We start from the raw sequence: 57,671 nt of genomic DNA, 5'->3' as shown, positions 1-57,671 counted from the left end.
TAATAGTCTGCGGAGATCACAAAACTATCAAATCCATCAAACTCCGGTGTCCATACGAAGCCAGCCGTTGTTGTATCGGCTTCTTCAGGTCCTGGGGGGCTATTCGGATCGCTACCGGCGAAGGTATTGATCTGGCCGGCAATGATGTCAGGAATAACACCCACTTGCGCAGCTGACATACCGGTTGAAATACATAGCTGACGTAAACGATCATCGATGTTGCCAGCATTGGCGACTGAGCATGGGTCTTGAGTTGCGTTGCTTAAACCGGATGTGACTGGCGAAGCAAGCTCACCCACGTTTGGTGCTCGGTTCGCTCGTTGTTGCATGACACGCAGCATTAACGATTCAACAGGACGCCAGTTGAAGCCTAACTTCCAAGAATCAGTTTTACCAATAGTGTCATAGTCAGACGTACGATAACCAAACTCTAAGTCCATGCGTTCGGCGAATGCTTGTCCGTCGAAGATGGGTAGAATACCTTCGAAGAACACATCATTTACAGTGTAACCACCACGGATAGGAAGTAAATTACCACCAGCGCCGCCCTGACAGCTCGCAGGAGATTGTTTCAAACATTCATCAGGTTCTAATAGACCGACTTCTTTACGGTATTCATAACCTAAGCTCATCGCTAGAGGACCCGCCGCTGTAGGAAGCTCTATTGCATCGACAGGACCAGTAAAGAACATGGTTGCAATGGTTTGTTCATATTTTTGTTGTTGCAGTGCTATCGCACGCGCATAGGCTGACATGTCTTCTGTGATGGTGCCCAGGCCCCCGAATAGATCGATAGGAACACAGGTACCACCTACCGCGCAGTTAACGCCATCACGTGTGTCGAGGGCATTTTGAATGTTCGGTAAGTTGGTATAACCATCACGCACGGTAGTACGATTTGACTCGCCATATTGGAAAGACGCATCGTATTCCCAGTCACCCAAGAAGGCGCCATTAACACCTGCATTAATTTGCCAGATATCAGAGTCATAACGCTCAGTACGTGCACCTAGCTCTAATGTTCTACGGCGTAGGCGAACGGTTAAGCTATCTTCTGAGTCAACCACACCATTGCCATTGGCATCATCCCAACTGCCGCCATCGACCAATGAGCCATCGGCGACCGCTGCGTTTGCACCATCAATCATAAAGCCGAGTGCTTGCTCACTGATAAACGGGTTGTACAGCGGCAAAATAAAGCTGGCGCCAAAGGTACCTGATGGGGCTACTTGTTGCGTGACTGACGTATTTGAGTAATTAAAGCGCGCGTATACGTTGGCATATTCATTAATTTCATAATTTGCCAGTGCCGTTGCTGAGTAGCGTTGTGCTGGTGTTTGGTAGTAGTTAAACGGGTTGAAGTTGAAACGGCTACACTGCTCACCTAAGGTTCTGTCATCGCGGAACTGACCGGATACACCGGTACCAATCAACTCAAAGCGAGTCGGAATTGCCGTGGTGGAACCGCTACCGTTAACAAAATCAACCACATTGGGGCCGCCACAACCTGCAGGTGGAGATGCAGGCGGCTGGCCCGCTAAGAATTCTTCGTAGCCCGCACCTGAATTCGAATTAATCCCTAATTGACCCAGAGGACGCTGACCTAAACGCACAGCGTCACGTTCCATCCAACTTAAGCTGACAACCGCGTTGCCACGTCCGTCATCAAGATTCGAGCCGACGGTAAGTGAGATGCTGTCTTGGTCGCCATCACTTTCACCGGTTTGATTGTGGTTTAGATCCAGTGCGACACCTTCAAAGTTATCCTTGAGAATAACGTTAACCGCACCTGCCACTGCGTCAGAGCCGTATACCGCTGAAGCACCGCCGGTGACAACATCAATACGTTCAATTAATGCAGTAGGGATGGTTGCAGTGTCAACCGCACCATTGAAGTTAAACGGCACCATCCGTTTGCCGTCCATAAGCACGAGGTTTCGTTGCGGCCCTAGACCTCTAAGGTCAATGGTCGCGGCGCCGGCGGTACCGTTATTAACATTACTGCCATCGGCGGGAATTGTCGCGGGCAAACTGCGCACGATACGTTCAAATTCCGGTGTCTGAAGATAGCCAATTTCTTCTTCACCAATTGAAATGATAGGGCTCGATGATTCAACACCAGGGGCGCGTATGCGACTACCGGTAACCGAAATAACTTCTACATCGGCGGAATCATCGGTGTTGTTTGGATCGCTTTGTTGTGCACTCGCCGCTTGGGCCATCAGCAAAGATGTGGCCGCCCCAGCAACAAACGCCACTTTCACGGCGTGTGCGATTTTAGAATTTGCAAACATTATGATGTCTCCCAGCTTCGCATTGGCTCCTAAACAAAAATCAATGCGAAGTGTTGTGTGTTTTATAGATAACCGGGTTGTTATCTGAGGCATACGCTAAGGCGGGGGACATATTGTCACCAGCGAGGTTCCACCAAGTGAGGCATCTAAGTGATAAACCGCCTAAATAAATGGATAAATGGGAAAATAAATGAATGGTTTTAACGTATGATTAACACATGTGAGATAATCATCATAAAAACAGATAAATATGAGGTGGGTTATTTCGACTTCAGCGAATGAATACTATTCATCTATACAAAGTCGTTGGTTTTGGTTAACCAACACATTTGTATGGATAGGCTTTTTAACCTTCTTTTCTTTTGCTCAGTCGCGAAATGCCAAGGCTGTGGAATTGGCCATCAGTTGGGGCGACTATTGGATAATGATGGCACCGTGGTTTCTCAATTTTATTTGGGTCACCCCTATGGTGTTTGTGGTTATGCACGTCGCATTGGTAGAAAAAAGTACAAGAGCTTGGTATCAACCGTTGTCTACGGCATTCGCATCGTTGGGTGTATTGTTCTGTTATTGGACGGTCAGTTTAATTATGCAAATGCTGATACGCGGCGAAGCATTCGATGCGTTTCATATGCGGTTATACAAAGTCATTATGTCGACCGGCGTTATCGATATTGTGATCTACTTTGCAATATTTTGGGCTGCAATCGGGGCCCACTATTATCATAAAGCAATGGAACATCGAGTTTCGATCAACCAAATAAAGCAAGAGCTGGTGCTAGAGCAACTCAAAGCCCTGCGTTCACAGTTAAATCCCCATTTTTTGTTTAATACACTGAATACCATTAGCAGCCTGGTGCGCTTGAATGAACAAGATAAAGCCATTGAGGCATTGTCTGAACTTAGCACGATGTTGCGCATGTCATTGGATACCAAGCAAGATGAGATCATCTCCTTACGTCAGGAGATGCAGTTTATTGATAGTTATCTGGCCATCCAGAAGTTACGTTTTGCCGACAAGTTAAGAATTGATACGCAGATTGACTCCAATTGTTTGAATGCTCAAATTCCTAATATGTTGTTACAACCACTAGTAGAGAATGCGGTGCAACATGGTTCTCAAATTGGTGGCAAAGACAATGTAATCAGTTTGCGCATTCACAACCGTGAGGGTGAGCTAGTGATTTTTCTCACTAATCATGTTGGAGAGCAGGAGGATCAGCGTGGATTTGGCATCGGTTTAGCCAATACACGGGAGCGCTTACAACGTATGTATAAGTCGTTCAAACTTGAACTGACGCCGGTCAATGATGGCGTTTTCCAAACATTGTTAAGTTTGCCCATCAAGCCATAAGGAGAATTGCATGATAAACGTATTAATCGTTGATGATGAACCCCTCGCGCGGCAGTCGATAGAGTCTTTACTCGCCGACACACCGCAAATCGGGCAGGTTTTTCAGGCGGAGACTGGCAATGAGGCTTTGTTGATTGCAGAACAGCATAATATCCATATTGCGTTTTTGGATATGCAAATGCCCGGAATGTCTGGTATTGCCGTGGCACGAGAATTACCTGAAAACTGTGCTCGCATTTTTGTCACCGCATACGATCAGTTTGCTTTGCCGGCGTTTGAAGTAAACGCGCTGGACTATGTGTTAAAACCGTTTTCCAACCGGCGTTTTACGCAAGCGCTAGAAAGAGCGTTAGCGAGCGTTGAACCAACACTGACGCAGGACACTAACGTCAGCACACCCAAAGAGCCAGTAACACCCTGCTATAAAACCCGGTTGGTCGTGAGGGATCCGGGCCGTATACGCTTAATTGATGTTGATACGATTAATTTTATTACTGGCGCAGGTAATTATGCTGAGCTGCACCTGAATGATGGTAAGACAGTATTGCATCGAGAAACCATGACCCACCTTGAAGAGCAGCTCGACCCAGCGCATTTTATTCGTATTCACCGCTCTTCAATCGTGCGCAGGACCTTTGTGTCGGAACTAAGACCAAACGAAAAAGGCGATTATACCGTCATTTTAGCCTCGGGAGACTTACTAACCTTGTCTCGTAGAAACAAAGACAAGATTGAAGCGCTAACGGGTTGAGAAAAGTTTTTTATCACGCCATAAATGATCTATCCTGACAGTAGCAGCATAGTGTTATAGGGCTGTTTAACGAGGATATAAAATGAAATTTAAAACCCTATGCTTAGCCATTGTATTGACGGGCACGACGAGTTTTTGCAGCAATGCAGACGATCGTTTTGCTAATGTAGAAATGGATGTAAAGCATCTCAATAATTCCGTACATATGATGGTCGGGTCAGGTGGGAATATAGGTCTCTCTGCTGGAGACGATGGCATTCTCATGATTGATGACCAGTACGCTCCACTTGCTGAAAAAATTTCAGCTGCACTTGAAGGCTTTGGTACAGATAAACCACGCTATGTCGTAAACACGCATTACCACGGCGATCACACCGGTTCGAACGCCTTTTTCCAAGACACTAAGGGCGCAACCATTTTTGCGCATGAAAATGTGCGTATACGTTTAGCATCAGATCCTGAAGTGGCTGCGGCAGCCTTGCCGGTTGTGACCTATCAAGATGGACTTAAGTTTCACTTTAACGGTGAAACTATTCATGTGATCCATTTACCAGGTGGGCATACCGATGGTGATAGTATCGTGTGGTTTGAACAATCTAATGTCATGCATACAGGTGATTTATTCTTTAGAGACTGGTTCCCGTATGTTGATTTGAAAGCGGGTGGGAGTGTTGACGGATACTTGGCGTCAATTGCACACGTGCTTGACATGATAAATGACGAAACACAGGTGATCCCGGGGCATGGTGCGTTGGCAACAAAAGCTGATCTGATAAGTTTCAAAAATATGATTGAAGAAACCAAACAGTATGTCCAAAAGCTCAAAGCGGATGGGCTAAGTGAAGATCAGGCGGTCGAAAAGGGCTTGGAATCCAAGTGGGATGAATGGGCCTGGCAATTTATCACGGAAGAACGATGGATAAGAACCTTGTATAAATGAAATTAAAGACCCGCTACTTCGCCATTTTTTGTTACCTATGGTGTGCTGCAAGCACAAGCCTCGTAGGGGCAGAAGAAGTTGATTTGACTGTTTATTTTGAGAGTAGCCACAGACCTTACACGTTTGTAACCAATGGTGAGATTGACGGCCTGAATGGTGTTTTGATCAAGCGGGCATGTGAAATAGCGGAACTAACCTGTGAATTCATTGATATGCCTTGGGCACGTGCAATGGCTACGGGGTTGCAAGATCCTACAGGTGCGTTGTTAAGTGCATCGCGCACAGCGGCAAGGGAGCCATTGTTCAAATGGGTCGGCCCCGCGGTTTCGGGTGAAACCTTGTACTTCAAACTCAAAAATCGCCACGATATCGTTATCAATAGGCCAGCCGATGTATTGAATTACTCAATTGGTGTTACGCGAGACGATATCTATGAGTCGGTGCTAGTCGCTAGAGGATTTTCTCTCGGCCACAATTTGCTGCATTGTGACAGCAAAGACGATCAGGTACGGTTGTTCTTATTGGGCCGTTTAGATCTGATGTATGCCTCCGGTTACACCTTAGCTAGCACGCTGAAACGATTCGATGCCAGCATCGATGATGTTGAAGCAGTAGCGTGGCTGCACACACCTGAATTGAAAGGCAATTACTTAGCCGTCAATTTGTCAGTACCTGACGCTAAAGTAATGAAGCTGAATGCTGCTGTGGCTGAATTTCGAAAAACCGCTGAATTTGCCGAGTTAGTCGACAGGTTTAGGCCGGTTAGCATACGCAACCCGGCCTTTTAATTGTTATTGTTGGTAAACTTCTTGCCCCGCAATGTAGGTGCTGAGTACCTCTACTTGCCAAAGTTCTTGAGCAGGGATCGCAAATATATCTTTATCAACCAGAATAAAGTCTGCCCAATAACCCGGCATTAAGGTACCTAGTTTATCATCTTGAGCAGCGGCATAGGCCGCATCTACGGTGAATGCCTTAAGCGTTTGTTCCAATGTAAGTGCTTCTTCCGGCACCCAACCTTCTTGTGGTTGATTTTCTCGATTCTGACGTGTTACCGCGGCATGAATACCATAAAACGGGTTAGCCAGTTCAACCGGGAAGTCAGAACCAAACGCTAATTTCGAGCCTTGCTTTAGAAATGTTTGCCATGCATAGGCGCCTTTGAGTCGTTGAGGTCCAATGCGGTCTTCTGCCATGTTCATGTCACTGGTGGCATGAGTTGGCTGCATTGACGGAATAATGTCGAGAGTTTTGAAGCGCTTGATATCATCCAGCGTAATCACTTGAGCATGTTCTATGCGGTGACGTAAAGATTGACCGCCAATTGTGTTAAAGGTGGCTTCAAACTGATCTAGCGCTAGTTGATTGGCGCGGTCACCAATGGCATGAAAATGCATGGCAAATCCGGCGCCTATCACCTCATTGAATAGGGAAGGTAACTTCTCTTTGGCCGTTACCAATAAACCGTGGTTATGTGGGTCGTCACTGTAGGCAGCTAACAAAGCTGCACCGCGGCTTCCCAGTGCTCCATCGCCATAAGCCTTTACGCTGCGGATCAGCAACATATCATCGTCACTGTTAATAGTGCCTTTAGCCAACATTTGCGCGAGTGTTGGATCGGTTGCTGAGATCATGGCATATATCCGTACCGGCAACGCTTGCTTGTTTGCTAACGCTTGGTACAAGTCATAGGTAGCTCGATCAATACCCGCATCATGCATGCTTGTTATACCTAACGACAGTAAATGTTCACCTGCAGCACTTAGCTGTTGCATGCGGATATTATTGTCTAAAGGAGGTATGTGCTGCTCAACAAGAGACATGGCAGTATCAATCAGCACACCTGTCGGATTGCCCTCGTCATCTGTGAGTATTTTACCGCCTTCTGGCGAGACGGTTGTGTTATCAATACCCGCAATTTTAAGGGCTGCAGAGTTTGCCCAACCGGCATGGCCATCAACACGGGTTAACCATACCGGTTTATCTGCCAAGGCTTCATCTAAAATGGAAGCCGTAGGAAACTGTTTGTCAGGCCAAAGGACTTGATTCCATCCACGCCCCTGGATCCATGACATATCAGGGTGTGCTTTGGCATATTCTGCGACTTGAGAAGCTGCATCGTAAGCCGAGGCCGATTCGCGCACATCGATCGCTAACAAATTATCACCTAAACCCAGCATATGACCATGTGCATCAATGAGCCCGGGTAATAGCGTTTGTCCTTTCCCATCAAGTTGCTTTGCGGTAGGGAAACCATGTCCTAGGGCTTCGCCACCGATGGCTCGAACTTTGCCGTCTTCAACCACCATATTACTGAAGGTCATCAGTTTACCTTGCTGATTGAACGTGTATCCCTTGACGTTAAACACATGCAGTATGTCGGCCTGCAGGTTGAACGACGCCAATATCGATACAATAAAAACGAAGCGTAGGGTTTTAATCATAATATGTCTCACTGGGTTAATTATTTCATCACCTTGAGGCTTGGTGGTGATGATAAATAGTCTGTCTCGGTAATTTTGTGCATTGAAGAAGTACTTATATTGCCACCAGATAAGATCACAAGCACGCGCTGAGGCATTGATTGTGTTGCTAGCCATTCGACTACGCCTTGCATCGTCATGCAGCATGTTGGCTCGGCTTGCAATTTAAGCAAATGATGAAGCCATTGTGTCCAATAGGCAATGCGTGCCTCGGTGACTTCATAAAATCCATCGAGTTGCTGTAATAAAGGAAAGGTAAATTCACCGACACTGGGGGTGGCTGCGCCATCGGCCAATGTATTGGCGGGGGCAGCTAAAGGTACGATAGAGCCTTTGCGTAGTGATTCCGCAGCGTCATTGGCAGAAGCAGGTTCAACGCCAAACACTTTGGTTTTGTCATTGAGTGCGCGGGCCGCGATTAGGCTACCCGCAAGCAAACCTCCACCGCCACAGGGCGCAAATACAGCATCGACAGGCTCTATTTGCGAAAAGGCTTCTGCGACAACCGTCCCTTGACCGGCAATAATGTCAGGGTGATTAAAAGGCGGGATCCAGATGCAGCCAGACCTTTGGCTCGCTTCTGCTACAGCTGCATCGGCTTCTTGTCGCGTCGGGTAGCATTTTAATTCTGCACCATAGCTTTGGGTAGCGGCTGCCTTAATCGGCGATATATTCTGTGCAGCATAAATCGTTGCCGGGATATTAAATTTTTTCGCGGCATATGCCACGGCTTGCGCATGGTTGCCTGAACTGTTCGCGACGATATGCTTGGGCAACTTGTCTTGCTCTGCCAACTTGGCAATGAAGTTAGTTGCCCCCCTCATCTTAAATGCACCTGTTGTTTGCAGGCATTCAGCTTTGAACAAAACTGCATGTGACTGTCCTTCAGGCAGGCTGCCCGCACTTAGCCACTGGTTTAATCGTTGTGAAGTGAAAATAGGGGTTTTGACGATATGCGGCGTCAGCCTTTTTTGCGCATCAGTTATGTCAGAGAAGTTCATTTGGGCCTTAAATGCGATAGGGTTGCAAAAACGAAGCTTGCGGTATTGGGCCTTAGAATAGCGATATTTACCATGCCATGCATCGCAAAAATGTCTATTTCTGCGTATTTCGCTCGATAAGATTAAACAACCAATAGATGAATTGGTCTACACTGTATTCGTCCGACTTAGCCAATCAACAAAACAGGAATTTGTATGGGACTTTTAGATAAATTATTAGGCAACGCTGCACAAATTGATGCCGAGGAAATTCAACAAGAGTTAGCCCCCATTTTGTCAGATAGTGAGCGCGTGACTCAGGCTTACAAGCTCATTCGCGATTTGTTTGTACTCACTACCCATCGCGTGGTTTTTATTGATAAGCAAGGTATGACGGGTAAGAAAGTCGATTACTATAGTATTCCTTATCGCGCGATAACTCAGTTTAAAGTGGAGACCGCAGGGCATTTTGATATGGATGCTGAGTTGAGAATTTGGGTGTCAGGTCAACCAGAGCCGCTATATACAGAATTAAGCGCAGAAACTGCGCAAAGTTTGCAAAAAGCATTGGCGAACGCCATGTTTGGATAAACGGATGTGCTGACGGTCATCGACCGCCAGCGCTTTGTTTTAGTGAGCCGAAGGCGCTAGGTGCCGGTCAAAAAATTGCGTAATGGTTTTATACAAGTGGATGCGCGTATTACTTCCGCGGATGCTGTGTTTTTTTCCGGGATAATCCATTGCTTCAAATGTGATCGCGTTATCCTGCAAGTGTTTGTATAGCATGGTTGCATGGGTAAATAGCACATTGTCATCAGCCATACCGTGATAAATCATAAGTGGGCCTTTGAGGTTCTCTGCGTACGGGAATACCGAAGCCGCAGTATAGGCTTCATCAACTGTAGTGGGGTTACCCATATAGCGCTCGGTATAATGCGTGTCATATAAACGCCAGTCAGTGACTGGTGCGCCTGAAACCCCTGCACTGAAGTAGTCACCGGCTTTAAACATACTCATCAGTGTCATGTAACCACCGTAGCTGTGCCCATGAATACCGATACGTTTTTCATCGACGAAAGGCAAAGAACGTAAAAACTCGACGCCGGTGATCTGGTCTTTAACTTCAACGTCTCCCATTTTGAGATAAAGGGGATCTTCAAACGCCTTGCCTCTTGCATCAGAACCTCTGTTATCAAGAGAAAATACGACATAACCTTTGTCTACCCAGTACTGCATCATAAGGCCGCGCTCTTCGTACCAGCGGTTTCTGACCACTTGTACACCTGGACCACCGTAAACAAATACAATGACGGGATGCTTCCCTGTAATCTTCTTTGGCTTATACAAGCGATAGTGAAGCGTAACGTTGTCATCCGTAGTTAACGTCCCAAAACTGGGTTTAACCCACTGTTCTTGGTACTGGGCTAGGGGGTGATTGGCATCAATGGCATTCTCAGCTAGCCAAGTTAAACGCTCTCCTTTGCTATTGTGTACACTGACCTGAGGTGGGGTGTTAATGGTGGAGTAGCTATCCACATAAATGGAGGCATTGTCGCTGAAACTAACTTCATGAAACCCTTGTCGTTGGCTGATACGTTTAATGTCTCCACCGTTAAGTGAAACGGCATACAAGTGATTTTCTAATGGTGTATCTTTGCGACCACTGAAGTATACGGTTCCGCTTTTTTCGTTGACAGCTTCAAGTGATGTGACGACCCATTCGCCTTGCGTTAATTGACGGACAAGCCCTTTATCTAAGTGATACAAATAAAGGTGCATAAAGCCGTCACGCTCGGAACCCCAAATGTAGTGCTTTTTATCATCAAGGAAATACAGCATGTCATGTAAATTTACCCAAGTATCAGCTTGCTCCTTTATGATGGGCTGATGCTTTTGCGTGCTGACGTTGTATGAAAACAACGTTAATTGCTGCTGATCCCGGGACTGTGTTTGATAGGTAAAGTGTTCACCATCCAGTGCCCATTGTCCTCGTGTTAAATAGATGTCTTTGTTTTCGCCTAGGTCAATCCATTGACGCTCGCCAGTTGCCAACGACTGGATAGCGAGTGAGACCAATACGTTATTTGTACCCGCGCGTGGGTACTTCTGCTCAATCATCTTGATAGAATCTGCGTAAATTTCTGAGCGCGTGATCACTTCAACGGGGGTTTCATCTACACGGGAAAAAGCGATATTTTTCTCATCATATGACCACCAATATCCAGTTAGGCGCCCCATCTCTTCTTGCGCGACAAATTCAGCCATGCCGAATTTAATATCACCGCCCCCATCTGTCGTGATTGCCATTTCTTCATCACGGGCAATGTGTTTAACGTACAGGTTTTGGTCACGCACGAAGGAAATGAAATTGCCTAAAGGTGATAGCTTAATATCAGTCTCAAACGCCGGAGTATCCAGCAATTGTTTAATTTGTGCCGGGGAAGATTCTGTCGCCAACTTGTAGTAGTAAGCATCACCCGCAAGAGGGAATAAAAGTGCAGTGCCATCAGCAGACCAGGTGTAGTCAACGATGCCTGTACCGGACAGTCGCATGCGTTCACGGCGAGCTTTTTCTTCGTCAGATAAATTTTCGTTGCCTTTATGCAAATCATCGGAATTAACCAATAAACGGGTTTCACCGCTGGCAATGTGGTATTCCCATAAGTCGTAGCGCTGCGCATCGCTGGCTTTGCCTTTTAGGAATGTGACCCGTTGGCCATCAGGGGATATTCTGAGTTTTATTGGGGCAGAGCCATCAAGTGATGGAGAAGCGAAGATCCGTTCAATTGTGAGAGAGTCATTGGCAAAACTATTTGCCGCAATTAAGAGTAAAAGTAACAAGGATTTTTTCATTATTATAAGGTCTTTGTTTTACACTGGGCGTCAGTGTAGTGCATTGCAACAAGGATACAAAGTGACTGGCGATAAAACAGCAATTGTACTCGGTGCAACGGGGTTGGTTGGACATTCTCTGACGCAGCTATTACTAGATGATGGTCGTTACTCAAGCATTACTATTTTGCTCAGGCGACCCATTGAGCTGAGTCGGTTTGCTGATCCATCAGGGAAACTGCAGCCACTAGTGATTGATTTTGAGCAGCTACAAGATTACCAAGGTTACTTTAGCGTGGATCATGTGTATTGCTGTTTGGGCACGACGATGAAGAAAGCTAAAAGCCGCCAAGCCTTTCGACGCGTAGATTTTGAATATGTTCACGTGGCAGCTCAGTTGGCGAGAGCGCAAAGAGCACAGGGTTTTGTTTGGGTTTCATCTGTCGGGGCCGATGCTAAAAGCGCTAATTTCTATCTTCGTGTTAAGGGCGAACTGGAAAATGCCATTATGAGTATGCCGCAACTTAAGCATGCTGCGGCTGTTAGGCCATCACTTTTATTAGGCGAAAGGAAAGAGGCGCGTATGGCCGAATCCTTGGGAATTGTGGCAGGGCGATTGATCTCTCCTTTGATGCTGGGGCCGTTGTCAAAGTATAAGCCCATTAGTGCCAAAGACGTTGCCCAGCAAATGATAGGGTTACAGCATTTTTAAATTTAAACAGTTTCAGATAGAAGATGATCAGTGCGCGATGAAAGTTGGCACTGACAGTATTGTACTCGGTAGCTTTGCAAGTCACTGTTTAGGCAACCATTGTGCATCGTATACCCCAGAGAACGCGTTGGATATAGGCTGCGGTAGCGGTTTATTGAGTTTGATGTTGGCTCAATGGGCTGGAGGAAACCTGCATGTCACCGCCGTCGAAATTGACCCTCCCGCATACCAACAAGCATTAGATAATGTGGCTAATAGCCCTTGGCCGAAAGCCGTTACAGTTGTTCATAGTGATATTAAGCTGCATCAGTCACGTCCTGCTCGTGGCTATGATGTGGTAATCAGCAATCCTCCCTATTTTGAAACACTCGGTGAGGAAAGACGGGGGTTTCAAGGATATTCAGAACAACGGCAAACGGCCAGAAGCCAGCAATCACTATCGCTTGAAACCTTGACGGCTGAATTGGCTAATAATTTATCAGAACGGGGCAAAGGTTACTTAATCTTGCCCAGTGCCTCAGCAACCATTTGGGAGCAGGCGATTGCAAAAAGTGGCCTAACGATAGAAGTAAGACTTAACGTGAAAGCGCGCGAGGATAAGCCTGTTTCGCGAGTCTGCTACGAAATTGGTCGAGAGTGTGATCGTACAGACAATCAACATTTGACCATTTACACCAAAGATAACGTATATACTGAACAATACCGCCGGTTGTGCCAGCACTACTATGTTAATTTCTAGCAGCACAAGTGGGTCATATCCTAGCAATAGCAAGGAAGCGCGCTTTAAGTTTCCGGATGTGAGTTTCATCTTGTTCGACTGTTGTTGGAAAACCGCGAACCGCGGGCAAAGTAATAGGTGGGAACAAGGCGTTAGAAAATTTTGTGTAAGTTAGACTACCTATTTAGCCAATTGGTCAGTATGATGTGCCGCTTTTTGACCCGCTGGGAGATTGAACAGTTATTAATGTCGGACTTTTCCTTGTTTAAGTGCGTTAAGTAACAGGTAGAACATTGAGCCGACCCCCATTCTGCAAAACCTTTTCAAAAGGCAACGGACATAAAAGCAGAAGTGCTGTTTTCTAGGTTTGTCTCAGCGTTAACGAGTACAGAGGAACTACATTGTATTTAGCTGAAGCGTTTGGAGCCGTAGCTGTTGTATTAAATTTCATCGGTTATCGCCAAAACGAGATCAATCATTATCGTCTTATTTCTGCGTTTGCGCTTGCCAGTGTTAGTACGCATTTCTTTTTACTTGGTGCGATGGCTGCTGGGATCGGGTGTATGTTGGCAAGCATTCGTAACATAGTTGCTATGAAGTACAGACATAAATCAATTTTGTATTTATTTGTCTTGCTGAATATTGGATTTTTGTTATACGAGTTATTTGTACTGCAACATAGCCTTATGATCCTGATTGCGTATGCAAGTTCGCTTATTTTTACCGTTGGCTCAATTGTCCTTCAAGATGCGAATCAAATCAGGCGTTGGTTTGTGTTAGCTGAAGTTTTAGGACTTATTTTCGCGCTATCGGTAGGCAGTATCTTTGGTAGCGTATTTAATGTGAGTAATCTGTTCAGCATCGGTCTCAAATTATGGCAAGAACGCCGGGTGCCACCAATACCACGTAACTAACAGATATAAAAAAACCGAGCTAAACAGCTCGGTTTTTTTTATTCATTGTTTGGCTTATTTAACCAAAACTGAAACTTTTTCAATACCCGCTTCTTTAGCTTGGTTCATAACTTCTACGACAACACCGTGCTCAGTGTCTTCGTGCGCCTGAATCGCTGCTGCATCGGTATTGTTTTCCGCTAAATAGGTCTGGATGTTGGCTACAACACGACGAATGTCTACGTCACGACCATTCATACGGATCTTCCCAAACTCGTCTATCTGAATAGACAACGCCTTACTAGGCTGAGTAGGTTTGTTATCATTTTTTGGACGATTGACTTCCAAGCCTTTCTCTTTAACGAACGATGTAGTTACGATAAAGAAGATCAGCATGATGAATACGATGTCTAGCATCGGTGTCATATCGATCTGTGCTTCGTCATCAGCCGAGGTATGCTTTTTTCTTTTCATCTCTTTAGCAATCTTATTATGTCTATCAGACGGGATAGTATACTTGCTGAAATAAAAATGAATACCCCCCGCAGCGATCTTTCTTGCAAAAAATCGATCAATTGGTCGCAATTATCAGTGCAGTGGACGAGCGAAAAATACATTTAGCCTCTTGCGCTGCTCTTATCCAATGCATATCCGAGCGTTGCAAAGTATTGGCTAAAGTACTCTCCAATGAGCTGGCGCTGCTCCCCTTGCGGGTAAAGTCCAATTTGGGCTTCTGCTGTTTGCTTCGTGCCCTGAACGAGAAACGCGTTTTTGTACTGATGATCTTGAATGAATGCTTCAAATGCGCGTGCGCACACTTCTGGTGGTAATGCATAATAGTAACTGCCGAGTGACTTATCCGCGGCCACACTGCGCACAAATAGCGTACTTAGTTTGTCGCTGTTGGGCTGCAGAAATATATGCTGAAAGCAGCTTTCGAGTAATCCATTTAACGGGTGCTCGACAACGTCGTGTCTATCTAGCCACAATGTTGATGCAAAATCCTTAGGCGTTGCGGCTTTGAGAAATCGAGTAGAAATGAAATGATCAAATGCATGAAACCATTCGTGAGATAACGATCCTGCGCCCGCATTTTTGGCCAACGCAAGCGTACGAGTTGTAGCGCTATAATGTGCTGAACTGTGTTTTTGTCCGCCTTTTCCAAATGCGATTGAGAGTGTTCCGTTAAGCGAAATAACCTGCTCTGGCACCCCTAAAATAGCCATCAGATCACACAAAGCATCAAAGAATAGGTTTGCCGCGATTTGTTGTTCTTGTTTGGTCACCCACTGGCCTACTGATGCGGTGCGAAAGCCAAATATTTTGACAATATCGCCGAAGGTAACGTCTGCACCATCTCGGTGGCTGGGCCCATTGCGGTAGAATGTTGAATACAGCCGAGACTGTTTTTGCGCGTTGTTCAGGGTAGTCTCCATGACAAAGCTAATCTTCACATAGTCTTAACGTTTAACATGCTATCGTGGATCGCGAGCCATCTGAATTAAACGTCTTCCATATCGTAAAATGTAATGCCTGAAAGTCATAGTACATACATCCATACAAATTAGTGCTTTGTCCTTTTTGAGTCAGGGATGACAATACGAGCTGGTTGATTATAAAAACGTAACAGGAGAATTACGCGTGACGACAACATCTATTATACAGCCCGTTATTGCCATGGGGTTACTGACATTTTTAATCGCGCTTTACATGATGATTACCCGAGTAGGCGCAATGTCAGCGCTGAAAATCCATCCGCAAAAAGGCCAAGACACATCTCAGTTGAAAGCACTGTTGCCTGCGGAAGTTACGCGTATATCAAACAACTATAACCATTTATTTGAACAACCCACATTGTTTTATGCGACCGCATTGGCTATTGCGGTTTTAGCGCAAGTTGATGCTATTTATGTAGGGTTGGCATGGTCTTATGTGATTGTCAGGAGCCTTCATTCGTTGGTGCAGATCACTATCGATAAGGTACTTCTGCGTTTTGCCCTGTTTTGCTTGTCTTGGTTACTGTTAGCGGCAATGCTGGTGCGCTTGGCATTTTTTGCTTGGTTATAACAACATAACCCGATGCCAGTAAATGAACCGATAAATAAGTAGGGCGGCTCTGTTTCTCAGCAGAGCATATTCTGCGGGCAATCGGCCGACTAATCTTAACTACTCTAACCTAATTCATCCAACAGTTGCTGACACCAGCGCGCGATGCGCTCTTCCGATAGGTCGTATTGGTTTTCATCATCAAGCGACAAGCCAACAAAATGTGTCTGATCGGGGGTAAGCGCTTTGGATGCGGCAAACTCATAGTTTTCATTAGGCCAGTAGCCAATCACTGTGGCCTTTCGTGCCAGCACCTCATCGTGCAACATCCCTAATGCATCTTGGAACCAGTCAGCATAGCCAATCTGATCGCCTAGCCCGAATAGCGCAACAATTTTGCCTTCCAGATCTAAGGTCTTAATATCATCCCACTGGGATTCCCAGTCTTCTTGGATTTCACCAAAGTCCCAAGTGGAAATTCCAAAAATAAGTACATCATAGTCAGCTGTTTTACTCAGTGCAGTGTCTTGTAAGTTAAATAACTCGACGCAGTCGAACCCGAGTAATTGGTTTATTTGGAGCTGTATTTTTTCTGCGGCCATTTCGGTGTAACACGTTGTTGAACCGTAAAACAAGCCAATGCTAAATGTTTCGTTATTCATGTTGTTCGAGCTAGTGCTTAGTCTTCTATGAAGTTAATAACAGTGCCGTCTGCTAGGTGGATTTGACACTTGTCGGGCTGTCCCTTGCTGTTTAATAACAATTGTCCAGCCGCCGGCGCATTTACTACGTGCCCTAATACCGCAGGGATCTTTTCCGGAGTCGGGTCTCGCTCATCAATACGCATATTTCGACGTCGCGTAAAGTAATTCAATGGCGAACGTTTTGAATATAACAAGCGATTTAATCGCTCGAATGTACGCAAAAGGCCAGTGGGGAACGCGTTTTTAAATCCACTGCAGGTAAATTGCAATATTTTGGGGCTATTTCGTTTAAAGCGAAGCGTTACATCATACACAAATGAGTAGTGCACATCGCCGCTTAAAATAATGAAAAGGGGAGGCGTTTTATAGTGGCGGAATATATTCAGAATAACTTGCGCCGTACCTTTGTGTGCCATCCAGTTTTCGGCATCTACCATGAGTGCTTTACCGAAAAAGGTAAACACTTTCTGGACGGCTTCAATAAACTTAAGGCCGTAAATAGGGGCGGCGCTGACGACAATAACTGATTCTTTACCCAAAATTTGTTGCTGAAACTCGCACAACGCTTCCCAATCCAATAAACCGGAAGGCTTATTCGCATTTGATTCCGAACGCCAACGGCGTGTGCGTGTATCCATGACATAAAATGCCGGTGACGTGTCCAAGCAAAAGTGCCATTCGTCCCATTCATATAAGGTGTCTATAAAAGCGTCTTGATCTTCTATTTTTTCCTTTAGAAAGGTAGCTTCTGCCTTATCCAATAATGGCTTGAAGCAATCAGGATTGTTACCCCAGCCCTGACATAACCAATAGCCAGCAAGGGCATTACCGACCATTCGGTTGGAAATAGGATGCGCATACACTTCTTCTTCCCAACCTCGCGTAAGGTTCCAGTCATCGGTAACGTCGTGATCATCAAAAATCATGTACGTTGGCACATGGGCTAACAATCGAGCGGTTCGCGGTAAAGACGCGACAAATCGGTCGAGGTGCTTTTGCTCCTCTTCGTACAATGGAATAAATTGCTCATTGACGTGTTCAGGTATACCGGCTTTCACGAAACGCCATAAAACGGGGGACCAAACCAGCAAGTACATTGCCATCACTTCGCTGAACGCAATTAAGTGATTTTTAGCATTCACTGAGGTGAAGATGGGCTTTTGCTTCGCACCAAAAAACAGCTTGCCGAGTAGAGTGTTGCTAGCGGTTTTAGGCAGAATTTTTTCTCTTTGGTAGTAGCCAAATGCCAAGTCGCTTAACGCGCTACTGTGGCTGATGGTTGCATCATCTAGAGATTCCTCATGCAACCCAAGTAAGTCAATGACTTGCCGAATCGCAAATAATGTTGGTCCAGCAACATCATCTGCGTAAATCTGGTCGCCACTCATCATCAGTAAATCGGGTTTTTGGCTACTATCCGCTTCGATTAACTTATCTATTTGTGGCAGTGCATCATCACCAGCAAAATGTGGCTTTCGACATGAACCGTGGACTACATTGGTGAGTGTCATGGCACAGCGAAACGGGAATGCGTCATTACTGGCGTAATACAGAGAACCATCGGTAACATCAACATCATTGTGCTCAAGGTCAATCAGTTGGTAGGCGTATTCCTCTCCACTCTGCAGTAATTCATCTTGTTGAATGTGTATGAGGTTCACAAAAGCGTTTGTACCAACAGGTATCTGGTGGCAAGAGGTTGATTTATCCTCGCAGGTGAAGCGTTGAATTTGCGCATTTTTGTCGTCGAACAAATTGACGCCGATCTCGGCTTGTCGGCTAGTCACGAACCACAACACCATTTGCTGTTGGTCAACACGACGCAGGATAGGGCCTGCAAGCACTAGAGGCAACGTATCGGGTGGCATGGATGATTCTGAAGAAGCGCGCAATTTTTTATTCTAATTCATTGGTCTACGGGCGAGTCTAACAGTCGAGGTTGAAGACATAAAGTTAGCAATGTAAGAATTTCTACTGAACTCTGCATGGATTATGCTTATGATATGCAGCCGTGAATTGGGCCTATAAGGTATTTGTTAGGAGAAATCCCCTTGAATTCAGATAATTCTATAGCTTGGTTTAAGCAGTCCTCAACCGCTATAGCATCACTGTTTATGGTATTTTCACTGGCGGGATGTGCGCCTGCTGAGTCAGAACTACCAGCGTCACCCGTTGATGAGTCAACCACAATAACGTTAGATGGTTTATGGATTATCGAACAGGATGGCCAAGCAATGCCCGATCCGCAAACATCAGGGCTGATACAGTTTGGTGAGCATTTGATGAGCATTTCGGATGGTAGTGCTCTTCCAGAACAAAGACGACGCCTGCATGTGATCAATCCAATAACAGGTGTGGTGGAGCAAAAATTAGGTCCGATGACAATGAGCAGTGAAGTACGACGCAGTTGCTTCTCTCAGTATTTGTCTGATGAGCCTGATTTTGAGGCGCTGGTGGTAGACCCTGATCAGCCGAATGCGTTTATCATCGTGACAGAAGACGCAACTCGCACAGGCGCGATGAGCCCACGCTGTCAGCAACGTTTTGAAAACACGGGCTCGACAGCATATCCAACCTTACTTGTTAGAGCTGAGCTGAATGGCGACAAGGTTCGAATGACCGATGTACGTCCTTTGCAGTTCCCGCTTGAATTAAATGTAGGAGACTTTCCGAACGACGGTATTGAAGGGATGGCGTTCGGTGAAGAGCGTGTTTTATATTTGGGGTTGGAGAAAGACGCTGCCGGTGCTGCTCGAATTTTCAGTCTCACCATAGACGATGATTTTTGGCAGCAGGACGATTTTGCAGTTGTTGAAGATCCACAGTTATTGTTGCCAGAATTCCCAGAAGGTGGCAATCATCCAATTAATGGTATGGATTTCTTACCATTAGCCGGTGACCATCCTGGATTATTGGTAGCCGCAGCGCGCAACGACAATCAATTGTGGTTTGTTGATCTTGCAAAGCAGCAGCCAACCCAAGTCATCGATTTGCTATTCAATGCGCCTACGTTGAGTGAAGAGCCTAGTTGCGAGGCTTATGAATTAATGGACAACGCGTCACTTGAGGGCGTCGCTGTAGTCGGGATCGACATTTACCTTGTTAATGATCCTTGGAAGAAGAACTATTTGAAGAATGTCCAGTGCCCATCAAACGAGGCACGATACCAAGCAATGGCACCACTTTTATTCAAACTACCGATAGACCCAATTTGGTTATCTCGTTATCTGAATTAAACGTCAAAAAGGCTTACTGGATCAGCAAGCCTTTTTATTTTGAAGCACGATTAATGGCAGATTCTGGCATCTGCGACTCTCATTATTTCAGATTATCTGCGAAGGTCTTTTTAAACTTCGCCAATTTAGGCCCCACCACCATATTGCAATAAGTGTTTTGCGGATTGTTATTGAAGTAATCCTGGTGGTAATCCTCAGCTTGCCAATAGTTCGTCAGCGCAACGACTTCGGTCACAACTGGGTCTGGCCAAATACCTTGCTCTTCAATTTCTGCAATGATGGCATTCGCTTGTGCCTGTTGGTCTGCATCATGATAGAAAACAGCGCTTCTGTATTGAGTCCCGATGTCGTTGCCCTGTCGGTTTAGCTGCGTCGGATCATGCATAGCGAAAAATATTTCCAACAAACTACGGTAGCTGATCACGTCTTCATCGAATGTAACTTGAATGACTTCGGCATGCCCAGTATTTCCCTCACACACTTGTTCATAGGTTGGGTTTTCTACCGAGCCACCGGCATACCCTGAGTAGGCGATTTCCACGCCCTTTATTTGGTTAAATGCTGATTCTAGACACCAAAAACAGCCGCCAGCAAATGTGGCTTTGTTCAAATTGCTCATTGAAAACTCTCCTGTAGAATGTGTTTAAAGTATGCGTTTTCGAATTAAAATCAAGTCATCCGCTTAGGCTTTTTGACCGTATACCTTCATATTCACTTTCAAACTGATAAGCATTATGCAATTCACTATTTTCTATGACGGGCTTTGCCCATTGTGTATGGCTGAGATGCGTCAGCTTATGCGGCGCAATGACGCGAATAAGTTGGCATTTGAAGATATCAATGCACCTGAGTTTGTACAAAAGTACCCAGACCTATCCAAGCAAACACTGAATGCTAGGATACACGGACGGTGGGATGATGGGCGCATGTTAACGGGTTTAGATGTGACCTACACCGCGTGGTCATTGGTGGGTAAAGGTTGGTTATACGCGCCCTTGCGTTGGCCGTTGATCCGCTATGTGGCAGACCACTGTTACCTGCTCTTTGCGCGGCATCGATATAAAATATCGTATTGGTTGACTGGCCAATCACGGTGTGAGAACGGCTATTGTGGATCCCAGTCAGGTAATGTACCTAAATGAGTGATTCACAGGCTAAACGTTTACTCATCATTGGTGGTTCCTCAGCGATCGCTCAGGCACTTATTTCTACTCACGTGAAGATGAATGATTGGTGTGAAATTGCAATTGTATCGCGCTCTCCGGCGCCTCAAGCTTTCTCAGATATTAATCAAAATGTGGCATGGCATACGGTCTCAGAATATTCAGAAGAAGAAATTCAGTCACTGGTGCAACAATGGAAGTCGGCTAATCGTCGATTCAACCGGGTTATCAGTACAATAGGCCTGTTACACGATGACAAAAAACAGCCTGAAAAGAAACTCGAAGAACTAAATCTTTCATCGTTTATGCACGTGATGCAAGTTAACGCGGGAGTTAACGCGATATGGTTAAGTCATGCGGCGAATATAGTGGATCGTCAGCATTGTCAGTGGGTCGTCTTTAGTGCTCGGGTGGGTAGCATTAGTGATAACCGATTAGGCGGTTGGTATAGTTACCGAGCATCTAAAGCAGCACTCAATATGTTGATGAAAACAGCTAGTGTTGAGTTCAAGCGTCGATTCAAAAATGCCTCATTAGTATGCTATCACCCGGGCACTGTAGATTCTCCGCTATCGGCTCCCTTTCAGACCAATGTTGCACCAGACAAACTTTTCACCCCAGCGTTCACGGCAAACAGGTTAGTAGAGATATTGGCAGGGCTTTCAAACGATGAAAATCTTCATTATGTTGATTGGGATGGTCAATCGATCACTTGGTAATAACGCAATTATTGCGACCCTTTCATGATGTAGGTCAAATATTATTGATAATTATTCGCATTTGGAGTGTGTGTTCGATACTATAGCGTCAACTTTTGAAAGCCTAGTGGTGTTGCCGTGACCGTATGGGATCTAACTAAAAAATCAAGCGCACAGATTCGCGGTGTAAATGCCTCCGCTAGTCCTAGTTTGGCTCAACGCCTAGCAGAAATGGGGTTTGTTGAAGGGCAAGTGGTTAAATGTATGAAACGCACACCGTTTAATGGTCCTCTGGTTATCCAAGTTCAAGACTGCGTCTATTCAGTCGACAAATCTCTCGCTCAGCAAATCGAAATAGCGCCTCATTAATCTCATTCATCTCGCAAGGTTGTATCGGTAGTTTTTACATGCAAAAAATCATTCTTGTTGGCAAACCTAACTCAGGCAAGAGTTTGCTGTTTAATCAATTGACCGGTTTAAGACAAAAGGTCGCTAATTTTCCCGGCGTAACTGTTGAACTGAAATCAGGCACCTTTGCCGACTATGAGCTAGTAGATTTTCCCGGCACCTATTCACTGCAACCGATTTCTGAAGACGAAAGGATCGCCGTCGCACAGTTGATGCAGGCGGTTGAGTCAGACCAAACTTGCTTGATTGTATGTAATCTCGACGCCACTAAATTTGAACGTAGTTTAGTGTTTGCCTTGCAGGTTCAGGCGCTGGCAAAAAAACACAACAAAGGGTGTGTGTTTGCACTGAATATGATGGATGAGGTCGCGCGACTTGGATATGACTACGATACGGAGTTATTGTCAGCGCAGTTGGGCTCTCCCATTTATGCAATATCAGCTAAAACCTTGTTAGGTATCAGTGAGTTTACTGACGCTTTAAAGCGTTATGCTCAAGGGGACGTATCTGCACAGGTCAATGACACCGTTATTCAACAGTTACCTCCTGTGCAGGGGGCTAAGCAATTAGCAAAAACATTCGGTATTTCACAAGAGCTGGTACTTAAACAGCAAAACAGTCTGGACACGTGGCTACTAAACAGTGTGTTTGGGATAGTCGCGTTCGTCGCGATTATGTTCTTTTTGTTTCAGAGTATTTTCACCTGGGCTGCTCCACTAATGGATGGGGTTGAAGCCGCGATTGCGACCCTTGCACAGTGGTCGACCCAGACGCTACCGCAAGGCGCAGTGAACGACTTTATCAATGACGCATTGTTTGGCGGTGTCGGCGCTTTCTTAGTTTTTGTTCCCCAGATAATGGTGTTGACCCTGATCATCGGCATCCTAGAAGACAGTGGTTATTTAGCCAGAGCCGCGCTGATTTGTCATAAACCATTAAGTATCTTTGGATTATCAGGTCGAAGCTTTATTCCGTATTTGTCTGGCCATGCGTGCGCTATACCCGCCATCATGGCGGCGAGAACCATTGAATCACCACGAAAGCGTTTGATCACGATGATGACCGTACCGCTTATGTCATGTTCTGCGCGTTTGCCAGTATATGCGCTGTTGATAGCGGTGTTTGTGCCTGACAGACAAATACTCGGCGGGTGGGTCAACCTGCAAGGCGCCATCTTTTTTGTGCTGTATCTAGGCGGTATGCTGACTGCGCTTATTGTCAGTAAAGTATTGGATATGTATGTCAGTGATGAATCAAGCAAAACGGATTTGCCTTTCATCCTTGAACTACCAACTTATCGTTTACCGCATTGGCGACCTTTACTGTACAAAACCGTTAATAGCGGTGTGTATTTTATTAAGCGAGCAGCGCCGGTCATTTTTACCGTATCAGTTGTGTTGTGGGGGTTAGGATATTTCCCTGCGAACGGTGATTTGCAAGCATCGTATTTGGCCAGTATCGGGCGTTTTATTGAGCCTGTTTTTGAGCCTCTTGGCGTAGATTGGCGATATGGCGTTGCGATTTTAGTCTCTTTCCTTGCGCGAGAAGTCTTTGTTGGCGTTCTTGGCACACTATTCAGTATTGAAAATGCAGAGGAAAACATGGAAGGGCTGGCGGCAATGATTCAGGCCGATGGCTTTACATTGGCGTCAGGCATAGCCTTGTTGGCTTTCTATGTGATCGCGCTTCAGTGTGTTGCAACCGTTGCTACTCTAAAAGGTGAAACGGCTAAAAATCGTTACTCGTGGGGTGTTTTTGTTGCGTACGGATTGCTTGCCTATGTGGTGTCAGCAACGCTTTATGCAACTCTGAGTTAAATCTTTGGAAGCAAGGCGACTCAGTAAAGTTTGTATGAATATAGTAGTCAGAGAAGTATCTCAGTACTTTAGTCATGCACGTTATAATCTAGCAAGGTTGATATCTGCTTGTTTGAAAATCGCCAGATTTACGGTGTAAATAATATGCACCAAGTTGAAAATAGTTGTTTGTCCTAAGTACTCCGCTCATCAAAGTCTTTGTCTATGCAGTTCGTTAATCTGCTGTTAACATAACCCACACTTATGCCCTTATATCGGTTCTAAAAAGGGCACGATAACAATAATAACTATTAGGGAAGGATCTTATGGCCGCTTCAAGAGAAGAGTTTGGCTCGCGCTTAGGTTTTATCCTCGCTGCGGCAGGCTCTGCAGTGGGTATCGGTAATTTAGTTGGTTTTCCAGTCGGTGCTGCCAAAAATGGTGGTGGTGCTTTCTTGCTGATGTATGCATTGTTTGTATTTTTGATTTGTTTACCAGTAATGCTGGCCGAAATGTCGGTAGGTCGAAATGCTGGTAAAGATCCACTTGGTGCATACAGCAAGCTTACCGGTGGCTCCACACCTTGGAAAATAGCCGGGTGGCTATCCATTATCACGCCCTTTATGATTGCGGTGTTTTACTTAGTCATTACGGTGTGGATTTTCGGGTATTTATTTGAGTCAGCTACCGGAAACCTTGTTCAATTAGCAGACCCAACTACCTTTGGACTGTTTATTAACAGTCAGTCTATCTTCATTTATATGGCTGTAGTGCTGGGCATTGTTTACCTGATTTTACAAGGCGGGGTTAAAGAGGGTATTGAAAAGGCTGCAAAGCTAATGATGCCAGCTTTATTTGTCATGCTTTTAGCGTTAGTTATCTTCGTACTTACGCGTGATAACGCCATGGAAGGTGTTAAGTATTATCTAATCCCCGATTTCAGTAAAATCAATGCGTCGGTTATCAATGGAGCCCTTTCTCAGGCGTTCTTCTCATTGTCACTGGGTATGGGGATTATGATCACCTACGGTAGCTATATTAACCGTCGCGCGGACATCCCAGGTTCAGCCAAGTTAGTTGCCTTGACCGATACGGCAGTTGCTTTTGTTGCCGGGTTGATGATTTTACCAGCCATTTTCTCGTTTAATCCAAATGTGGATCCGACCGAGTTGAGTGAATCTTCAATCAGTATGATTTTCACCTTCTTGCCGAAAATCTTCTTAGCGTTGCAAGCGTCTTTGGGATATCTAGGTGCTAGTATCGTCGCGAGCATATTCTTCCTATTGGTTTTCTTTGCCGCAATAACCTCTATCGTATCTATTTTTGAAGTTCCGGTAGCGGCATTAATGGATGAAAAAGGCGTGTCACGGAAATCGGCATTGGGCATTTTAGGTGTATTGCTAGCAATACTTGCCGTGTTATGTGCGCTGTCGTTTGGAATGGTGCCATTCTTTACTGAGTTTACGACTTATGCCTCTGCGCAAAAGTCATTCTTTGATGTGATTTACGATGTCTTCTATGACACGATTTTGCCGCTAAATGGTCTACTGATTTGTATTTTTGTTATCTATCGTTGGAAGAAACAAAACTTTAACGCCGAACTTGATGAGGGGGCGCCTTCTTACAAAGGGTCGTTTTTTGAGCGTTACGTTGACTTGTCAGTAGGTACTTTTATTCCCGTTATCTTGTTGGTCATCTTTGTTAATACGGTGGCTGTTAAGTATTTCGGTATTTCGTTATTCAGCTAACATCTCATAGGGGCTTTCATAGCGAAGTGAAAGCCCCAAACGTTTAAACGTTCTCGCAGCATCAATAACTTTATTGTCTATTTCATCAACAGATGACGCCGCTAAAAAGGCCGGAGGGCTAATGCTCAGTTGCGCTGCCGCCCAAGTATAATAGTCTTCGCGAGTTGGGTGTTTAGGGCTAGCAAGTAAAAACGTACCATCTTTCAAAGGCCCTTTGCTCACCAATATCAGCAATGCTTCAATCACGTCTCTTTTATGGATCAGGTTCACGGGTCTTGTTGGCGCAGACAATGTGCCTTTTTTACTCAGCGTTCTGACGGGATGACGCTCACGATCGACTAATCCAGCACAGCGCACAATCGAGTATTTGTCTGGCATTACTGTTCGCAAGTAGTTTTCAATAAGCACATGCGCTTTACCTGAGTCAGTCGTTGGCTGTACCAGCGTGTCTTCATTGACGCTTCCCGCTTGATTGCCATATACCGATGTGGTGCTAACAAATATTACGTGCTTTGTGTTGGAGGCGACCGCATGGTCCATCATTGCATATACGGCTTTTACATACTGTTCAAAATTTGCATTTCGGCGCCCAGCTGCAATACAGATGATCCAGGTGTCGCAGGTTTTTAATGTGTTGATACTCTGAGTTTGTGGGGTGTAAATGTCCAAGGGAACAGGGTCAATGCCGGCTTCACTCAGTTGAGACAGTTTGTTTTCGGCGCGGGACGTTCCGCATACCGGATAACCACACTGAAGTAATTGCTTTGCCAGTGGAAATCCCAACCAGCCGCAGCCTATTACCGCAACTTGTGTATCAGAATTAGTCATGTACTATCGCCCAATAAAAACCCCGCAGATGCGGGGTATTCTATAGCGTTAGCGTTTGATTTACATTTTAAAACGAGGGTTCTCGATATCTAACATATCAAGAGTCGACAGCGCATCAACACTGCTGGCTAATTTGCTCTCAGCAACATCAGCGGTGCTTAACGTCATACACAGTTGATCCGCTTTGTGCTCAAGTTCTTCAGTATTGAATTCGACACGCTGTTCAATGCGTTCTCCGAAATTTTCCATGCGGCTTTCAAAAGCTGACATATCACCGCCACTCATAACCATTTCTGTGCCAACGGCGACTAATATGCGGCCAATAGAGCGCTCAACCATATCTTCAATTTGCTCTTCTAGCTCTGACTCCCATGTTGGGTTTACCCATGAGCCGTCTTCGCTATCTGATGATTTCATGTGAAAACTGCCATCAGCGGCATAGAATTGATCGTTAACCTTAACATGTAAGGTTGCAAAGAAGTCTTCAAAATCAACCACTAGCGGATCGTCATACCCAAGTAATTCGCCAAACGCTTCCGTTACAGCTACGCTTGCGACCTCTAGCGCATCGATAGCAATCTCTGCGGTTTGCGGAATAGACTCTGTGATGGCGCTATAGTATTGCTGAGCAGCGTTCGATTGAGCGCTATCCAGTGATAAGTACTCACCATTAATACTGACTTCACCATCGGCTGTGAAGTTCGCAATATCGCCGTTCTTCAGCGTGATAGACAAAATATCTTCTTTGAATTGTAATTCACCTTCAAAATTAATATTGCAGCTATCTGAAAAATTAGAGTGGGCGAAAACCGGCGCACTAGTAGCCAATGCCATTGAGATTGCTGTCGCAGTAAAAATTTTACGCATGTTGCTCATTGTTTATGTCCTTCCTTACATGTTGTACCTAAGCAACTATTCATTTCTTAGGCCAACTTAAGAAATCCAATAAAAACAATAACATACGCTGGAGGTGTATAATTTGTTGTTTAAATAATCATTATCTTGTAGTAACAAAAGCTATAACTTAGTCAATTTGACCAAGGTCAATAAATCAGCGAAAAATACCTTTGCTGCCATACCAAAGGCTATTCAGTTGAGGCATAATGCGCGCAATCTAATTTAAAGGTAAATGAGCATGGCTGATTGGTTAAATGCAGTGCTGTTTGGAATAGCACTTATTGCGTTGGTGCTGGGATTGAGCAGCATCATCATGGGCTTTCTTTCTGATAAAACGGGCGCCGAAGCCCTCAAAGAGCGTATCGAGTACGGTTACCTTGGTGTGTCCGGCGTCGCTATCTTTGGTTTGTTAGGGTATCTACTACTCTAGTCCCTTACCTGCATCACGTTATCGCGTTGATAGGCTTTTAACCCGAATTGGGGAAGCATCGCGATAGCGTGGTCAAAAATATCTGCTTGAATGCCTTCGTAGGCAACCCAATCTTTGTTCGCGCTGAAACAATAAATTTCTAATGGAAGACCCACTTCGGTCGGTGCAAGCTGTCTTACCATCATGGTCATATCTTTATTGATGTCAGGGTGGTTAGCGATATAGCTGCGCAAATACGCACGAAAGGTTCCTAGGTTAGTTAACCGGCGGCTATTCAGTACATCCTGTTCATCGATTTGTTTGTCTTGATGGTAAGTTTTTAGAGCGTTTACTTTGTCAGCAATATAATCTTTGATAAAGCGAATATTAGCGAATGAATGCAGCATTTGCTCATCACAGAATTTAACGCTACGCAGGTCGATATTAATTGAGCGTTTTATTCTTCGTCCACCTGATTCGCTCATGCCGCGCCAGTTTTTAACCGCTTCTGTAGTGAGTGAATAGGTCGGCAGCGTCGATATAGTTTTGTCCCAGTTTTGGACTTTTACGTTGGTAAGGCCAATCATCAAGATCTCACCGTCGACATCATATTTGGGCATTGCTATCCAATCGCCAGTATTAAACATGCGATTCGCTGCGATTTGTATACCGGCAACAAAGCCAAGAATGGTATCGCGGAATATTAACAATAAAACGGCCGCTATCGCGGTCATGCCGGAGAGCAAAATGATCGGGCTCTTGTCGATCAGCAAGCTGATCACCAATATTCCTACGATCATGGTGAAGAGCAGTTTGGCAACCTGAATAAATCCAGTGATCGGGGCTCGCTTAGCCAAGGATGAAGCGTTATAGATGTCCTCTATGGTATTCAGTAGTGCACTGATGATCAGTAAGGATGTGACGGACAAATACAGCATAGAAAGCTTTTCAATTATTGCGAGCATCCGTGAGTCTTCAGCCATCAGTAACTGCGCTACAAGGCTGATCACTATCGCCGGAACAAGGTGTCCACAGCGTCTAAAAAAGTGATGCTGATGCAATTCATCGTCCCATTCGCTTTTCGTTTTCAACACAAATCGAGTAACTTTGTCACTGACGATAAAGCGCGTTGTCCACAATGAAACAAGGGCGAAAGCAACGATAATTAAAAATGTGCTGGCAAGATATGCAGGGCTATCTATCGTCGCTGATGGAAACACCTGCTGTACATATTGCAGCAATGTATCCCTTAAATTAACGTCTTTGAGCATTCCTTAACTCCCTAAAATGTGTTTAAGCCTTTGGTCTTTGGCATGCCAAAGGTCATTAAGCCAACGCTGAAAGCGTTCCTTGAAACTGGCATTCTCAAAGTAATCACCAATCACATCATCAGTAACGGGTAACACATTAACATCAAGGATGATCCTACTCATTTGCCCGCAAAGCATTTCCAACATGGGATGGCGCTGGTTGTCAGGATATGCCAGTGAGACATCCAAAATGTTGGTGAAAAGCTCGCCCATAGCCGCCAACGTAAAGGCTATACCGCCAGCCTTTGGGGGGAGCAAATGTTGATAAGCACTTTGTTTAAATTGATGTTTTTGCGGCGTGAAGCGCGTGCCTTCGACAAAATTAATGACGGTGGTGGGCTGTGATTTGAATTTTTCACAGGACTTACGCGTCGTTTCTATATCTTTACCTTTTAAGTGCGGATATTTGGCAACATATGCCTGTGAGTAGCGTCGCATAAAGGGCATATCCAGTGCCCATGCACCCAATCCAACAAATGGCATCCAAATCAATTCCTTTTTCAGAAAAAACTTAGGCGGCGGGATGCGTTTATGTGCGAATTCAATCAGCAGAATGATATCCAGATAACTAATATGATTGGCAACAATTAAATACCAGCTTTCTTGGCTGAGTTTCCCCTCGATACGATAATCGATTGTGATTGGATTAAACAACTTGATCAAAGCGACACTGATTTTACCAAATGCCAATAAAAAAACATTCATCAACGGGTTGATAAAGCGTACGTTGAAAGAATGCGGTAACAGTAATTTAACTAAGCCAAACGCGATAATAAGACCACCGCATACGGCTAAATTAAGGATCTGTAACGGTAGATGAATAAGGAAAATAAAAGGAGCTAATACAACGCGCATAATACGACTATTCCGTCATTGAAAGGTGTTTTAATTGTTGGTCTTTTTGTGCCCAAACGCGATTGAGCCACTGTTGGAAAATGGCGCGTTGCTCCGGATCATCGAAATACCGTTGAGTGAAAATATTCTGTGTAAACAAGTCGGCGATAGGCGTAACAGTTACATTAACATTGATATCCTTCACTTTCCCGGAGACGAAATCCCAAAATGATGGAATGCCCTTGGGGTAGTGAATCGTGACATCAACTAGCTTATGTAATTGCGAACCCATAGCACTCAATACGAATGCGATACCGCCCGCTCGAGGTTTGAGTAAAAACTCGTAGGGAGAATTTTGTCGTGCGTGCTTTTGCGGTGTGATCCGCGTACCTTCAATAAAATTCATCACGCTGACAGGCTTGTGCTGAAACTTCTCACAGGCTTTGCGCGTCGTTTCTAAATCTTTACCTTTTAAATGAGGGTTTTTGGCGAGAAACGATTTGCTATATCGACGCATGAACGGGAAGTCCAATGCCCACCATGCAAGGCCCAGAAAAGGTACCCAAATAAGTTCTTTTTTGAGGAAGAATTTAAGGAAAGGTATGCGGTGGTTAAATACACGCTGCAACACCAAAATGTCGACCCAGCTTTGGTGATTCGCGATGACTAAATACCAATCTTTGCTGGATAACTCATCGATCCCTGTTACATGCCAACGCGTGCGACTAAAAATGTTTTGATTCAAACGGTTAACGCTGATCCAGTTGGTCGCACAACCATCAACAAAATGCGAAATGAAACCTTGCCAAATGGGGATCGGGATTAATTTAAGCACTGAAAAACACAATAAGGGGATGACCCAAAAAATAGTGTTGATAAAATAGAGAATTACGGACAGGCTGCCTGCAATGGTGTAGCCTAGTTGCTTAAACATTAAAAGTACCCTTCGCCGCTCATAAAAGCGCGCATTGTAAACGAAAACAGCTAAAATCCGAATAATTGTACAGATAAAAACCTAAGGAGCGCAGTATGTCATCCGTTATTTCGTGTAAAGCCGCCGTCGCATGGGAAGCTGGAAAGCCTTTATCTATCGAGACTGTTGAAGTAATGCCACCGCAGAAAGGTGAAGTGCGTATTAAAATCGTCTCTTCTGGGGTTTGTCATACTGATGCTTACACTTTGTCGGGCGACGATCCTGAGGGTAAGTTTCCGTGTATTCTGGGACATGAAGGCGGCGGTATCGTTGAATCAATTGGAGAGGGCGTGACATCTGTCGCCGTGGGCGATCATGTTATTCCACTGTATACCCCTGAGTGCGGTGAATGTAAGTTCTGTTTGTCGGGCAAAACCAATTTGTGTCAAAAAATCCGGGAAACGCAGGGGCAAGGCTTAATGCCGGACGGAACAACTCGATTCTCAGTAAATGGTAAACCTATTTATCATTACATGGGCTGCTCAACTTTCTCTGAATATACCATATTACCTGAAATTTCATTAGCCAAGATCAATCCTCAAGCGCCATTAGAAGAAGTGTGTTTGTTGGGCTGCGGTGTTACAACCGGTATGGGAGCTGTGTTAAACACTGCGAAAGTTGAGCCGGGCGCCACAGTGGCTATTTTTGGATTAGGTGGTATTGGCCTATCAGCCGTGATTGGGGCTGTTATGGCAAAAGCCTCACGGATCATTGCCATTGATATCAACGACAGTAAATTCGACTTGGCTAAGAAACTTGGGGCCACAGATGTGGTCAATCCAAAGGATTATGATAAGCCGATCCAAGAAGTGATTGTTGAGTTAACCGATGGTGGAGTCGATTACTCATTCGAGTGTATTGGAAACGTAAATGTGATGCGCAGTGCACTGGAGTGCTGTCACAAGGGATGGGGCGAGTCTGTCATTATCGGTGTTGCAGGCGCTGGGCAAGAGATTTCGACTCGACCCTTTCAGCTCGTGACTGGACGTGTATGGCGAGGTACGGCATTTGGTGGGGTGAAAGGAAGAAGTCAGCTACCGGGTATTGTTGAACAATATCTCGCGGGTGAAATCCCGCTGCATGAATTCGTAACGCATAAAATGCCGCTTGAGGATATCAATTCTGCTTTCGACTTAATGCACGAAGGTAAAAGTATTCGCAGCGTTGTTTCATTCGACTGAGAGGCTGGAGTATGAAGGTATTATCGAAGCAGCGAGTGTTTGAAGGCGAATTAATACGCTTCGAACACCCATCAAATGTAAATCACTGCACCATGACGGCAAGTGTATTTTTGCCGCCACTGGCTATACAAACTGATAAACCTAAGGCAGTACCGGTGGTCTATTGGTTATCAGGGCTCACATGCACGGACCAAAATTTTGCTCAAAAAGCGGGTGCATTTAGAGCCGCGGCAGATCTCAATATTGCGATCGTCATGCCGGATACTAGCCCAAGAGGTTACGGCGTGGCCGATGATCAAGATGGCAGCTACGACTTTGGGCTTGGCGCAGGGTTTTATCTAAACGCGACTCAGCCAACGTTTGCACTTAACTACAATATGTACGATTACGTGACTAAAGAACTACCGAAGCTGGTTGAATCGGCGTTCAATGTCACTCAGCAAAAAAGTATTTTTGGTCATTCGATGGGCGGGCATGGCGCTTTGGTCATCGGCATGCGAGAGTCTGATAAATATAAATCAATTTCTGCGTTTAGCCCGATCTGTAACCCGATTCACTGCCCGTGGGGAGAAAAGGCATTCTCTGGCTACTTAGGTGAGGATAAGTCACTCTGGAATGTTTATGATGCAACAGAGTTAGTGGCGAAACTTAAACCCACATTGCCGATCAAAATTGATCAAGGCAGTGAAGATGAATTTTTGGCAGAACAGCTGCTACCTGATCGTTTGATTCAGGCCGCGCAAGACAACGATGTTCGCTTAGAGTATTCATTACACACAGGCTATGACCATAGCTACTATTTTATTGCGACTTTTATTGACCAACATTTGGCCTTTCACGCTAAACACTTGTTTGCAGATGAGTAACGGCATTTATGAGCATTTCCATCGATAAGTTGATGAGTAAAAATGTGGTATGTGTGGATATGGACGACCGTCTTAAGGTTGTTCGCGATTTATTCATTCGACATCGTTTCCATCATCTTCTCGTGGTGAATAGCCAGAAAGAGCTAGTGGGGGTTATTTCTGATCGTGACTATTTTAAAGCCACCACCCCCACTGTAGATTTACCTGCAGCAAACTCAAAAGACTTAGCAACCCTTGATAAGCGTGTTCATCAAATCATCAAGCGCAAACTCGTGTGTATTCGCGAAGGTGACTCATTCAAACATGTGATCACAACGTTTAAACAATACAAGGTAACCTGCTTACCGGTTGTGAATGAAGAAAATAAGCCAATAGGGATTATTACCTGGCGCGATATTATCAATTGGCTATATGAAAAAGTCAGTCATACCTGAGTGATAGTTAAGCTTGATGGATGACAATAAACGCACGCAATTTTTGTTTGCCGTAGCCCGACATTTTTAAGAAATCTTGATTGCAGATCGGGATATGCTGGTACTCCAAGGGATTAGTCGATTCAGTTTCAACGTCTGGGTCATGCAAGTAAAAACAACTATCGTCGACTTGGGTTATACACACCCAATGAGGCGTTTTACTGTTGCTTAAATGATAGGTACTAATGAGGCCTACTACCGCGCGGCCTTTTGATAAAAAGTCTTTGATATCGTCCAATGTTGGCGTGGTTTCATGCAAATGAATTTGGGTATCAGCCATTTCGTCAATGAAGGTGTCTTCCACAACCGTCATAATGTGTTTCTTTTCTGTACTGCGGACGCCATCAACAAATAGTCCATGTGCATACGACACGTACACATCAACCATAAAGTTACGTCGATATGCGGAAAGCGCCAATCCATATGGGTGACAACCACCGTGTCCAGATGTCATGTAGATCGATGTAGCCTCGCGCCACAATGCGAGTTCCAACGCTTGGCTGAGTGGAATCGTGTCATCAATACTGTGCATCGCCATCATCAATGCTGACGGACCACAAGTAAACTCAGTGGTTTGGCGATACCATGGGTAGCACGGCAATAGTGGTTGTACAGCTAACTGCTTAATTGGCTTCTGCATGCGAATCGCATCGATGTTATTCGCGTAGTATTCTGCGTATACACCAAAGGGTTCGTATCCTGCACGTTTGTATAATGCAATCGCGGCGTCATTGTTTTCAGCAACTTCCAAACGCATAAACAAACGCCCCGCTTGCATAGCGGCGACTTCTAGTTCTTGCAGTAGTCGGGCCCCCAAACCAGCGCCACGACTGCGCTGGCTAATCGCGATGGAATACAAGCGTGCTAACTGAGTGCCTTTGCGCAGCAGCACCAGCCCATACCCCATTAACTGCCCATCAGCTTCTGCGACCAAAAATACACGGTTGTCTGCACCGACCCAATGCTTGAAACGTTTGGCGGATAAACGGTCAGAATCAAAAGCTTCATTTTCCAACGCAACAAGTTGCGGTACGTCAGTTTTTGTCGCCGCACGAAATGAAATATGCTGTGAAGTTGTCATGTTAACGACCACGAGACTCCAAGCGATTGGCAAATTCGCTCATGATGATGTGGTACAGTTCGCTCCCCAGATAGGCGTCTTCCACTTTTGATTCAATCGATGGGTTATCGTTGACTTCAATAACATAGACTTTGCTTTCGACTTCTTTGATGTCTACACCGTAAAGGCCTTTGCCAATCACTGCACTGGCACGAACGGCGGCATCCAATACTTTCTTAGGTACTTCAAAGGTTGGTAATGTTTCGAAGTCTCCACTGAAGAACTTTTTCGATTCATGGTTGTAGATTTGCCAATGATTCCGCGCCATAAAGTAACGGCAGGCGTAAATGGGCTTGCCGTTTAATACCCCAATGCGCCAATCATAGTCGGTGCGCAGAAATTCTTGTACCAGCACAATAGCAGAGTGCACTAACATTTGGGTTAAACGGTTTTGTAGCTCAGCGCGATTTTCGACTTTGTGCACGCCCAATGAAAAGGCACTCTCTGGCAGTTTTAGTACCATCGGATAACCGTAACGCGCTTCTAACTGCGTGCAGATATCGTCATCGCATGACGATACAAACTCGCTTAGCGGTGCGGGTACATTGCTGTAGGTAAATGCATCTTGTAAGAATACTTTGTTGCAGCAACGTAAAATGGACGTGGCGTCGTCTATTACCACCAGGCCATGCTGTTCAGCCCTGCGTGCTAGGCGGTAAGTATGATGATCAATAGCCGTGGTTTCACGAATGAACAATGCATCAAAGTTCTCGATGAGATGACTTTTGTCAGGTGTAATTAATTCGGCATGAATACCGACGCGTTGAGCGGCTTTTACAAAGCTTTGCAACGCCTTGGCGTCACTGGGCGGTGTTTTTTCGTCAGGGTTGTAGAGAATGGCCATATCCCAACGGAGTGATTTACTGCTGCGTGCTTTTTGCCAGGACGATTGTGTAAAACGACTCAATGCGTCGCGGAAATGGCTGCTGTCTTCCGGCGACAATTCACTAATACCCAAGGCGCTAACCCCTGCTATGGCAACGGAGGGTGTACGCTGGATCTCTACTTTTAAAATAGGTGCTGGAAACTGACCAAATATGTGCTTAGCCACTTTTTTAAATGCAGCATCTGGCGTTTGACCAAAATAGATCATCAACGCCCGCGTTTCGTCCAGTGCAAGACCTTTGGTATAGGCGCTACTTAGCGCTATTTGTTTTGGCTGACCGCTGGGATCAGGTTTTAAATCATTAATTGTACTGACACTGGGCAGAACTTGGTGTTTGCGTGCTTCAGCAAGCAGGGAGCAATAGTAGCCCTCACTTAAATAGCGACTGGTGTCACATAAATTAATGATCAGCATCTTAGGCTCCCCTTTTTTGGGGTAATGCGCTAAGTAGTTTCCAAAGAGTTCTATTGGGATGTCATGTGAACCGATATCAAGTTCGGAATCGGCAACGATTAAAGGCTTGGCCACTGGGTCTACTTTAGATTGAAAATTCGGGTGGAATATAGGCTAAATTTTAGTCTACGCAATATCCGAAGGCTGGATTTTTGATGACTTTTTTTAATCGTCACGACAAGCAAAGTTATAGATTTTTTAAAAGTGTTTCGCCAATGGTATTATGGGCGGCTAAGCAGTGAATTCTTGTGGCCTTAAAGGTAGTGTATTTGTGGATCGTGAGTCGTTAGATCGTCGCTTGTCTGTCGCGCCAATGCTCGATTGGACAGACAAACATTGTCGTTATTTTTATCGTTTGATGAGCCAACAAACGTTGTTGTATACCGAAATGGTGACGACGGGTGCCATTATTTTTGGCAAAGGGGACTACCTCGGTTATAACCAACAAGAACATCCTGTTGCGTTGCAATTGGGCGGTTCTGATCCCTCGGCAATGGCGCAGTGTGCATCTATTGCCCAAGCGCGCGGTTATGATGAAGTGAATATCAATGTGGGTTGCCCGTCAGATAGAGTGCAAAATGGTCGCTTTGGTGCTTGCCTTATGGCTGAACCCGAAGTGGTGGCTGAGTGCGTCAAAGCAATGCAGGCAGAAGTTGATATTCCTGTCACGGTAAAATGCCGTATTGGTATTGACGATATGGATGAGTATGAAGATCTCACTCGTTTTGTGAAGGTGGTCGCAGAAGCTGGGTGCAATACGTTCATTGTTCATGCTCGGAAGGCTTGGTTGCAAGGGCTGAGTCCGAAAGAAAATCGCGATATCCCCCCGTTGTGTTATCCGAGAGTGTATAGCTTGAAACAAGAGTTCCCAGAACTCTCAATCAGTATTAACGGTGGAATCAAGACCTTCGAAGACGCTGCAGAGCATTTGACTTATGTGGACGGTGTAATGATAGGGCGTGAAATATATGCAAATCCCTACATGTTGGCGTCAGCAGACGAAATGATATTTGGAATGCCTGCAACGACATACTCGCGGGAGTATGTTGTCGAGCAAATGAGTCATTATATTCGTGAGCAGGTGAAACAAGGCGCTCGAGAGTGGCATATCGCGAGACACATGTTGGGATTATTCCAAGGTCAGCCGGGTGGGCGCGTATGGCGTCGTTATCTCAGCCAAAATGGCACTGGACGTAGCCCTAAAGAGGACGTGGTTCTGCATGCATTAGATGCTCTAACAGAGGCGGCAGAGCAAGCACGCGCACGAACTTCAAGTATTTAACAAAAAATCGATTTAAATTTTGGTTAAATTGACCATGCGTGTGGTTAATTTAACCACACTTCAAATTATTCTTCTAATTTTTAATGTTTGCATTAATTTCAAGTTTCCCGATAAAACTCAATTAAAACAATCGGTTGTCGTTTATTTTAAAAACTGGCACGAGTATCGCTATACCTTCTACAAACCAACGGTCAAAACCAGTTACGGAAGGTGAAATATGAAATTTTCAAAACACATTGCATCAACGCTAGTGATTAGCTCATGCCTTTTTGCACCGATTGCGAGTGCGCAAGAAGGTGTCGTGCAAACCATGGTCAGCCGCATGCTAAGTAGTGTTGTCGAGCTGACTGTTGATGAATTGCAAAATCAAGCGGCTGAGGCCGTAGCGAATACAGCACACCAGTTTTCAGATAAAGCCGACGAGGTTCAGACACAAGTAAAAGTGACTGAATTAACCGCGGTAAAGTCGCAAAAACAAGAATTACCTGAATCAGAATAATTGAGGAGATACATCATGGGAATGTTTTCACGTATATCAGACATCGTTCAATCAAACATCAACGCAATGTTAGACAAAGCAGAAGATCCTGAAAAGGTGATTCGTCTAATCATTCAAGAGATGGAAGAGACACTCGTTGAAATCCGCTCTGTTGCCGCGAAAAACCTGGCGGATCAGAAAATGCTGGACCGCAAAATCGCTGAAACGGAAAGCCGTGCTCTGCAATGGCAGAAAAAAGCTGAGTTAGCGGTTGAAAAAGCAAGAGATGACCTTGCGCGAGCAGCTTTGACTGAAAAGCATAATGCAGAAAAAGCGGCAGAAGAGCTTCATCACCAAAAGGCTCAGCTGGAAGAGTTGATCACGAATATTCAAGAAGACACGGCGCGTTTGCAAAACAAGTTGAGTGAAGCGCGAACCAAGCAGAAAAGCTTGGTTAGCAGAAAGCAGAACTCAGTGGTTCGCCTGCAAGCAAAAAGTACGGTTAACAGTGATGCGATAAACAAAGCAATGGCACGTTTTGACCACTACGAAACGCGAGTCGAAACGCTTGAGGCGCAGGTTGACGCATTTGACATCGTGCCTTCATCTACACAGCTTGCACAAGACTTTGCTGCGCTGGAAAAGGATGAAACGGTTGAGAATGAACTAGCTAAATTGAAGGCGAAATTGGCTAAAGCAGAAGCGCCTGCTGCAGCGAAGAAGTCGACTTCTAAATCTTCAAAGAAGGCTGCTTAAGCAGCCCTCTTTAAACCGCAACGTTGTTGGAGGTTATGATGAAACCAGAATTTGATATCAACAGTATTTATCGCAGTCGTCATGAGAAGATCATCGCAGGCCTGGCGGGTGGTATCGCTAGACGCTTTGAGTTTGACGTACTTTATGTGCGTATCGCTATGGTGATTGGTATGTTCATTGCCCCCATGCTATGCGGTATGTCCTATCTTATTGCCAGCTTATTGCTGAAGGAACGCTAATATGCGTACGCTACTCATCATCGTGCTTGTTGTGTGGAGTGTCAGTTATGTAACTGACATTTCATGGTTCGACAATATGCATTTTCACACAGACTTTAGTGATAATTTGATGTCCGTTGGTGAGTGGTTTTTCGGTACATTGGTTATCGCTGCTGTATTCCTAATTTTGGCGGCAATTTTAGCAACCGGGTTTTTAATGCTCTTTTTCGTCGGGGTTATTGGGGCGGTCGCATTTTTCGCAGCGTTGGGGTTGAGTATATTGTGGCCCGTTGCAATTGCTATTGGCTTATACTTTATATGCAGGGATAATCAACACACGGTTGCTTAGGCAATTGGCCGTTGATCATCTAGACTACAAAGACTAACTGCGCATTTTGCCAAATATTGATAAGGGAATTATGAAGAATATACTGACAGCCAAAGCTATAACCGCCGGTGTATTAATCGTTGTTGTGCTTTTAACACTTTTAGGCTGGTACTGGAGTGATGAGCCTGACGTTTTTGATGTTCAACAACGAGCGAGTGAACATGCCATTGCAGCGAATGAAAGTGTCGTGGCCGGGTATACCGTTTCTACTGCTTTGATTGAAGTCGGCGATACGTTGTTAAACAAACCGGGTGGCTATTTGGCAAACGATGTTATGCCTCCATCATTGTTTATCGATAATATGCCGGCGTGGGAATTTGGTGCACTGGAAATGATGCGTGATCTCGCGCTTGCTATGCGTAAGGATTTTAGCCGTTCTCAGTCACAATCGGTCGAAAACCCAATGCTTATCAAAGCACAACCTAAGCTGAATATAGATCATCGCAGTTGGTTATTGCCTTCAGCTGAGTCACAGTATTCAGAAGCCATCGATTTATTACGTCAGTATCGTAGCCAGCTCGGCGATCAACAAATGGATGATAGCCAGTTCTATACTCGTGCAGATAACTTACGAGATTGGTTGAAGCAAGTCGAAAAGCGTCTAGGTAGCATGTCTCAGCGATTGAGTGCAAGTGTTGGAACCGAAGTGTTGAATACTGATTTGGCTGGCGACCCTCAGGCTCATCAGTCAACGCCTAGCAATAATAAAATTCAGACCAAAACCAGTTGGTTCAAACTGGATGACAACTTTTATGAAGCACGCGGTGCGAGTTGGGCACTATTGCATTTCCTTAGAGCTATCGAGTACGACTTTGCCGATGTGCTCGCTAAGAAGAATGCGACGGTAAGCTTGCAGCAGATCATTAGAGAGCTTGAGGCAACACAGCAAACGGTGTGGAGTCCAATGATTTTAAATGGCAGCGGATTTGGTACCTTAGCCAATCATTCACTGGTCATGGCGAACTATATTTCTCGCGCGAATGCTGCTTTAATAGAGCTATCAGAACTTCTAAATCAAGGTTAATCCTACATGCGCAAAACAATTATTGCGGCTGCGACTGTGTTCGCAGCTTCGTCATTCAGCGCCCATGCCGATACAGTGTTGGGTGTATACGCTGGAGCTCAAGGGTGGGATATGTCGACGGCGGGCGGTTTTGCCGACGAATCAAGTATTACCCAGTTCAATTTTGACTCTCAAACCAATGGCTCAGTTTATGTTGCGCTTGAGCACCCTGTGCCATTCGTACCAAACGTAAAAGTAAGTCGTACAAATTTAGATACTAACGGTAGGACAACACTAACGTCTTCTTTCACCTTTAATGGAGAGCTATTTACGGCTGATTCACTGGTATCCACTGATATTGACCTAACGGCCACTGATTTCATTTTATATTACGAAATTTTTGACAATGATTTAGTAAGTGTCGATATCGGGATCAACGGTAAATACGTTGATGGCAATCTTCTTGTCACTGATAGCGCATCGAGCATTACTGCGACCCAAGCGTTTAGTGGTGTCGTACCTATGGGGTATTCGCGAATTGCATTTGGTTTGCCTTTTACTGGATTGGGCGTATATGCAGAGGGAAGTTATTTAGCCATTGATGATAGCAAGGTGAGTGATTATCAAATTGCTGTGACCTACAGTTTTATTGAAAGCCTCGCGCTCGACTTAACCCTGCAGCTAGGGTATCGAGACACTACGGTTGAATTGGATGATTTGGACAACACTTATTCAGATTTAACCTTTGATGGCGCTTTCGCTGGTATTGAGTTTCATTTCTAATTGATGTGCTCTTAAGTCAATTAAGTAATAAAAAATCGTTTTTAATTCTTTCCTGTTTATAACACTTCTCGCTAGCCTTACACACACATTGATAGGCTAGCGTTCCTATCCTTATTTATTTTTATGTTGGAGATTTCTCGTGAGTGGCCAAAAACCGGGTGTGCTTAGCCCTGAACAATGGAACCTGATCACTCAAGCGATCGCGCCGTTAAACCGTGATCAATTGACGTGGGTAAGTGGGTACCTTGCCGGCTTAGCAGCAGGCGCACCAAGTGACCAAACAACTTTGAAGTCTGCTCCCGCTCAAGCGGATGCAGCGACGTTTACCGTTTTGTATGGAACGCAAACAGGTAATGCAAAAGGGATCGCAGCTGATTTACATAATCAACTAGAGCAAGCTGGGATTAAGGCCACCCTGGTAAGTATGGCTGACTACAAGCCGCGACAAGTCAAAAGTGAAAGCCATTTAGCCGTTATTGTGAGCACCCATGGAGAGGGGGATGCACCGGATGATGCTATCGAGTTCCACGAATTTCTCGCCAGCAAGAAAGCGCCCAAATTACCTAATTTGCAGTATGCAGTGTTGGGGTTGGGGGATTCTAGTTATGAATTTTTCTGCCAAACAGGTAAAGATTTTGATTCACGTTTAAGCGCGTTGGGCGCGAAACCCATTGTTGAACGTGTAGATTGTGATGTGGATTACGAAACCGCGGCTAAAGCGTGGATCGAGCAATTAATCGCTTTTGGTAAAACAACCGCATCGGCGCAAGCGTCGAACGTGGTAGCAATGGACAGCGTTGCTGCAACTGCTCCTACGTCAACATACAACAAACAGAATCCTTTCGAAGCGAGCTTGTTGCAAGTTCAGAAAATCACTGGCCGAGACTCCGTTAAAGATATTCGCCACATCGAAATATCTTTGGAAGATTCGGGGATTCAATATCAGCCTGGCGATGCTTTGGGCGTGTGGTTCAGCAATGACCCTGTGATTGTCGATGAAATCATCAGTTTGTTGAAGTTGGATGCTGAGCAAGCGGTGGATGTCAAAGGCGAGTCCTTGACCTTAAAAGCGGCGTTATCGGATAAGTTGGAGTTGACCTTAAGTTACCCAGGCTTTGTTAAAGCCTATGCAGCCGCTACCTCGAATGCCGCATTATCCGAATTGATGAAAGATGCAGCCCAGTTTAGAGCGTATCTTGCAGACCGCCAGATAGTGGATATCATTCGCGAATACCCTGAAACGATTGAAGCTCAAGCATTGGTTGAAGCGTTGCGTCCTATTACACCTCGTTTGTACTCCATCGCATCGAGCCAAGCAGAAGTTGAAGATGAAGTTCATCTCACTCTTGCGCATGTTGACTATGAATTTAATGGTGTGCGTCACCAAGGCGGTGCATCAGGATTTTTGTCCACACGTGTAGAGGAAGGGCAGTCTGTACGTGTATTCGTGGAAAATAACGATAATTTCAGGCTTCCTGCAGACCACAATACGCCAATCATAATGATCGGTCCAGGTACCGGTATTGCGCCGTTTAGAGCGTTTATTCAAGAACGAGACGCCGCTGGAGCGGAGGGTGATAGCTGGTTGTTCTTTGGCAACCCGAGCTTTACTCAAGACTTTCTTTATCAAACAGAGTGGCAGCAGTATTTAAAGTCAGGTGCACTAAGCCGAATTAGTTTGGCCTTTTCTCGTGACCAAGCTGAAAAAATATATGTCCAGCATCGAATCCTCGAAGAGGGCGAAGCCCTGTTCCAATGGTTAGAAGCTGGCGCCCATGTTTACGTGTGTGGTGATGCTATGCACATGGCGAAAGATGTTGAAAACGCTCTGCTTGAAGTCATTGGCACGTACGGCAAGCGTGACGAAAAGGCAGCAAAAGCTTATTTGGTTGAATTACGTAAGGCGAAGCGATATCAGAAGGATGTTTACTAATGAGTGATAAAAATAATCTTATTGTTGAAGGTAAGCTTTCTGACAACGAGCGCTTGAAAAAAGAAAGTAATTTCTTACGTGGCACGATTGAGCAAGATTTGGCGGATCCCGTTACCGGTGGCTTCACGGCTGATAATTTTCAGTTGATTCGTTTTCACGGCATGTATCAGCAAGATGACCGTGATATTCGCAATGAGCGTACCAAACAAAAATTAGAACCGTTGCACAATGTCATGTTGCGGGCTCGTTTACCTGGTGGGGTTATAACTCCAGAGCAATGGCTAGTGATTGACCAATTTGCGCAAGACTATTCGCTTTATGGCAGTATTCGCTTAACTACACGTCAAACGTTTCAATTTCATGGCGTATTAAAGCCGAATATTAAGCTGATGCACCAAACCTTAAATAAGGCTGGAATAGATTCAATAGCGACTGCGGGTGATGTAAACCGTAACGTACTGTGCACATCTAATCCCGTCGAGTCTGAAGTGCATCAACAAGCGTGGGAGTGGGCGAAAAAGATTAGTGAGCATTTACTACCTAAAACGCGGGCCTATGCAGAGATTTGGTTGAACGGTGAGAAAGTCGAAACCACTGATAAAGAGCCAATTCTTGGTGAAACGTATTTGCCGCGCAAATTTAAAACCACGGTGGTGATCCCACCGCAAAATGATGTGGATGTGCATGCCAACGATTTGAATTTTGTCGCCATTGCCGAAAATGGAAAGCTTATAGGCTTTAATGTTTTGGTCGGTGGTGGACTGGCCATGACACATGGCGATACCAGCACATTCCCTCGAAAAGCAGATGATTTTGGCTTTATTGATTTGAAAGATACGCTGGCGGTTGCAGAAGCGGTAGTGACAACCCAACGAGATTGGGGCAACCGCGTGAATCGTAAGAACGCCAAGACAAAATATACGCTGGAGCGTGTCGGTGTTGAAACCTTTAAGCAAGAAGTCGAATCTCGCGCGGGTATTACATTTGCCGCTAGCCGCCCGTATGAATTTACCGGGCGCGGTGACCGCTTTGGCTGGGTTGAAGGAATTGATGGTAAGCATCACCTAACGCTATTCATTGAGAATGGTCGAATTTTGGACTTCCCGGGTAAACCGCTTAAGACAGGGTGCGCAGAAATTGCCAAAGTTCACCAAGGTGATTTCCGCTTAACCGCAAACCAGAATCTTATTATTGCTGGCGTGCCTGCTGAGCAGAAATCAACCATAGAGTCGTTGGCTATTAAGTATGGTTTATTACAACCAGACACCAGCGCTCAGCGCCAAGATTCTATGGCCTGTGTGTCATTACCCACTTGTCCTCTAGCGATGGCCGAAGCGGAGCGTTATTTGCCCGATGCTGTTACTGAACTTGAAGGCTTGTTGGCGAAACATGGTGTTGCGCAAGACAGTATTATCTACAGGGTGACAGGGTGCCCTAATGGCTGCGGTAGGGCCATGCTTGCGGAAGTCGGCCTAGTCGGTAAAGGGCCAGGTAAATATAACTTCCATATCGGCGGAAACCGCGAGGGTACGCGGATCCCGAAAATGTATAAAGAAAACATCAGCCATGACGAAATTATGCAGCACTTGGACGTGTTGATTGGCCGTTGGGCTGCCGAACGTGAAGCCGGCGAAGCCTTTGGTGATTTTGTTGTTCGAGTTGGGGTGATCAAACCCGTGGTCGATTCGGCCAAGGATTTTTATGAGTAATCTAAACACTCAAATACAGCGCGGTGCTGAGTCCATTCCTAGATTGCATGCTGAATCCAGTGCAGATGACATAGCGCTGGCTAATGAGGTGCTTGAAGGGATGAGTGCTCAACAGCGTATTGCATGGGCGCTGAATGCACTGCCAAATGAAGCAATTGTTTCCAGTAGTTTTGGCGCGCAATCAGCCGTTATGTTGCATTTGCTCACGCAACAGCAAGCGGACATTCCGGTAGTTTTGACGGACACGGGGTATCTTTTTCCGCAGACTTATCAATTTATTGATCAGTTAACCGAGCGTTTATCGCTCAATCTGCGCGTATATCGAGCTGAATTGTCGTCTGCATGGCAAGAGGCTCGCTTCGGAAAGTTGTGGGAAAAAGGTCTCGAAGGGATTGAGCAATACAATAAAATGAACAAGGTGGAGCCTATGCAGCGAGCGTTGAAGGAACTCAATGCCGGTGTATGGTTTGCCGGATTGCGTCGCTCTCAATCCGATTCGCGTGAACATCTGCCCGTACTGCAAAAAGTCAATGGGCAATTCAAAGTGATGCCCATTATCGATTGGACTAACAAAGATTTGCATTTTTATTTAAAAGAGCACGACCTTCCGTATCATCCGCTGTGGGACGAAGGATATGTCTCCATTGGTGACTGGCACACTACGCGTAGCTTGCAAGAAGGTATGAGCGAGCAGGATACCCGATTCTTCGGACTAAAACGCGAATGTGGACTGCATGAGTTTGGTGACGGTATTTAACCCATAAATTCAGCTCGAGTGCTATGTTCTCGTAGCACTACTGCTGACTTACATTGAATGCTTGCTCTAAAAGTATGAGTAAATCGTGGGAGTAATCCGCTCTCGCCTGTCTGGATATGAGTCGATACAGTTCGCTTCCCACCCTTGTGAATTTGTAATATACCAGCGCTGTCCCTTGGCGCTTGGGCGCTAATTCAAAGCTCAAATCGGCACATCGCCACGCTTCTGTACGAGATGGATCTAACTCACCGGTTTCGATCTCACTGGAGAATAGCAACCCCATATCAATTAGCGCTAATAAGTCAGGATAGGTGATGCCATAGTGGGAAAGATTTAAGTGCTTACTGTGTGATTGAGTTAACCACGCGAAAAAAGTGGGTTTCTGGTGGTAGCCTACTAGTAAGCGCGGAACACTATCCTGTTTACGCCGGCTTGCCACACTGGCCACTTTACTAAACAGCTTGGCGTCTTTTTGGGTTAATTGTTTGAGTAATGCCAGTGTTTGAATTGAAAAGCTACCGGGGCGGGCAACCTCTACAGCCATTATCTTGCCCCATAGCGTTTGCATTGCAGGCGCATGAATATCTTCAGCGAAGCGCGCAAAACTGAAAAACCAATCGGGGTCGAGGTTGTCGGTCTGCTCACTTTCAATATTCACCGACACCGCATGTTCTAACACGCGCTGAAGATTAAGTAACCGCTGCTGGGCGAGTAATTGCTCTCTGCGATGAGTTTGTTTAATCCAATCAACAGCATTATCAATACCAGAGCTTTCGTCTACGCCAACTTGAGCGAACCAACGGCGAATGACATCAACAGACCGCTTTTGCCGCTCACTTTTATTTTTCGCAGACGTTTCAGTTGTGGCCTTCTTTGACGTTTTCACAGCGCTTGTCGATTCAGCCCTTGCAATGGGTGCTGACACTGTGTTTGGGGAATTTTCTATCTTCATATAATCAAAGGCGACAAGATAACGCCACTCAGAGTTTGCAAATTACCAATATAGGTTTAGGATAACGTAAAGGTAGGTCAATTAACTAATTAGAATTAATGGTTCCTAACGATTACGAAAATGATGAATTAATCTTCAAAGAAGAAGATGTTAATGACACGTCAGCGGTAGAGGATTATCGCGTTTGGAATATCCTTGTTGTTGATGATGATGAGGAAATCCATACCGTAACTCGACTTGCCTTATCTGATTTAATTGTCAGTGATCGCAAACTTAATTTTCTTCATGCCTACACGGGCCAACAGGCTCTCGATATATTAGCCGAATACAAACGTGAAATAGCCATCATATTACTTGATGTGGTTATGGAAACGGATGATGCCGGCCTGAATGTCGTTAAATATATGCGTGAACAAATGTCATTGGTTGAACCTCGTATTATTTTACGAACGGGGCAGCCGGGGTACGCTCCGGAAGAAGAAGTGATAAAAACCTATGACATTAATGACTATAAAACCAAAACGGAACTCACCCGCGGCAAATTGATGACAGCGGTCATCGCATCTATTCGTTCATACCAGCAATTACGCATGATTAATCAGAGCCGAATAGGGCTGCAAAAAATCATTCAATCGGCTGCTCATTTGCTAGAAGAGCACTCGGTCAAAGGGTTTTGCGAAGGTATCGTCACTCAAATTAGTTCCATGATTGGCCTTGAAGCCGAAGGGGTCGTGTGTGCTCGAGCCGGCTCAGTTCTCGATAAAGAAGATGACGATGGTGTGTATGTACTAGGGGCCGCTGGCGACTTTGCAAAACATATAAACGAACGCATCGAAGAATTGCATGACCCAGTCATTGTCGAGCATGTTAACCGCTGTTTGAAATTCCAGAAACATGTGTTTGAGCCAAGTTTCTCGGTGTTGTATATCAATAGTTCAGGGTTTGAGGCCGCTGTTTTTGTGCATATGCGCAAAGAACTTGACGAACTTGATCGACAACTACTGGAAATCTTTTTGTCCAGCGTGTCGGTGGGCTACGAAAACGTCAATTTATTCCATCAATTGCGCAATGCCGCATTTCGCGATTGGTTAACACGCCTGCCTAACCGAAACGAATTTATCAATATGCTGGATAGGCCTCACCACATCCAGTCTAAAAACATGGTTAACGTTGCTCTGATTGATATTAACCATTTTTCTGATGTGAACGATGGACTAGGGCAGGAAGTTGGTAACCAAGTACTCAGCGCCGTATCCGACCGGTTGCAAGAGTGTTTTGGCGAAGAGGTTAAGAAAGGGCGCATTGGTGCCGACGTTTTTGGTTTGATTGGTGATGAGGAAATAGTAAATCCGCAACGTATCAACGATGCGTTTCAATCCTCATTTATCGCCGGTGATCATACATTACCGATTAACGTTACCATTGGCTTAACACGCCTTACCGGAGAGAGAAATCGCGGCAATACACTGTTGAAACAGTCGAACATTGCGTTAAATCGAGCGAAAAAGAACCTCACCGATAATTACGAATATTTTGCTCCAGAGATTGAAGAGAAGACCACGTGGCGACTCAATATGATCCGTCGCCTGCGGGTCGATTTTGCCGATGATAAGTTGGAACTTTGGTTCCAGCCGCAAGTGGATCTGGTCAGTGAGAAGGTTGTAGGAATGGAAGGCTTGCTTCGTTGGCCAGACGGCGAAGGGAACTATATTTCACCTGCCGTATTCGTTCCGTTGGCCGAATACTCGGGTCTGATCGTTGATATTGGTCAGTGGGTTTTAGAGGCGTCATGTGCGCGGATCAGGGAATTGTGTGATGCGGGTTATGCACATTTGCGCGTTGCGGTTAACATTTCAATTCCCCAGTTCCGGGATCGCTTTTTCGTTCAAAAAGTCAAAGATGCGATTGAGAAAAACGGTATCGATCCGAAACTGTTGGAACTTGAAATAACTGAAAGCGTGGTAATGGATGAGCCGCAAATAGTCATCGATGCACTGCGTTCATTAAAAGAATACGGCGTTGCGATTGCCATCGACGACTTTGGTACGGGGTTCTCGTCCATGAGCTATCTGCAGCAATTGCCGTTAGATCGCTTAAAAGTAGACCGTTCATTCGTGAGTGATATTCAGCCAGGTGGTAACGCGTTTATTGCTGAAACCATTGTAACGCTAGGCAACAAGCTGGGATTAGCGACTATCGCAGAGGGTGTAGAAAAAAGAGAGCAAGCAAGCTACATGCTTAAATTGGGCTGTGACGAAGCTCAGGGTTATCTTTATGCTAAGCCAATGCCATTTGATCAGTTAATGGAGTTCCTTGCTGAAAAGCAATAATACACGCTGTCATCAAAATATGACTTAATTGTCATATTACTGTCATAAAACTATGATCGGGAATTGAAATCCCGATCAATTCTTTGCTATACTTCTCTACAGTTGGTCGAAATGTCATCAAGAAGTGGTCAAGATGACGTCAACACGACCATATTGAGGAGTATTCTATGCGTAAAGTTTTAACGGTAATGTTGTTGGCTCTTGGAGCAACCGGTGCGCATGCTAAAGCGGGTGATAACCAAGCTTTCGATTGTATGGATGCAAAGACGTTTGAAATCAATAGCGAGTGCATGGCGACTCAAATCAGTAGCAATATGGCATTTACAAGTGCACAGCAGAATATTGTTATGTCGGCACAAGAGAGCTCTGAAAACGCAATGGCAACAGTTTCATTCTACCCAGAGTTGAGATTGATCGAAGTGGTTGCACATAGGGATGCAACATTTGCGAAGCTCGAGAAGAACGACAACAATTAAGTTCAGTTATAAAGCTTTAAAAAAACCAGCATTAGCTGGTTTTTTTATGCCTGTTTAACATCAAAATACGCGATTTAGCCCGTTTAATGCCGCTACTCGGTATGCTTCTGCCATCGTTGGGTAGTTAAAGGTGTTATTGACAAAATAATCAATGGTGTTGCCTTTGCCTTCTTGTTGCATGATCGCTTGACCAATGTGAACAATCTCTGAGGCACGCTCCCCAAAGCAATGGATCCCTAACACCTGCTTGGTTTCTCGGTGAAACAAAATCTTAAGACTGCCTACTAATGTTGAAGCTATTTGTGCGCGGGCAAGGTGCTTGAATTGCGCGCGGCCCACCTCATAAGGAACTTTCATCGCCGTCAGTTCTTGTTCTGTTTTACCGACCGAACTGATTTCAGGAATGGTGTAGATCCCGGTAGGAATGTCCTCAACGAGGCTGGCATGACTTGCACCATCGAGCATGGCTTCAGCTGCGAAACGACCTTGGTTATAGGCTGCCGATGCTAGGCTAGGATAGCCGATGACATCACCTACCGCATATACGTTCTCGATCGCAGTTTGATAGTTTTCATTGACCGCAAGTTGACCCCTTGAATCAGCTTTTAAGCCTATATTTTCAAGTTTCAACATATCAGTGTTACCTGTACGTCCATTGGCAAACAGCAAACAATCAGCTTTCATGCGTTTACCCGACTGCAAGTTAAGAATCACGCAATCATCATGAGTCTCTACGGATTCATAGGCTTCATTGTGTCGGATCACAACACCATTGTTCCACAGATGGTAACTGAGAGAATCCGACACTTCAGTATCCAGAAATGACAACAAGCGCTCGCGCATGTTGACTAGATCGACTTTTACACCCATGCCTCTAAAAATTGAGGCATATTCGGATCCGATCACACCTGCTCCATAAATGATGATCGTTTTGGGATCATGCTTCATGGTGAGTATGCTGTCAGAGTGGTATACACGCGGATGATTAAAGTCGATATCGTCAGGCATGTATGGGCGAGAGCCGGTAGCAATGGCAACTTGGTGCGTTGTTATCTTGTCTACTGAGCCGTCGGGTTTAAGGATTTGTATGGTATGCGCATCAATGAAACTTGCTTCACCGTGCATGAGAGTGACCCGGTTGCGACTGTAAAAAGAAGAGCGTAGCTGGGACTGTTTACGGATCACGCCACTGGCATGTTGCATGATATCGCTAAACGTTAGTGTCTGGATCGTATTTTCATTGAACAACGGTGTACTGTTATATTCAACCAAACGACTAACCGAATGACGCAATGACTTTGATGGAATAGTGCCCCAATGCGTACATCCGCCACCGACTGATTCGTACCGTTCGATAACGGCAACTTTTTTGCCTGCTTTTGCCATTTGCATGGCAACACCTTCTCCACCAGGACCTGTACCAATAACAACAGCATCAAATTGGAATGAAGTAGGTAAGTCGCTTTTTTTGGATTTTCCCATAGTAATCAACGCATCAGACTTTTTTGTTAGTCTAGATGAGTTTCCGCATAAGAAAAAGGCTTGCGATAACATCAGCAAGCCTTTTATATCAACGTGATTTAACCGTTATTAGGAATGTGTCGCAAACTGTATGTATTGCAGTTGGTGTATGGTTAACCATTTTTCTTTTTGAATGGCCAAGGTTTGCTTTAACTCTTTGTATTTGTAGGTAAGCTCTAATGCTTCCAGATTACGTTGCAAACTACGCTTTTTAATCGCAACTAAGCGCTTTTTAGTTGTGTAATACTCGCTGATTTTTTCAATCAGTAAATTGTATTCGCGCTCAACCAAAGCGCGCACCTCGTCGGCATTTGGCAAATGGGCGATTTTTTCTTGCGCGTGTTTGAGCTGCATATGCGCTTTCGCTTTTTCGATGCGTTCTTCAGGAGTCCGGCGTAAGTCCCAAGTTAGGCCTACAAATGACAAACCGCGGATCAACCATTTGGTCGGATCGTACTGCCACCAACGGATCCCATTGCGGTAGTCATACTCGAATATATGGTGGTAGTTGTGATAACCCTCACCAAACGTAAATAAAGCCACAACCCCATTATCTCGTGCGGTATTCCCATCCGTATAAGGCTGGTTGCCCCACACATGAGCTAGAGAGTTAATAAAGAAAGTAACATGATGCACAGCTACTAGGCGGAACACGCCAGCAAGTAACACCATTCCCACTATCGAACCGTTCAACCATCCAAGGAAAGCGGTTATGCCAAAGTTGGCGATCAGTACAATCGGGATGTAGTAATTGTGCTGCCACATAACAATAGGATCTTTCTGTAGATCACGGCAATTTTCATAGTTGTCGTAGCGATGGGCTTGATACTCTCTTAGCATCCACCCCATGTGCGAATACCAAAATCCACGTTTCGCTGAATAAGGGTCTTTGTCATTATCATCAACATGTCGATGATGTACGCGGTGATCTGAACTCCAGTGCAAGATGCTGTTTTGTACCGCCATTGCACCGCCAACCGCTAATACCCAACGCACGACCGGATTGGCTTGATAAGTCTTATGCGACCAAAGACGATGATAACCCGCAGTAATGGATATACCGGTAAAGAAGAAAAGCACTACTGTGGTAACGATTTCAACCGTATTAAAGCCAACGAAGTAGGCCCAAAGTGGAACACCTACCAAGGCAATAAGCCCGGTGGTAACAAAGATGGCGATGTTTAAAGGGATCAGAGGTGGTTTTTTCATGATAAATATTTCAGCGTACAACTGTTCGCCGATTTTACGGCAATTTTGAGATTCTGCAACATAAGAACGATGAGTTGCTTGGAACAAAGTTAAAATTCAGTAACAATACTGCCAAACATCCAGACAGTGACCAATGTGAATCAACGCGTGACCCGCCAAGAGCAGAAACTGAAGACTCGGCAAAATATTGTTAATGCCGCTTTTAGTTTACTCGATGAAAATAAAAGCCTGTCTGCCATCAGCTTACGTGAAGTTGCGCGTGCTGCCGGAATTGCCCCGACGAGTTTTTATCGTCATTTTAAAGATATTGATGACCTGGGTTTAACACTGGTTGATGAAGCCGGTCTAGCACTTCGTCAGTTGATGCGTCAGGCGCGCAGAAGAATCGAGTCTGGTGGTGGTGTAATCGATACTTCAGTGAATACGTTTTTGGAGTTTATTAGCGCGAATACCAATGTGTTTCGCTTGTTGCTGCGAGAACATACCGGAACCTCTGCCGCATATAGAACGGCTGTACAACGAGAGATCCAACATTTTATTGAAGAGCTAACCGATTACATTATTGAAGTGCAGGATGTGCAACACAATTTGGCGTTTGTTCAAGCCGAAGCAATGGTTAAATTAGTGTTTAGCGCGGGGGCTGAAGCGCTAGAATCAGACCCCCAAATGCGCACTGCAATTGGTGAACGCGTAAAACAACAGCTTCGCTTTATCCAGTATGGTGCAATGTCCGCGCGGAAATAGCTATTGCCGTTTTTTGAGCGTTACGCCGCACTCAAGGTGCGGGGTATAAGGAAACTGATCAAATACCGCAAATGCTGACACTTCATGTGTTTTGACCAACGATTCAAGGTTTGTTTTAAGTGTTTCCGGATTGCACGAAATATAAATAATGTGTTCGAAATCACTGATCAATGCCAAGGTTTCGTTATCCAACCCACTTCTGGGGGGATCGACTAATACCGTTGAGAAGTCGAACTGCGTTAAATCGATTTCGCCGAGTCGAGTGAACTCTCGTTCTCCCCGCATTGCTTGTGTAAATTCTTCAGCTGACAAGCGCACGATATCAACATTGTTCAGTGTATTCTGTTGAATATTAAATTGTGCCGCTTCAACTGAAGGTTTGGCTATTTCAGTACCCACAACATGGCCGAACGCTTCTGCGAGCGGCAAACTGAAGTTGCCAGCCCCACAATAAAACTCAACTAGATCGCCACCATTGTCTTTACAGTTGTCGAGCGCCCACTCGATCATGCGGCAATTTACGTCAGCATTGGGCTGGGTAAAACTATTTTCGATATGCTTAAAGACAAAATTCTTGCCATTTATCGGCAAGGACTCGATAACAAAGTCATTGCCCAAAATAATTTTTTGTTTTCGTGCTCGCCCTATAATGCTGACCTTGCCTAATGTTTGCAGTGCATCTTGTAGTGTTAAAGCTGCGTTTTGCCAATCTTCATCTAGTTGGCGGTGATATAACAAACTGATGACCAGTTCACCCGATAGAGATGACAGGTAATCTATCTGAAATAACTTTTTGCGCAGCACATCTGATGGGCGCAAGTACTCCATCAATAATAACATGGCACTATTGATGATTTGACTGGCGGGTAAAAATTGGTCAACGCGGACTTTTTGCTTGGTGTCTTGATCAAACATGATGTGATAAAGATCATCACCATCATGCCATACCCTAAATTCAGCGCGCATCCTATAGTGCAAGGGCTGCGAGCGGTAGGTGTCTATATCAGATACCCCAAACGGAGAGAATGATTGCCTGATGTTGTCGAGCTTAATAGAAAGCTGATCTTCATAAGTGGCGGGATCAACGTGCATTTACTAACCAATCTTTATCAAAAGCGCTATTGTACCGTTTTCAAGAACAGCACGCAGTATTTAAAAAAAACACTAAACTATATTTTAGCACCGCCGATAAGTAGTCGAGGATAGTGAGGTATCTAACATGAATTTTGGCGAAATTAAGGCGTTTCACAACGAGCAGCCGCAATCGACAAAGCCGAGAGAAGCGTTGAACAAGCAGCTTCAAGCTGAAGGCTTGAAACAGGCGGCAAATTTCCAAGCATCGCAGTTGGCAACTAACGCTAGTGCGTCAGTCAGTGTGATCAGCTCTCAAACAACGGTCGGTTTGAAGATCTATAGTGGATCGATGCAGCAAAACGTTGTTGTTAACAATGAGCGAGCGTCTCAGCCAACCACATTTGATAAAGATAAACCGGCGTCTATGTTCGACTTTGAGAAAGTCGCTGAGAATGTAATGCGTTTTGTCGGTGGGGTTATTAAAGGTGCTGCGCGTGGCGGAGCTGATGAAGCTAAGCTAGCTGCTTTGTTCGAACAGGCACGCTCTGGTGTTGCAAAAGGTATCAAAATGGCTGAGCGAGATATTGGCGGTTTCATGAATGATGAAATTGACCAAGGCATCAGCAACAGCCGAGATCTTATTGCAAAGCGCATAGCGGAATTGGAGCAGCAGTTATTGAACCCTAAAGGTGAAGGTACGGAAAGTATATCGACGCTTACACAGTTAACTGCTCTGCAAGAAGACAATGGTAGTTTGGTCATACGAACTAAAGAAGGTGACGAAGTTACTTTGACTTTCAGTGATGTGCAAAGTTTGTCTTATATAAACCAGACAACATTGACGAATAATGCGGCTCAACCTGATACGAATGACAGTGCAGAGGATGGCGCTGAGACTTCAGGTGACGGCAACAAGGGTGAATCTGAACAAGGCGTAAACTTCACTCAATCTCTACAAGCTAAAACACTGGAATTTTCGGGCTACAGCATTGAAATAAAAGGTGAGCTGAATGAACGTGAGTTAGCATCCATTGCTGAGTTAGTATCAAATGCAAATGATTTGGCCGATACCTTTTATCGCGGAGATATAGAAACAGCGTTTAATCAAGCATTGGAGCTTGGCTATGACAAACAAGAATTGGTCGGCTATGCACTGCAATTGAATCGTATTGAACAAACCCAAGTGGTAAAAGCTTATGATTACGTGCAGCATTTTAATGATCAGTCCGGTGATGAAAGCGAAAAAGAGAAGTCTACTAAACCGGTAGCACAGTATTTAGATAAGATGCTTTCGGTGTTGGATCAAGCGCAGCAGCGACTTCAGGGGCCTGACGATTACAACACCATCATCAATGGCATTATTAATGAAATGAAAGATGTGCAGGTGCCAGATCTAGTTCAGGCAATTAATCGGTTCCATACGTTTAACCAGCAACTGTTAGAAGCATTGCCAAAGTCTGATACGCCAGTTCCGAGTGAGTAGAAGACAGATATAAAAAAGGCTGACATCATGTCAGCCTTTTTTATCAACAACGAAAAGTTAGTCTGAGACAACCTTATCTTTAGCAAAACGCACTTTCAGTGTTCGATCTTGGAACACTGAGTCATTTAAATTGTCGATTGCCCTGTCGACATCACTCGAAATAATTTCGACAAAACCGTAACCTTTTCTTTTACCTGTTCGTTTATCCTTCATTAAACGGACCGATTGTACTTTTGTGTGTGTTTGAAAATAGGCCTTAACCGCATCTTCGTTTGCACGGTAGGGTAGATTGCCTACATATAGAGTAGTAACACTAGCAGATGACGTATCATCACCTTCAAGTGAACCTCGGTTAAACAAACTCGCGATAAATGGTGTAGCCATCGCGGCCACAAAAACTAAAACAGCCAGCATGATATTGGCTGAAGTCAGTGATAGAAGAAAATCTGCAGTGAAAAAAGACAATAATGAGAGTGCAATGGCAATTGCCAAGCATTGCGGTAACTTAACATTCATAGCTTTACCTTATTTTTATTATGGATGTATAGATAAAAAGCAAAGTCTAGTCTACTAAGTTCAGGCATAGAAGCAAATGAGATTGTACATATAGCCTTCTAAAAGGATAGAAAACTAGCAGAAAATGGATGTTTAATAGCCAAACGCAAACAAACACCCAAAAAACACAAAAAAACTATTGACCTATGTTCTGTTGTCAGTAGAATGCGCACCTCGCTTCGGGGGGCTCTACAGCAAACTGAAACGAGATGTGACAAGCAAGCAAAAACTTTGCTAACTTTTTTAAAAAGATGCTTGACACAGCGAATAAACAGCGTATTATTCGCATCCCGCTTGAGGAGAGTCACTAAGACACTTCAAGCCGCAACGAAAGTTGCTTTGTTCTTTAACAATTTATAACAAGACAATCTGTGTGGGCACTCGTTAAGAGTGTCACAACGACAATTTATTTTTAGTTTCTGTTTACAGAAACGACGCAAGTATTCAATTGAAGAGTTTGATCATGGCTCAGATTGAACGCTGGCGGCAGGCCTAACACATGCAAGTCGAACGGTAACAGGATTAGCTTGCTAATCGCTGACGAGTGGCGGACGGGTGAGTAATGCTTGGGAATTTGCCTTTAGGAGGGGGATAACAGTTGGAAACGACTGCTAATACCGCATAACGTCTACGGACCAAAGGGGGCTTCGGCTCTCACCTATAGAGAAGCCCAAGTGAGATTAGCTAGTTGGTGAGGTAAAGGCTCACCAAGGCGACGATCTCTAGCTGTTCTGAGAGGAAGATCAGCCACACTGGGACTGAGACACGGCCCAGACTCCTACGGGAGGCAGCAGTGGGGAATATTGCACAATGGGGGAAACCCTGATGCAGCCATGCCGCGTGTGTGAAGAAGGCCTTCGGGTTGTAAAGCACTTTCAGTTGTGAGGAAAGGTTAATGGTTAATACCCATTAGCTGTGACGTTAGCAACAGAAGAAGCACCGGCTAACTCCGTGCCAGCAGCCGCGGTAATACGGAGGGTGCAAGCGTTAATCGGAATTACTGGGCGTAAAGCGCACGCAGGCGGTTTGTTAAGCTAGATGTGAAAGCCCCGGGCTCAACCTGGGATGGTCATTTAGAACTGGCAGACTAGAGTTTTGGAGAGGGGAGTGGAATTCCAGGTGTAGCGGTGAAATGCGTAGATATCTGGAGGAACATCAGTGGCGAAGGCGACTCTCTGGCCAAAGACTGACGCTCATGTGCGAAAGTGTGGGTAGCGAACAGGATTAGATACCCTGGTAGTCCACACCGTAAACGCTGTCTACTAGCTGTGTGTGAATTTAATTCGTGCGTAGCGAAGCTAACGCGCTAAGTAGACCGCCTGGGGAGTACGGCCGCAAGGTTAAAACTCAAATGAATTGACGGGGGCCCGCACAAGCGGTGGAGCATGTGGTTTAATTCGATGCAACGCGAAGAACCTTACCTACACTTGACATGCAGAGAACTTTCCAGAGATGGATTGGTGCCTTCGGGAACTCTGACACAGGTGCTGCATGGCTGTCGTCAGCTCGTGTCGTGAGATGTTGGGTTAAGTCCCGCAACGAGCGCAACCCTTGTCCTTAGTTGCCAGCATTAAGTTGGGCACTTTAAGGAGACTGCCGGTGACAAACCGGAGGAAGGTGGGGACGACGTCAAGTCATCATGGCCCTTACGTGTAGGGCTACACACGTGCTACAATGGCATATACAGAGGGAAGCGAGACAGTGATGTGGAGCGGACCCCTTAAAGTATGTCGTAGTCCGGATTGGAGTCTGCAACTCGACTCCATGAAGTCGGAATCGCTAGTAATCGCAGGTCAGCATACTGCGGTGAATACGTTCCCGGGCCTTGTACACACCGCCCGTCACACCATGGGAGTGGGATGCAAAAGAAGTAGCTAGTCTAACCTTCGGGAGGACGGTTACCACTTTGTGTTTCATGACTGGGGTGAAGTCGTAACAAGGTAACCCTAGGGGAACCTGGGGTTGGATCACCTCCTTACCTTAAGTCGATAGACATTTTTGATGCAGTGCTCACACAGATTGTTTTGTTATGAA

Annotated in this window: 54 protein-coding genes and 1 rRNA gene (1 of these 55 running past the window's edge); 34 read left to right on the top strand and 21 right to left on the bottom strand. The window is 45.1% G+C overall.

Annotation, left to right across the window (positions count from 1 at the left end; all coding sequences use genetic code 11):
- Positions 1 to 2,294 carry the 5' portion of a TonB-dependent receptor plug domain-containing protein gene (locus CSH93_RS16400; protein ID WP_100644448.1) on the bottom strand. 685 nt of this gene lie to the left of the window's left edge, so 2,294 of the gene's 2,979 nt are visible here — the first part of the coding sequence; its start codon is at positions 2,292 to 2,294; its stop codon lies off the left edge, out of view.
- 250 nt (positions 2,295 to 2,544) lie between these two features.
- Between CSH93_RS16400 and CSH93_RS16395 the strand changes: the two genes are divergently transcribed.
- The 4 genes from CSH93_RS16395 (at position 2,545) to CSH93_RS16380 (ending at position 6,127) form a co-directional block, all read left to right on the top strand.
- Positions 2,545 to 3,648: a sensor histidine kinase gene (locus tag CSH93_RS16395; RefSeq protein ID WP_100644447.1), complete on the top strand. Its 1,104-nt coding sequence runs from the start codon at positions 2,545 to 2,547 to the stop codon at positions 3,646 to 3,648.
- 10 nt (positions 3,649 to 3,658) lie between these two features.
- Positions 3,659 to 4,399 (top strand): LytR/AlgR family response regulator transcription factor, encoded by a 741-nt coding sequence (locus CSH93_RS16390; protein WP_100644446.1) that lies wholly within the window; start codon positions 3,659 to 3,661, stop codon positions 4,397 to 4,399.
- 82 nt (positions 4,400 to 4,481) lie between these two features.
- Positions 4,482 to 5,339: an MBL fold metallo-hydrolase gene (locus CSH93_RS16385; RefSeq protein ID WP_100644445.1), complete on the top strand. Its 858-nt coding sequence runs from the start codon at positions 4,482 to 4,484 to the stop codon at positions 5,337 to 5,339.
- A complete protein-coding gene (locus tag CSH93_RS16380) occupies positions 5,336 to 6,127 on the top strand; it encodes a substrate-binding periplasmic protein (protein ID WP_100644444.1) in 792 nt (263 codons plus the stop codon). Before CSH93_RS16385 ends, CSH93_RS16380 begins: the two co-directional genes overlap by 4 nt.
- A gap of 3 nt (positions 6,128 to 6,130) precedes the next feature.
- Here CSH93_RS16380 and CSH93_RS16375 read toward each other — a convergent pair whose 3' ends face one another.
- Positions 6,131 to 7,783 carry an amidohydrolase gene (locus CSH93_RS16375; protein WP_100644443.1) on the bottom strand — a complete coding sequence of 551 codons (1,653 nt, stop codon included), beginning with the start codon at positions 7,781 to 7,783 and terminating at the stop codon, positions 6,131 to 6,133.
- Positions 7,784 to 7,803: 20 nt separating this feature from the next.
- Positions 7,804 to 8,823, bottom strand: coding sequence for a serine/threonine dehydratase (locus CSH93_RS16370; protein ID WP_100644442.1), 1,020 nt, complete (start codon positions 8,821 to 8,823; stop codon positions 7,804 to 7,806).
- A 195-nt stretch (positions 8,824 to 9,018) separates the two neighbouring features.
- Here CSH93_RS16370 and CSH93_RS16365 point away from each other — a divergent pair, with 195 nt between their 5' ends.
- Positions 9,019 to 9,393, top strand: a complete 375-nt coding sequence (locus tag CSH93_RS16365) for a PH domain-containing protein (RefSeq protein WP_100644441.1) — start codon at positions 9,019 to 9,021, stop codon at positions 9,391 to 9,393.
- Positions 9,394 to 9,432: 39 nt separating this feature from the next.
- Here the strand turns inward: CSH93_RS16365 and CSH93_RS16360 are convergent, their stop codons facing one another.
- Entirely contained in the window at positions 9,433 to 11,655 is a 2,223-nt protein-coding gene (locus tag CSH93_RS16360) for a S9 family peptidase (protein WP_100644440.1), read from the bottom strand.
- Positions 11,656 to 11,716: 61 nt separating this feature from the next.
- On the opposite strand from CSH93_RS16360, the gene CSH93_RS16355 reads away from it, so the two are divergent.
- The 3 genes from CSH93_RS16355 (at position 11,717) to CSH93_RS16345 (ending at position 13,978) form a co-directional block, all read left to right on the top strand.
- Positions 11,717 to 12,346 carry an NAD(P)H-binding protein gene (locus CSH93_RS16355; RefSeq protein WP_100644439.1) on the top strand — a complete coding sequence of 210 codons (630 nt, stop codon included), beginning with the start codon at positions 11,717 to 11,719 and terminating at the stop codon, positions 12,344 to 12,346.
- A 37-nt stretch (positions 12,347 to 12,383) separates the two neighbouring features.
- A complete protein-coding gene (locus CSH93_RS16350) occupies positions 12,384 to 13,085 on the top strand; it encodes a tRNA1(Val) (adenine(37)-N6)-methyltransferase (protein ID WP_100644438.1) in 702 nt (233 codons plus the stop codon).
- 380 nt (positions 13,086 to 13,465) lie between these two features.
- A complete protein-coding gene (locus tag CSH93_RS16345) occupies positions 13,466 to 13,978 on the top strand; it encodes a YgjV family protein (protein ID WP_100644437.1) in 513 nt (170 codons plus the stop codon).
- Between the two features lie 54 nt (positions 13,979 to 14,032).
- Here the strand turns inward: CSH93_RS16345 and CSH93_RS16340 are convergent, their stop codons facing one another.
- Together CSH93_RS16340 and CSH93_RS16335 are read right to left on the bottom strand one after the other, a co-directional pair.
- A complete protein-coding gene (locus CSH93_RS16340; protein WP_100644436.1) occupies positions 14,033 to 14,431 on the bottom strand; it encodes an ExbD/TolR family protein in 399 nt (132 codons plus the stop codon).
- A gap of 143 nt (positions 14,432 to 14,574) precedes the next feature.
- Complete coding sequence (locus CSH93_RS16335; RefSeq protein WP_100644435.1) at positions 14,575 to 15,393, bottom strand: CLCA_X family protein; 819 nt, start codon at positions 15,391 to 15,393, stop codon at positions 14,575 to 14,577.
- Positions 15,394 to 15,598: 205 nt separating this feature from the next.
- Here CSH93_RS16335 and CSH93_RS16330 point away from each other — a divergent pair, with 205 nt between their 5' ends.
- Positions 15,599 to 16,024: an MAPEG family protein gene (locus CSH93_RS16330; RefSeq protein WP_100644434.1), complete on the top strand. Its 426-nt coding sequence runs from the start codon at positions 15,599 to 15,601 to the stop codon at positions 16,022 to 16,024.
- A gap of 104 nt (positions 16,025 to 16,128) precedes the next feature.
- Here the strand turns inward: CSH93_RS16330 and fldB are convergent, their stop codons facing one another.
- Both fldB and CSH93_RS16320 read right to left on the bottom strand, forming a co-directional pair.
- A complete protein-coding gene (gene fldB, locus CSH93_RS16325; protein ID WP_100644433.1) occupies positions 16,129 to 16,665 on the bottom strand; it encodes a flavodoxin FldB in 537 nt (178 codons plus the stop codon).
- Between the two features lie 17 nt (positions 16,666 to 16,682).
- Positions 16,683 to 18,599 (bottom strand): metallophosphoesterase family protein, encoded by a 1,917-nt coding sequence (locus CSH93_RS16320; RefSeq protein WP_240615634.1) that lies wholly within the window; start codon positions 18,597 to 18,599, stop codon positions 16,683 to 16,685.
- A gap of 159 nt (positions 18,600 to 18,758) precedes the next feature.
- On the opposite strand from CSH93_RS16320, the gene CSH93_RS16315 reads away from it, so the two are divergent.
- Positions 18,759 to 19,943 (top strand): hypothetical protein, encoded by a 1,185-nt coding sequence (locus tag CSH93_RS16315; RefSeq protein ID WP_100644432.1) that lies wholly within the window; start codon positions 18,759 to 18,761, stop codon positions 19,941 to 19,943.
- A gap of 82 nt (positions 19,944 to 20,025) precedes the next feature.
- Here the strand turns inward: CSH93_RS16315 and msrA are convergent, their stop codons facing one another.
- Positions 20,026 to 20,562 (bottom strand): peptide-methionine (S)-S-oxide reductase MsrA, encoded by a 537-nt coding sequence (gene msrA / locus CSH93_RS16310; RefSeq protein ID WP_100644431.1) that lies wholly within the window; start codon positions 20,560 to 20,562, stop codon positions 20,026 to 20,028.
- 115 nt (positions 20,563 to 20,677) lie between these two features.
- On the opposite strand from msrA, the gene CSH93_RS16305 reads away from it, so the two are divergent.
- The 5 genes from CSH93_RS16305 (at position 20,678) to CSH93_RS16285 (ending at position 25,756) form a co-directional block, all read left to right on the top strand.
- Positions 20,678 to 21,085: a thiol-disulfide oxidoreductase DCC family protein gene (locus tag CSH93_RS16305; protein ID WP_100644430.1), complete on the top strand. Its 408-nt coding sequence runs from the start codon at positions 20,678 to 20,680 to the stop codon at positions 21,083 to 21,085.
- Positions 21,082 to 21,825: an SDR family NAD(P)-dependent oxidoreductase gene (locus tag CSH93_RS16300; RefSeq protein WP_100644429.1), complete on the top strand. Its 744-nt coding sequence runs from the start codon at positions 21,082 to 21,084 to the stop codon at positions 21,823 to 21,825. Before CSH93_RS16305 ends, CSH93_RS16300 begins: the two co-directional genes overlap by 4 nt.
- Positions 21,826 to 21,942: 117 nt before the next feature.
- The gene (locus CSH93_RS16295) at positions 21,943 to 22,173 is read left to right on the top strand and encodes a FeoA family protein (RefSeq protein WP_100644428.1); all 231 of its coding nucleotides are present in this window, start codon (positions 21,943 to 21,945) and stop codon (positions 22,171 to 22,173) included.
- A 38-nt stretch (positions 22,174 to 22,211) separates the two neighbouring features.
- The gene (gene feoB, locus CSH93_RS16290; RefSeq protein ID WP_100644427.1) at positions 22,212 to 24,029 is read left to right on the top strand and encodes a ferrous iron transporter B; all 1,818 of its coding nucleotides are present in this window, start codon (positions 22,212 to 22,214) and stop codon (positions 24,027 to 24,029) included.
- 305 nt (positions 24,030 to 24,334) lie between these two features.
- Complete coding sequence (locus CSH93_RS16285) at positions 24,335 to 25,756, top strand: sodium-dependent transporter (RefSeq protein ID WP_100644426.1); 1,422 nt, start codon at positions 24,335 to 24,337, stop codon at positions 25,754 to 25,756.
- On the opposite strand, the gene CSH93_RS16280 is transcribed toward CSH93_RS16285, so the two are convergent.
- Entirely contained in the window at positions 25,745 to 26,584 is an 840-nt protein-coding gene (locus CSH93_RS16280) for an NAD(P)H-binding protein (RefSeq protein WP_100644425.1), read from the bottom strand. The two genes, CSH93_RS16285 and CSH93_RS16280, sit on opposite strands and share 12 nt — an antisense overlap.
- A gap of 60 nt (positions 26,585 to 26,644) precedes the next feature.
- Positions 26,645 to 27,451 (bottom strand): DUF2884 family protein, encoded by an 807-nt coding sequence (locus CSH93_RS16275; protein WP_164078398.1) that lies wholly within the window; start codon positions 27,449 to 27,451, stop codon positions 26,645 to 26,647.
- Positions 27,452 to 27,719: 268 nt separating this feature from the next.
- On the opposite strand from CSH93_RS16275, the gene CSH93_RS16270 reads away from it, so the two are divergent.
- Positions 27,720 to 27,911: a hypothetical protein gene (locus CSH93_RS16270; protein ID WP_100644423.1), complete on the top strand. Its 192-nt coding sequence runs from the start codon at positions 27,720 to 27,722 to the stop codon at positions 27,909 to 27,911.
- Here the strand turns inward: CSH93_RS16270 and CSH93_RS16265 are convergent.
- Genes CSH93_RS16265 through CSH93_RS16255 form a run of 3 tightly spaced genes read right to left on the bottom strand, consistent with a single transcriptional unit; the run spans position 27,908 to position 30,968 of the window.
- Positions 27,908 to 29,161 carry a mechanosensitive ion channel family protein gene (locus CSH93_RS16265; RefSeq protein ID WP_100644422.1) on the bottom strand — a complete coding sequence of 418 codons (1,254 nt, stop codon included), beginning with the start codon at positions 29,159 to 29,161 and terminating at the stop codon, positions 27,908 to 27,910. The two genes, CSH93_RS16270 and CSH93_RS16265, sit on opposite strands and share 4 nt — an antisense overlap.
- 3 nt (positions 29,162 to 29,164) lie before the next feature.
- Positions 29,165 to 30,058, bottom strand: a complete 894-nt coding sequence (locus tag CSH93_RS16260) for an acyltransferase (protein ID WP_100644421.1) — start codon at positions 30,056 to 30,058, stop codon at positions 29,165 to 29,167.
- Between the two features lie 4 nt (positions 30,059 to 30,062).
- Complete coding sequence (locus tag CSH93_RS16255; RefSeq protein WP_100644420.1) at positions 30,063 to 30,968, bottom strand: acyltransferase; 906 nt, start codon at positions 30,966 to 30,968, stop codon at positions 30,063 to 30,065.
- Between the two features lie 95 nt (positions 30,969 to 31,063).
- Between CSH93_RS16255 and CSH93_RS16250 the strand changes: the two genes are divergently transcribed.
- The 3 genes from CSH93_RS16250 to CSH93_RS16240 are packed head-to-tail and all read left to right on the top strand — an operon-like array spanning position 31,064 to position 33,488.
- Positions 31,064 to 32,188 carry an S-(hydroxymethyl)glutathione dehydrogenase/class III alcohol dehydrogenase gene (locus CSH93_RS16250; protein ID WP_100644419.1) on the top strand — a complete coding sequence of 375 codons (1,125 nt, stop codon included), beginning with the start codon at positions 31,064 to 31,066 and terminating at the stop codon, positions 32,186 to 32,188.
- An 11-nt stretch (positions 32,189 to 32,199) separates the two neighbouring features.
- Positions 32,200 to 33,054: an S-formylglutathione hydrolase gene (gene fghA / locus CSH93_RS16245; protein WP_100644418.1), complete on the top strand. Its 855-nt coding sequence runs from the start codon at positions 32,200 to 32,202 to the stop codon at positions 33,052 to 33,054.
- A gap of 8 nt (positions 33,055 to 33,062) precedes the next feature.
- Positions 33,063 to 33,488 carry a CBS domain-containing protein gene (locus tag CSH93_RS16240; RefSeq protein WP_240615633.1) on the top strand — a complete coding sequence of 142 codons (426 nt, stop codon included), beginning with the start codon at positions 33,063 to 33,065 and terminating at the stop codon, positions 33,486 to 33,488.
- Between the two features lie 7 nt (positions 33,489 to 33,495).
- On the opposite strand, the gene CSH93_RS16235 is transcribed toward CSH93_RS16240, so the two are convergent.
- Together CSH93_RS16235 and CSH93_RS16230 are read right to left on the bottom strand one after the other, a co-directional pair.
- The gene (locus CSH93_RS16235) at positions 33,496 to 34,608 is read right to left on the bottom strand and encodes a GNAT family N-acetyltransferase/peptidase C39 family protein (RefSeq protein ID WP_100644417.1); all 1,113 of its coding nucleotides are present in this window, start codon (positions 34,606 to 34,608) and stop codon (positions 33,496 to 33,498) included.
- 1 nt (position 34,609) lies between these two features.
- Positions 34,610 to 36,061: a RimK family protein gene (locus tag CSH93_RS16230; RefSeq protein ID WP_100644416.1), complete on the bottom strand. Its 1,452-nt coding sequence runs from the start codon at positions 36,059 to 36,061 to the stop codon at positions 34,610 to 34,612.
- A gap of 163 nt (positions 36,062 to 36,224) precedes the next feature.
- Here CSH93_RS16230 and dusA point away from each other — a divergent pair, with 163 nt between their 5' ends.
- The 10 genes from dusA to CSH93_RS16180 all read left to right on the top strand — a co-directional run bounded on the left by dusA (position 36,225) and on the right by CSH93_RS16180 (position 45,293).
- The gene (dusA, locus tag CSH93_RS16225) at positions 36,225 to 37,268 is read left to right on the top strand and encodes a tRNA dihydrouridine(20/20a) synthase DusA (protein WP_276307709.1); all 1,044 of its coding nucleotides are present in this window, start codon (positions 36,225 to 36,227) and stop codon (positions 37,266 to 37,268) included.
- Positions 37,269 to 37,485: 217 nt separating this feature from the next.
- The gene (locus CSH93_RS16220; protein WP_100644414.1) at positions 37,486 to 37,767 is read left to right on the top strand and encodes a hypothetical protein; all 282 of its coding nucleotides are present in this window, start codon (positions 37,486 to 37,488) and stop codon (positions 37,765 to 37,767) included.
- 15 nt (positions 37,768 to 37,782) lie between these two features.
- Entirely contained in the window at positions 37,783 to 38,502 is a 720-nt protein-coding gene (gene pspA / locus CSH93_RS16215) for a phage shock protein PspA (protein ID WP_100644413.1), read from the top strand.
- 35 nt (positions 38,503 to 38,537) lie between these two features.
- On the top strand, positions 38,538 to 38,741 hold the full coding sequence (locus tag CSH93_RS16210; protein ID WP_100644412.1) for a PspC domain-containing protein: 204 nt from the start codon (positions 38,538 to 38,540) through the stop codon (positions 38,739 to 38,741).
- A 1-nt stretch (position 38,742) separates the two neighbouring features.
- Positions 38,743 to 39,069 carry a hypothetical protein gene (locus CSH93_RS16205; RefSeq protein ID WP_100644411.1) on the top strand — a complete coding sequence of 109 codons (327 nt, stop codon included), beginning with the start codon at positions 38,743 to 38,745 and terminating at the stop codon, positions 39,067 to 39,069.
- Positions 39,070 to 39,139: 70 nt separating this feature from the next.
- The gene (locus tag CSH93_RS16200; RefSeq protein WP_100644410.1) at positions 39,140 to 40,132 is read left to right on the top strand and encodes a DUF2333 family protein; all 993 of its coding nucleotides are present in this window, start codon (positions 39,140 to 39,142) and stop codon (positions 40,130 to 40,132) included.
- A gap of 6 nt (positions 40,133 to 40,138) precedes the next feature.
- A complete protein-coding gene (locus CSH93_RS16195; protein ID WP_100644409.1) occupies positions 40,139 to 40,894 on the top strand; it encodes a TIGR04219 family outer membrane beta-barrel protein in 756 nt (251 codons plus the stop codon).
- Between the two features lie 139 nt (positions 40,895 to 41,033).
- A complete protein-coding gene (locus CSH93_RS16190) occupies positions 41,034 to 42,827 on the top strand; it encodes an assimilatory sulfite reductase (NADPH) flavoprotein subunit (protein WP_100644408.1) in 1,794 nt (597 codons plus the stop codon).
- On the top strand, positions 42,827 to 44,536 hold the full coding sequence (gene cysI / locus CSH93_RS16185) for an assimilatory sulfite reductase (NADPH) hemoprotein subunit (protein ID WP_100644407.1): 1,710 nt from the start codon (positions 42,827 to 42,829) through the stop codon (positions 44,534 to 44,536). Before CSH93_RS16190 ends, cysI begins: the two co-directional genes overlap by 1 nt.
- The gene (locus tag CSH93_RS16180; protein WP_100644406.1) at positions 44,529 to 45,293 is read left to right on the top strand and encodes a phosphoadenylyl-sulfate reductase; all 765 of its coding nucleotides are present in this window, start codon (positions 44,529 to 44,531) and stop codon (positions 45,291 to 45,293) included. Before cysI ends, CSH93_RS16180 begins: the two co-directional genes overlap by 8 nt.
- Positions 45,294 to 45,330: 37 nt before the next feature.
- Here the strand turns inward: CSH93_RS16180 and CSH93_RS16175 are convergent, their stop codons facing one another.
- Positions 45,331 to 46,179 (bottom strand): TIGR03899 family protein, encoded by an 849-nt coding sequence (locus CSH93_RS16175; RefSeq protein ID WP_164078397.1) that lies wholly within the window; start codon positions 46,177 to 46,179, stop codon positions 45,331 to 45,333.
- Positions 46,180 to 46,343: 164 nt separating this feature from the next.
- Between CSH93_RS16175 and CSH93_RS16170 the strand changes: the two genes are divergently transcribed.
- Entirely contained in the window at positions 46,344 to 48,575 is a 2,232-nt protein-coding gene (locus tag CSH93_RS16170) for a bifunctional diguanylate cyclase/phosphodiesterase (protein WP_100644404.1), read from the top strand.
- A gap of 167 nt (positions 48,576 to 48,742) precedes the next feature.
- The gene (locus tag CSH93_RS16165; protein ID WP_100644403.1) at positions 48,743 to 49,051 is read left to right on the top strand and encodes a pyridine nucleotide transhydrogenase; all 309 of its coding nucleotides are present in this window, start codon (positions 48,743 to 48,745) and stop codon (positions 49,049 to 49,051) included.
- Positions 49,052 to 49,111: 60 nt separating this feature from the next.
- Here the strand turns inward: CSH93_RS16165 and sthA are convergent, their stop codons facing one another.
- Positions 49,112 to 50,533, bottom strand: coding sequence for a Si-specific NAD(P)(+) transhydrogenase (gene sthA, locus CSH93_RS16160; RefSeq protein ID WP_100644492.1), 1,422 nt, complete (start codon positions 50,531 to 50,533; stop codon positions 49,112 to 49,114).
- Positions 50,534 to 50,641: 108 nt separating this feature from the next.
- Positions 50,642 to 51,781, bottom strand: a complete 1,140-nt coding sequence (locus CSH93_RS16155) for a fatty acid desaturase (protein ID WP_100644491.1) — start codon at positions 51,779 to 51,781, stop codon at positions 50,642 to 50,644.
- Positions 51,782 to 51,928: 147 nt separating this feature from the next.
- Between CSH93_RS16155 and fabR the strand changes: the two genes are divergently transcribed.
- Entirely contained in the window at positions 51,929 to 52,525 is a 597-nt protein-coding gene (fabR, locus tag CSH93_RS16150) for an HTH-type transcriptional repressor FabR (protein WP_100644490.1), read from the top strand.
- Here the strand turns inward: fabR and trmA are convergent, their stop codons facing one another.
- Entirely contained in the window at positions 52,526 to 53,617 is a 1,092-nt protein-coding gene (gene trmA / locus CSH93_RS16145) for a tRNA (uridine(54)-C5)-methyltransferase TrmA (protein ID WP_100644402.1), read from the bottom strand.
- 127 nt (positions 53,618 to 53,744) lie between these two features.
- Between trmA and CSH93_RS16140 the strand changes: the two genes are divergently transcribed.
- Positions 53,745 to 55,082 (top strand): DUF5610 domain-containing protein, encoded by a 1,338-nt coding sequence (locus tag CSH93_RS16140; protein ID WP_100644401.1) that lies wholly within the window; start codon positions 53,745 to 53,747, stop codon positions 55,080 to 55,082.
- Positions 55,083 to 55,139: 57 nt separating this feature from the next.
- Here CSH93_RS16140 and CSH93_RS16135 read toward each other — a convergent pair whose 3' ends face one another.
- Complete coding sequence (locus CSH93_RS16135) at positions 55,140 to 55,598, bottom strand: RNA recognition motif domain-containing protein (RefSeq protein ID WP_100644400.1); 459 nt, start codon at positions 55,596 to 55,598, stop codon at positions 55,140 to 55,142.
- A 484-nt stretch (positions 55,599 to 56,082) separates the two neighbouring features.
- Between CSH93_RS16135 and CSH93_RS16130 the strand changes: the two genes are divergently transcribed.
- Positions 56,083 to 57,615, top strand: a 16S ribosomal RNA gene (locus CSH93_RS16130).
- The last annotated feature ends 56 nt before the right edge of the window (positions 57,616 to 57,671 follow it).

This window comes from Neoalteromonas facilis (assembly GCF_002807665.1).
Classification (GTDB): Bacteria; Pseudomonadota; Gammaproteobacteria; order Enterobacterales; family Alteromonadaceae; genus Alteromonas_E; species Alteromonas_E facilis.
Note: the sequence above shows the minus strand (reverse complement) of the source record. Positions and strands in the feature narration are given on the sequence as shown.

What these genes read in the sequence shown, in the direction of transcription:
- sthA (WP_100644492.1), bottom strand. Translation starts at nt 50,533, where the DNA reads ATGGGAAAATCCAAAAAAAGCGACTTACCTACTTCATTCCAATTTGAT.
- fldB (WP_100644433.1), bottom strand. Translation starts at nt 16,665, where the DNA reads ATGAATAACGAAACATTTAGCATTGGCTTGTTTTACGGTTCAACAACG.
- CSH93_RS16280 (WP_100644425.1), bottom strand. Translation starts at nt 26,584, where the DNA reads ATGACTAATTCTGATACACAAGTTGCGGTAATAGGCTGCGGCTGGTTG.
- CSH93_RS16285 (WP_100644426.1), top strand. Translation starts at nt 24,335, where the DNA reads ATGGCCGCTTCAAGAGAAGAGTTTGGCTCGCGCTTAGGTTTTATCCTC.
- CSH93_RS16340 (WP_100644436.1), bottom strand. Translation starts at nt 14,431, where the DNA reads ATGAAAAGAAAAAAGCATACCTCGGCTGATGACGAAGCACAGATCGAT.
- CSH93_RS16275 (WP_164078398.1), bottom strand. Translation starts at nt 27,451, where the DNA reads ATGCGTAAAATTTTTACTGCGACAGCAATCTCAATGGCATTGGCTACT.
- CSH93_RS16165 (WP_100644403.1), top strand. Translation starts at nt 48,743, where the DNA reads ATGCGTAAAGTTTTAACGGTAATGTTGTTGGCTCTTGGAGCAACCGGT.
- CSH93_RS16140 (WP_100644401.1), top strand. Translation starts at nt 53,745, where the DNA reads ATGAATTTTGGCGAAATTAAGGCGTTTCACAACGAGCAGCCGCAATCG.
- CSH93_RS16270 (WP_100644423.1), top strand. Translation starts at nt 27,720, where the DNA reads ATGGCTGATTGGTTAAATGCAGTGCTGTTTGGAATAGCACTTATTGCG.
- CSH93_RS16155 (WP_100644491.1), bottom strand. Translation starts at nt 51,781, where the DNA reads ATGAAAAAACCACCTCTGATCCCTTTAAACATCGCCATCTTTGTTACC.
- CSH93_RS16220 (WP_100644414.1), top strand. Translation starts at nt 37,486, where the DNA reads ATGAAATTTTCAAAACACATTGCATCAACGCTAGTGATTAGCTCATGC.
- CSH93_RS16240 (WP_240615633.1), top strand. Translation starts at nt 33,063, where the DNA reads ATGAGCATTTCCATCGATAAGTTGATGAGTAAAAATGTGGTATGTGTG.
- CSH93_RS16370 (WP_100644442.1), bottom strand. Translation starts at nt 8,823, where the DNA reads ATGAACTTCTCTGACATAACTGATGCGCAAAAAAGGCTGACGCCGCAT.
- CSH93_RS16200 (WP_100644410.1), top strand. Translation starts at nt 39,140, where the DNA reads ATGAAGAATATACTGACAGCCAAAGCTATAACCGCCGGTGTATTAATC.
- CSH93_RS16305 (WP_100644430.1), top strand. Translation starts at nt 20,678, where the DNA reads ATGCAATTCACTATTTTCTATGACGGGCTTTGCCCATTGTGTATGGCT.
- CSH93_RS16255 (WP_100644420.1), bottom strand. Translation starts at nt 30,968, where the DNA reads ATGTTTAAGCAACTAGGCTACACCATTGCAGGCAGCCTGTCCGTAATT.
- CSH93_RS16335 (WP_100644435.1), bottom strand. Translation starts at nt 15,393, where the DNA reads ATGGAGACTACCCTGAACAACGCGCAAAAACAGTCTCGGCTGTATTCA.
- CSH93_RS16265 (WP_100644422.1), bottom strand. Translation starts at nt 29,161, where the DNA reads ATGCTCAAAGACGTTAATTTAAGGGATACATTGCTGCAATATGTACAG.
- CSH93_RS16195 (WP_100644409.1), top strand. Translation starts at nt 40,139, where the DNA reads ATGCGCAAAACAATTATTGCGGCTGCGACTGTGTTCGCAGCTTCGTCA.
- CSH93_RS16205 (WP_100644411.1), top strand. Translation starts at nt 38,743, where the DNA reads ATGCGTACGCTACTCATCATCGTGCTTGTTGTGTGGAGTGTCAGTTAT.
- CSH93_RS16250 (WP_100644419.1), top strand. Translation starts at nt 31,064, where the DNA reads ATGTCATCCGTTATTTCGTGTAAAGCCGCCGTCGCATGGGAAGCTGGA.
- pspA (WP_100644413.1), top strand. Translation starts at nt 37,783, where the DNA reads ATGGGAATGTTTTCACGTATATCAGACATCGTTCAATCAAACATCAAC.
- CSH93_RS16210 (WP_100644412.1), top strand. Translation starts at nt 38,538, where the DNA reads ATGATGAAACCAGAATTTGATATCAACAGTATTTATCGCAGTCGTCAT.
- trmA (WP_100644402.1), bottom strand. Translation starts at nt 53,617, where the DNA reads ATGCACGTTGATCCCGCCACTTATGAAGATCAGCTTTCTATTAAGCTC.
- fghA (WP_100644418.1), top strand. Translation starts at nt 32,200, where the DNA reads ATGAAGGTATTATCGAAGCAGCGAGTGTTTGAAGGCGAATTAATACGC.
- CSH93_RS16385 (WP_100644445.1), top strand. Translation starts at nt 4,482, where the DNA reads ATGAAATTTAAAACCCTATGCTTAGCCATTGTATTGACGGGCACGACG.
- CSH93_RS16365 (WP_100644441.1), top strand. Translation starts at nt 9,019, where the DNA reads ATGGGACTTTTAGATAAATTATTAGGCAACGCTGCACAAATTGATGCC.
- msrA (WP_100644431.1), bottom strand. Translation starts at nt 20,562, where the DNA reads ATGAGCAATTTGAACAAAGCCACATTTGCTGGCGGCTGTTTTTGGTGT.
- CSH93_RS16350 (WP_100644438.1), top strand. Translation starts at nt 12,384, where the DNA reads ATGAAAGTTGGCACTGACAGTATTGTACTCGGTAGCTTTGCAAGTCAC.
- CSH93_RS16390 (WP_100644446.1), top strand. Translation starts at nt 3,659, where the DNA reads ATGATAAACGTATTAATCGTTGATGATGAACCCCTCGCGCGGCAGTCG.
- CSH93_RS16380 (WP_100644444.1), top strand. Translation starts at nt 5,336, where the DNA reads ATGAAATTAAAGACCCGCTACTTCGCCATTTTTTGTTACCTATGGTGT.
- cysI (WP_100644407.1), top strand. Translation starts at nt 42,827, where the DNA reads ATGAGTGATAAAAATAATCTTATTGTTGAAGGTAAGCTTTCTGACAAC.
- CSH93_RS16135 (WP_100644400.1), bottom strand. Translation starts at nt 55,598, where the DNA reads ATGAATGTTAAGTTACCGCAATGCTTGGCAATTGCCATTGCACTCTCA.
- CSH93_RS16375 (WP_100644443.1), bottom strand. Translation starts at nt 7,783, where the DNA reads ATGATTAAAACCCTACGCTTCGTTTTTATTGTATCGATATTGGCGTCG.
- CSH93_RS16180 (WP_100644406.1), top strand. Translation starts at nt 44,529, where the DNA reads ATGAGTAATCTAAACACTCAAATACAGCGCGGTGCTGAGTCCATTCCT.
- CSH93_RS16395 (WP_100644447.1), top strand. Translation starts at nt 2,545, where the DNA reads ATGAGGTGGGTTATTTCGACTTCAGCGAATGAATACTATTCATCTATA.
- feoB (WP_100644427.1), top strand. Translation starts at nt 22,212, where the DNA reads ATGCAAAAAATCATTCTTGTTGGCAAACCTAACTCAGGCAAGAGTTTG.
- CSH93_RS16360 (WP_100644440.1), bottom strand. Translation starts at nt 11,655, where the DNA reads ATGAAAAAATCCTTGTTACTTTTACTCTTAATTGCGGCAAATAGTTTT.
- CSH93_RS16170 (WP_100644404.1), top strand. Translation starts at nt 46,344, where the DNA reads ATGGTTCCTAACGATTACGAAAATGATGAATTAATCTTCAAAGAAGAA.
- CSH93_RS16300 (WP_100644429.1), top strand. Translation starts at nt 21,082, where the DNA reads ATGAGTGATTCACAGGCTAAACGTTTACTCATCATTGGTGGTTCCTCA.
- CSH93_RS16235 (WP_100644417.1), bottom strand. Translation starts at nt 34,608, where the DNA reads ATGACAACTTCACAGCATATTTCATTTCGTGCGGCGACAAAAACTGAC.